Here is a 57,671-nt window from a genome sequence, read left to right on the forward strand (position 1 = left end):
GGCGGTCGTACCCGGCCGGCCCAGGTAGCCACGGGCGACACCGGCACCGCCGATGTGGATCTCGCCGGTCACCCCGATCGGCACCGGCTCCAGCCGCTCGTCGAGCAGGTAGACGCGGGTGTTGGCCACCGGCCGGCCGATCGGGCACTGCCGGGCCGTGGGCTGCGGGTCGAGGTAGGCGGTGCTGTAGACGGTGGTCTCGGTCGGCCCGTACCCGTTGAGGACCCGCAGGCCGGGCAGGGCCTCCTGGATGCGGTGCAGGGCCTGCTCCGGCAGCGGTTCGACCCCGACCAGCAGGTGGCGCAGCGTCAGCCCGGCCAGGCGGCCCGCCGGGTCCTCGTCGATCCACCGGACGAAGGCCGGCGGCAGGTAGGCCTGGACGACACGGTGCGCACGCAGCCAGCCCATCAGCGCCGCCGGGTCGCCGCGCAACGGATCGGGTACGAGACGCAGGGCCCCGCCGGTGGTCAGCGGCAGGAAGATCTCCTGCACCGAGACGTCGAAGCCGACGCTCGACCAGAGCGCCGCCGTCTCACCCGGGGCGGTGCCGAGCCGCGACACCCAGTGGTCGAGCAGGTTCACGACGCTGCCGTGGGCGACCGCGACACCCTTGGGACGACCGGTCGAGCCCGACGTGTAGATCACGTAGGCCAGGTTCGCCGGGTGCGGGACGACGCCGGGCGGACCGTCCTGCCGCCCCTCGGCCTCGACGGCGGCCAGGTCGCCGTCGCCGAGCACCAGTGCGGGTGCGGCGTCGGCGACCATGCCGGCGAGCCGCTCCGGCGGCAGCGCCGGGTCCAGCGGCAGGTACGCCGCCCCGGCCTTGAGGACGCCCAGGATGGCGACGATCAGCCCGGCCGAGCGGCGCGCGTGCAGGCCGACCACCTGGTCGGGGCGTACGCCCCGGGCGATCAGCGCGTGCGCCAGACGGTTGGCCCGCCGCTCCAGCGTGGCGTAGTCGAGCCGCTCGTCGTCGTCGGCCACGGCGAGCCGGTCGGGGTGCCGCCGCGCCTGCGCCGCGATTCGCCGGACCACGTCCGCCGGGCCGGTGAGCGGTCGTGCGGTGCGGTTCCACCCGACCAGCAGGCGGTGCCGTTCGTCCGGGCCGGGCAGCCGCAGCGCGCCGACCGGCGTCGACGGATCGGCCGCCACCTGAGTGAGCAGACGCACGAAGTGGTCGGCCAGCCGGGCGATCGTCGTGGCGTCGAAGAGGTCGGTGTTGTACTCGAAGACGACGTGCAGCTCGTCGGCGTGCTCCATCACCTCGACCGACAGGTCGAACTTCGCCGCGCCGGTGCTGCTCGACAGGGGCCGCAGCACCAGGCCCGGCAGTTCGAGCCGGCCGCGCGGGATGTTCTGCAGCACCAGCATCACCTGGAACAGCGGCGAGTAGCTGGTGTGCCGTTCCGGGTTGAGCGCGTCCACGAGCTGCTCGAACGGCAGGTCGGGATGGGCGTACGCGTCGAGCAGGTACCGGCGGACGTCGGCCAGCAGCGCCGCGAAGGACTGCTCCGGGTCCAGCCGGTTGCGGATCACCACCGTGTTCACGAAGTGGCCGATCAGGCCCTCCACGTCGCGGTGGTTGCGGTTGGCGAACGGGGTGCCGACGCAGACGTCGTCCTGCCCGCTGTAGCGCCACAGCAGCACCGACAGGCCGGCCATGAGCGTCATGAAGAGCGTCGCGTCGCCGGCCCGGCCGACCTCCCGCAGCCCGCGGAGCGCCGCCGCGTCCACCCTCGTGCCGTGGCAGTCACCCCGGTAGCGCTGCACCGCCGGCCGGGGCCGGTCGGTCGGCAGGGCCAGCAGCGCGGGCGCACCGGCCAGCGCCCGCGTCCAGTAGCCGAGCTGGCGTTCCAGCTCGCCGCCGCCGAGGTGCCGGCGCTGCCACACCGCGTAGTCCGGGTACTGCACGGGCAGCTCGGCCAGCGGCCCGGCCTCACCCCGCACGTACGCGCCGTACAGCGCGGCGACCTCGCCGATCAGGATGCCGACGGACCAGCCGTCGGCCACCATGTGGTGCACGGTGAGCAGCCAGCGGTGCTCGTCCTCGGCGAGCCGGAGCAGGGCGGCGCGTACCAGCGGACCGGTGGCCAGGTCGAACGGTGCCCGCGCCTCGGCCTCGACGGCCTCGTCGGCGCGGCGCGACCGCTGGGCCCTGGGGAGCGCGGTGAGGTCCGTTACCGGCAGGGCGACCGGCGCGGCCGGCCGCACGAGCTGGCAGGGCTCGCCGTCGGCCAGCACGAAGACGGTACGCAGCGCCTCGTGCCGCCGTACCACCTCGGTCAGGGCGCGGGCCAGCGCCGGCACGTCCAGGCTGCCCACGATGTCGAACGCGACGGGGTTGTTGTAGAAGGGGTTGCCGGGGGAGAGCTGGTCGAGGAACCAGAGCTGCCGTTGGGCGTACGCGACCGGCACCGGCGCGGCGGGCCGCGGCCGGCGGGGGATCGTGTCCGGGTCGGTGCCGGTCAGGATCGCGACCAGCTCCTCCTTGTGCAGCTTGATGTCGGCCAGCAGGTCGGGCGTGAGGACCTCGCGGGAGCCCGTGAGGCGCAGGCGGTCGCCGTCGACCCGCAGCCCCACCGCGTGCCGGTTGAGCGTGTCGAGCAGCTCGAAGGCGTTCATAGCTCCACCGTGATCGTGTCGGTCGTCGCGGCGTCGGGACCGGGTGCGTCCGCCCCCGGACGGCTGCCGCCGACCAGCGCGTAGACCAACCGGTGGGAGGGGTCCAGGTCGAAGAGGGCGGCCAGCCCGGCGGTGTCCATCGACCCGATCCCGCACAGGCCGAGACCGACATCGGGGGCGGCCATCGTCAGCAGCTGGGCCATGGCGCCCGCCTCGATGGCGCAGAACGTCTGACTCTGCTCCTGGTACAGGGGCTCGATGGCCGCGCGCTGCGCCACCAGGAAGAGCGCGAACGCGGCGCTCTCGAAGACCGGCCGGTTGACGAAGTAGTCGAAGGCGTCCGGGCTCAGCTCGCGGTCACGGCCGAGCGCCAGCAGCCGGTGCGCCGCCGGATCGTGGTGGTACGCCCCGCCGGGCACGCCGCTGACCCGCCCCGCCTTGACCAGGACGTACGTCTGCACGGCGTAGGTGCCGCCGGCCGAGGCGTACTGGAGTTTCGCCCGGCCGTCGACCTCCCGCCGGGAGAGGGTGGCCAGCAGGCGGCCGAGCGCCTCGACCGGCAACGGGTCGGCGTCGAAGCGGCGGACCGAGCGGTAGTCGGTGTAGCGCCGGTCGTACGCCGGGCCGGCCGGCGCCACCAGGGGGAGCGCCGGGGTGTCGGGGGCGAACTCGCGACGGCCCCGTTCGGCCGCGGTGAACGCGGCGCGGGCGGCCGGGTCCTCGACCACCGTGGCGTGTTGCGCGGTCGCGACGACGGCCCGCCCGGCGCTGTGCTCGCGGAACATCCGCAGCAGGTCGGCGAGGGTCGGCTGGCGCATCAGCCGGGCCAGCTTCGGCCGGAAACCCAGGGAACCGGAGAGCGCGTTCGCGATCCGTACGATGTCGATCGAGGTGGCGCCGAGCAGCAGCAGGTTGGCGTCGGGTGCGACGGCCGGCAGCTCGAGGATCTCGGCGACGATCCCCACCAGCCGGTTCTCGGCCGGGTCGGCGAGCACCGGCGCCTCGGCGGCGGTGTCGGCCACCGGCGCCGGGTCGGGCAGCTGGCCGCGGTCGACCTTTCCGTTGGCCGACAGTGGCAGCGCCTCGAGGACGGTGAACGAGGCCGGCACCATGTACGCCGGCAGCCGCCGCTCCAGGTACGCGACCAGTTCGGCCGGATCGGGTGCGGGACCGGCGGGCACCACGTACGCGGCCAGCCGCTTCTCGCCCTGCGCCTGGCCGAGCAGCCGCAGCGCGGCGGCGCGTACCCCCGGGTGGCCCTCCAGCGCCGCCTCGACCTCGCCCAGCTCGATCCGGTAGCCGTGCACCTTGACCTGGCCGTCCTCGCGGCCGAGGAACTCGATCGTCCCGTCCGGCCGCAGGCGGCCCAGGTCGCCGGTGCGGTACAGCCGTTCACCGGTCACCGGGTGGACGACGAAACCGGCCGCGGTGGCCGCCTCGTCCCGCCAGTAGCCCTGCGCCAGCCCGGCGCCGCTGATGTAGAGGTCGCCGGTGGCCCAGGTGGGCCGTGGACGCAGGGCCTCGTCCAGCACGTGCACCCCCTGGTGGGCCAGCGCCCGCCCGTAGGGGACGCTGCGCCAGGCCGGGTCAACCTCGTCGACCGGGTGGTGGATGGACCAGATCGACGCCTCGGTGGCGCCCCCGAGGCTCTCGACCCGGATCTCGGGCAGCGCCTTGCGCAGCCGGCCGGGAAGCGTGAGCGGGATCCAGTCCCCGGAGAGCATCGCCAGCCGCAGCGACGGGGGCAGCGGGTGGCCGGCGTCGGCGTGGTCGAGCAGGAGACCGGCCAGCGCGGGCACCGAGTTCCAGACGCTGACCCGGTGGGTGCGGGCGACGTCGTGCCAGTGGGCCGGGTCGCGGGCCAGCTCCTCATCGAGCGTCACGACCGCCGCGCCGACCGCGAGCGTGCCGAAGATGTCGAAGACGGAGAGGTCGAAGCTGAGCGTGCTTACGGCCAGGACCCGGTCGGCCGGCCCGACGCCGAAGCGCCCGGTGACGTCGAGGAGCGTGTTCACCGCACCGCGATGGTCGATCGTCACCCCCTTCGGCGTGCCGGTGGATCCCGACGTGTAGATCACGTACGCGACGTCGGTCTCCGTCAGGTCGACCGGCCTCGGCTCCGGCCCGCCCGCGCCGACGGTGGTCGCGTCCACCACCAGGCGCTCGACGCCCTCGGGTAGGGGCACCTGGTCCGATCCGACCAGGACCAGTCCCGCCCCGGCCCGCTCCAGCACCCGGGCCACCCGCTCCGCCGGCCAGTCCGGGTCGAGCGGCAGGTACGCGCCCCCGGCGTGCAGCACGGCGAGGGTGGCGACGACCTGCTTCCAGCCGCGGTCCAGCAGCACCGCGACGAGCTGGCCGGGACGGACACCGTGCTCCTGGATGCGCCCGGCCAGCCGCCGCGCCTCGATGCGCACCGTGGCGTAGTCCAGCCGCCGGTCGGGGGCGAGCACCGCGGGCGCCGTGGGGGTCGCCAGCGCCTGCCGGTCGACCAGCTCGTGCAGGAGCCCGCGACCGGACGGCGGGGCCGCCGGCACCGGCGGCGCGACCTCCCCGTCCACCGTCGTGTGCCAGGCGTCCGGTTCCTCCAGCCGGCCCAGCAGCGTCCGGTACGCCGCGAACATCTCGGCGACCAGCCCGGCGGGAAAGAGCTCGTCGATGCTGTCCCAGTTGACGTGCAGCCGCCCGCCGGCCTCCAGCACCGTGTGGTCGATCCACACCTGCGGGGTCTGGGTGATGCCGTGCACGACCTCACCGCCGAGCGCCGCCGCGAGGCCGCTGTCGCCGACCTCGGGCGCCGACTCGGTCAGCGTGCTGTTGAACACGACCGGCAGGGCCGCGTGGCGGGTGCCCCGGGCGCGGGCGAGTTCGCGGTTGACCCGTACGCCGCTCACCGCCGAATGGTCGATGTCCTGCCAGAGCTGCTCCTGCACGGCACGGGCCCGGGTCGCGAAGTCGACCCCGGCGGTCACGTCGACCTCCAGCAGGACCAGCGAGGTGAAGTCGCCGATCACCGCGTTGATGCCGGGGTGCAGCGGCAGCCGGTTGAACAGCGGCAGGCTCAGCGTGAACCGCGGCTGGCGACTCCACCGGGCCAGCACCTGCGCGAACGCGGTCACCAGCAACACCGACGGGGTCACCCCGTGCCGGCCGGCCGCCGCCTTCAACCGGCTCCAGCGCTCGGCCGGCACCGTCTCGTCGTAGCGGGTGAAGCGCGGCCGTTCGACGCTCTCCGGCTGGCGTTCCAGCGGCAGCTGCGGCGCGGGGGCCAGCGTGGCGACCCGCTCCCGCCAGTAGTCGAGTGCCCGCTCGTGGCGCGGGGTGCGCCGCAGGGCCCGTTCGGCCAAGACGTAGTCGCGGAAGGTCACCGCGAGCGGCGGCAGGTCGGCGTCCGGGTCCGCGTAGAGCAGCGCCAGCTCGTGTTCCAGGATCTGCCCGCTGGCCGCGTCGAGGACCAGCGCGTCGATGCTGACGTGCAGCCGCGTCTCGCCGTCGAGCAGCGTCACCGCGAACTCGAACAGCGGCCAGCGGCTCGCGTCGAGCAACTGGTGCGACATCCGCTCGCGGGTCTCGCCCAGCCGGCGGCCGGCGGTCTCCGCGTCGAGCCCGCGCAGGTCCTGCCGGGCCATCGCGTAGCGCGGCACCCTCGGCAGGACCCGCTGGGCGCCGTCGTGGAAGACCGCGCGGAGCATGTCGTGGCGGTCGATCAGCCGGTGCAGCGCGCGGGTGAAGCGCTCCTCGTCGAAGTCGCGGATCCGCAGCTCGCTGTAGCCGTGCGCGCCGACCCCGCCGAGTTCGATGGTGGAGCCGCGACCCACCCAGTAGGCCTCCTGGATGTCGGTGAGCGGGAACGGCTCGTGCCGGCCGGCGGGATCTCCGACGAGCGGCGGGAGGGTGTCGACGGCGGGGGAGCCGGGGCCCGTCAGCTCCGCCGCCAGGTCCGCCAGGACCGGCTTCTGGAAGAGGGTACGCAGCGACAGCCGCGCCGACATCCGCTCGTTGATCGTGTGGACTAGGCGGGTCGCCAGGAGCGAGTGGCCGCCCAGCGCGAAGAAGTCGTCGTGCGCGCCGACCCGGTCGCGGCGCAGCACCTCGGCCCAGATGGCGGCCATCCGGGCTTCCCGATCGTCGCGCGGCGCGACGTAGGTGGTGCTGACGTCGGACTGCTGCGGCGCGCGCAGGGCCCGCCGGTCCAGTTTGCCGTTGGCGGTCAGCGGCAGCCGGTCCAGCACCACCCAGCGGGTCGGCACCAGGTGCTCGGGCAGCCGGCGCCGCAGCCGCTCGCGGGCCACCTCGGCGGTGACGTCGCCGACCAGGTAGCCGACCAGGTGCGGGTCGCCGGGCGTGTCCTCGCGCAGCAGGACGGCCGCCTCGCGGACGCCCGGCACGTGCCGCAGTGCACTCTCCACCTCGCCGGGCTCGACCCGGAAGCCGCGTACCTTGACCTGGTCGTCGGCCCGCCCCACGTACTCGATGGTCCCGTCGGCCCGGCGGCGGACCAGGTCGCCGCTGCGGTACATCCGGGCGCCCGGCCCGGCGAACGGGTCGGGCAGGAACCGCTGCGCGGTTGCCGCCGGCCGGTTGAGGTAGCCGCGGGCCAGGCCGGCGCCGCCGATGTACAGCTCGCCGAGCACACCGGTCGGCACCGGCTCCCACCGCTCGTCGAGCACGTAGAGCCGGGCGTTGGCGATCGGCCGGCCGATCGGCGGCAGCGCCGGCCAGTCGGCCGCCGCCGCGGTGGACAGCGCGAACTGGCTGACCACGTGGGTCTCGGTCGGGCCGTACTGGTTGTAGAGGTACCGGCCGCCCAGCCCGACCACCAGGGCACGGACGTCGTCGTTGACCCGCAGCGCCTCGCCGGCGGTGACGATCTCGCAGCCGGGCGCGAGCGGGGGAACGGCCCCGGAGAGACCGGCCACCTGGTGCAGCACGGCCGCCGGCAGGAACGCCCGCCGCACCCCCTGCTCGGCGAGGACGTGGCGCAGCCGGCCCACGTCCCGGCTGAGCTCCTCACCGATCAGCACCAGCGTGCCGCCCTGGCAGAGGGCGCTCCAGATCTCCTGGACGGAGACGTCGAAACCGATCGAGGCGAACTGGAGCACGCGTTGCGGCGCGGGGCTGCCCGGCGCGGCGTAGCGCAGCTGCCAGTCGATCAGGTTGTCCAGGCAGCGCCAGGTCTGCGCCACGCCCTTGGGCCGGCCGGTGGAGCCGGAGGTGTGGATGACGTAGGCGAGGTGGTCGGGTCGGGTGCCGGGGTCGGGGCTGGTGGTGGGTCGGTGTGCCCATTGTGGGTTGTCGAGGTCGGCGACGGGTGTGGTGGTGAGGCCGTCGAGGGTGGTGCGGGTGGCGGCGTGGACGAGGACGGCGACCGGTGCGGTGTCGCGGAGCAGGCCGGCCAGCCGCTCGGCGGGGTGGGCCGGGTCCAGGGGAAGGTACGCCCCGCCGGCCCTGGCGATGGCCAGCAGCGCGACGACCAGCTCCGGTGACCTGCGCAGGCAGACCGCGACGAGGGTGTCGGGGCGTACGCCGTGGTCGCGTAGGTGGTGGGCGAGTTGGTTGGCGCGTGTGTCGAGGTCGCGGTACGTGAGCGAGGTGCCCTCGAACGTCACCGCCACCGCGTCCGGCGTCGCGGCGACCTGCTCCGCCAAGCGGGCCGCGACCCCCCGTTCGACCGGGGACGGCCCGGCCTGGCGCAGCGCCTGCTCCCGCTCCCGCTCGTCGAGCAGGGTGATCCTGTCGATCGGCTGGTCGGGGTGTTCGACGAGTTGGGTGAGGACGTGGCGCAGGTGGCGGATGTGCCGTTCGGCGGTGGCGGTGTCGAAGAGTGCCGTGGCGTATTCGAGGCTGCCGATGATGCGCCCGTCGTGCTCGGCGAGGGCGAGGGTGAGGTCGAACTTGGCGGTGGTGTGGGGCGGCGGCAGAGCGGTGACCCGTATGCCGGGGAGGGTCAGCTCGCCGTCGTCGGTGTTCTGCCAGGCGAACATGACTTGGAAGAGGGGGGTGTGGGCGAGGTTGCGGGTGGGGTTGACGTGTTCGACGACGTGTTCGAAGGGGAGGTCTTGGTGGTCGAGGGTGGTGAGGGTGAGGTCGCGGATGCGGTGTAGGAGTTGGGTGGTGGTGGGTTGGCCGGTGAGGTCGATGCGTAGGGCGAGGGTGTTGACGAAGAAGCCGATGAGGTTTTCGAGTTCGGCGCGGCGGCGGTTGGCGGTGGGGGTGCCGATGATGAGGTCGTGGTGTCCGGTGAGGCGGGACAGGACGATGGCCCAGGCGGTGAGGAGGGTCATGTAGAGGGTGCTGCCGTGGCGGGTGGTGAGGGTTTTGAGGGCGGTGGTGAGGGTGGTGTCGAGGGTGATGGGGAGGTGGTTGCCGTGGTGGTCTTGTTCGGTGGGTCGGGGGTGGTCGGTGGGTAGTTCGAGGAGGGTGGGTGCGTTGGCGAGGATCTGTCGCCAGTGGGTTTCCTGGCGTTGCAGGGTGCCGTCGGTGAGCCAGTGGCGTTGCCAGGCGGCGTAGTCGGCGTACTGGACGGGCAGTGGTGGTAGTGGGTCGGGTTGGCCGTGGTGGTGTGCGGCGTACAACACCCCGAGTTCGCGGGTCAGGATTCCCAGCGACCAGCCGTCGGAGACGATGTGGTGCATCGTCAGCAGCAGGACGTGCCGGTCGGGAGCGAGAGTGACCAGACGACCGCGGATCGGTGGGCCGAGGGTCAGGTCGAACGAGGCGGTCGTCTCCTCCTCCTGGAGCCGGGCCAGCCGGGCGGCGGCGTCGGGCGCTCCGGTGAGGTCGTGCGTGCGCAGGGTGAAACCCGCCCCGGGCGGGTCGACGTGCTGGTGGACGTCGGAGCCGTCGGGGACGATGCGGGTACGCAGGGCCTCGTGCCGGTCGACCACGGCGTCCAGGGCCGCCCGCAGCGCGTCCTGGTCGAGCCAGCCGGCCAACTCCAGGGCGAGGGGCATGTGGTAGGCGTGGCCCAGCCCGCCGAGCCGTTCCAGGAACCACAGCCGCCGCTGCGCGAAGGAGAGCTCCAGCGCACCGGCCCGGTCGACCGGGCGGATCGGAGGCAGCACGTCGCGGCCGTCCGGGGTCAGCCGGGCCACGAAGGCGGCCAGGACCGGCGCCGCGAAGAGCGCCGCCGGCGAGACCTCCCGCCCCAGCAGCTGCCGGAGCCTGGAGACCAGCCGCATGGCGAGCAGCGAGTGCCCGCCCAGGGCGAAGAAGTCGTCGTACCGGCCGACCCGGTCGATGCCCAGCACCTCGGCCCAGACGCCGGCGACCATGGTCTCCAGCAGGCCGACCGGCTCGACGTGGCCGCGCTGCCCGAAGGCCTCCCCGTCCGGTGCCGGTAGCGCCGCCCGGTCGAGCTTGCCGTTGGGCGTCAGCGGCCACGCGGGCAGCCGGACGTACGCCGCGGGCACCATGTAATCGGGCAGCTCGCCGGCGAGCCGGTCGCGCAACCGTCCGGCGTCCGGTGCCTGCCCCGCCCCGGCCAGCACGTACGCGACGAGCCGCTGGTGCCCGGCGGCGTCCGGGCGGGCCACGACGACCGCCTCCCGGACACCCTCGACGGCCGCCAACCGTGCCTCGACCTCGCCGAGTTCGACGCGGAAGCCCCGGATCTTGACCTGGAAGTCGTCGCGGCCGAGGAACTCGATCTCCCCGCCCGGCAGGCGACGACCCAGGTCACCCGTGCGGTAGAGCCGTTCTCCCGGCACGAACGGGCTGGCGCGGAAGCGCCGCGCGGTCAGTTCGGGCCGGTTCAGGTAGCCGCGTGCCACGCCCGCGCCCCCGATGTGGATCTCGCCGACCACCCCGTCGGGGACCGGCTCGCCCTCGCCGTCGAGCAGGTAGACCCGCACGTTCGGCAGCGGCCGGCCGATCGGCAGGCAGGTCAGCCCGGCGAGGTCGTGGGCCGGGAGCAGGTGGCAGGTGCTGTCGACGGCGGCCTCCGTCACGCCGTACGCGTTGACGATCCGCACCCGCGGCCCGCACAGGGCCCGCAGCCGGACGGCGTTCGCCGCCGTCCAGGCGTCCGAGCCGCAGACCACCGTCTCCAACCCGGCGAGGCTTCCGCCGGTGGACCCCAGATGGTCCATCAGCGGGTTGAGCACCGCCGGCACGAAGTCGGCGAAGTCCACGTCGTGCCGGCGCAGCAGGTCGTGCAGGCCCGCGCTGTCCAGCAGCAGCGGACGCGGGCAGAGCACCAGCCGCCCGCCGAAGCCGAGCGCCCGCACCACGTCGGCGGTGAAGACGTCGAAGGAGAAGCTCGCCATCTGCAGGTGCACCAGGCCGGGACGCAGGTCGAAGAGGCGTTCCCAGGCGGCGGCGACGGCCACCAGCTGCCGGTGCTCCACCAGCACCCCGTTGGCCGTGCCGGAGGTGCCGGACGTGTAGATCACGTACGCCAGGTGGTGCGCGGCCAACCCGTCGACGACCGGATCGGTCACCGGCAGCTCCGCCCAGCCCGCCGCGTCGAGGTCCAGGTCGACCACGGGGGTGTCGAGCCCGGCCAGCGCGGCGTGCAGCCGCTCGCGGGCCGGCCCGTGGGTGAGCGCCGCCACCGGCGTGCTGTCGCGCAGCATGGCCGCGAGCCGGTCGACCGGGTACGCCGGGTCGAGCGGGAGGTAGGCGCCACCCGCCTTCAGGACCGCCAGCAGGCCCACCACCGTGTCCAGCGACCGCTCGACGCAGATCGCCACCAGCCGGTCCGGCCCGACGCCCCACCCGCGAAGGTGGTGGGCCAACCGGTTGGCCCGCGCGTTCAGCTCGCCGTAGCTGAGCCGCTCGTCGCCGAGCACGAGGGCCACCGCGTCCGGGTCGCGCGCCGCCCGGTCCTCGACGAGGTGGTGCACGCAGCGCCCCGGCGGGTACGCCACCGTGGCGTCGTTGCCGTCCTCGACCAGCCGGCGGCGCTCGGCGGAGGGCAACACGTCGAGCCCGCCCACCGCCGCGTCCGGTGTGCGCTCCAGCGCGTCGGCCAGCGTCTCCAGGGCCCGCTCGACCATGGCGCAGACCCGGTCGGCCGCCACCCCCGCCTCGGCGGCGACCGTCAGTACGACGTCGTCCCCCAGGTCGTCGACGTCCAGCGCGAGCGGGTAGTTGCCGCGTTCCTCCGCGGCCAGGTAGGTCAGGTCGTCGGCGTCGGGATCCGGCGCGGGGACGTCCGACTCGGCCAGCACCTCGGCGTGCCGGTAGTTCAGCAGGGCGGTGAAGAGCGGGGCCGGCGGTGCCACCGCGCTGCACGCCTGGGCCAGGGCCAGCGACGCGTGCTCGTGCCGGATCAGCCCGGTCAGCGTCTCGTGGGTGCGCAGCACGCAGTCCGTCGCGCCGGTCGTGTCGACGGTGACCCGCAGGGGAAGCGTGTTGAGGAAGGGCCCGAGGACGCGGTCGTTGCCCGCGCCGCCGTCCATCCGGCCGGAGAGCACCGTGCCGAAGACCACGTCCCGACGGCCGCTGGCCCGGGCCAGCACCTGCCCCCAGGCGACGTGGAAGAGGCTGGTCGTCCCGACCTGGAGGGACTGGGCCCGCTGCCGCAGCCGCCGGGTCAGCGCCGGGCCGAGCCAGACCCGGGCGTCCCGCATGGTGTGCCCGTCACCGTGGATGTCGCGCAGGCCGAAGGGCACGGTCGGGCTGTCGACGTCCCGCAGCATCCGGCGGAAGAAGCTCTCCTGCTCGGCCCGGCCCGTGCCGCGCCGGATCCGGGCCACGAAGTCGCGGAAGGGCAGCGGCGGCGGCAGCCGGTCGCCCTGGCCGGCCAGGTGGGCGCGGACCTCGGCCCGGAGCTGCTTGAGCGAGGTGTTGTCGTCGACGATGTGGTGGATCAGCTCCACGGCCAGCCACCCGCCGTCGCGCGGGTCCCGGGCGACCAGCAGCCGCAGCAGGGGTGCCTGGTCGAGGGGGAGGCGACCGTAGTGCCGGTCGACGTGGGCGCGGAGCTGCCGGACGGGGTCGTCGCCCGCCGGATCGAGCGGGATCTCCTCCACCGGCAGAGGCGCCCGGCGCCACACCACCTGCACCGGCTCGTTGATCCCGTGCCACACGATCCCGGTGCGCAGCACGTCGTGCCGGGCGACCACCGCCTCCAGCGCGGCGCGGTAGCGGTCCAACCGGTGCCGGTCGGCGAACCGGAGGACGGTGGTGACCAGGTAGGGGTCACGGTCGCGGGCCATCAGGTGGTGGAAGAGCATCCCCTCCTGCACCGGGGCCAGGGGGTAGACGTCCTGCACGTTCGGCGCACCGCCGGACACTGTCGCGACGACCGCGTCGATCTCCGGCTGGCTCAGCTCCACCAGCGGCAGCAGGTCCGGAGTGATCCGGTCGCAGCCGGCCGGGATCGACTCCGAGGCCACGTCGTCCCGGTCCGCGCCGGCGGCCACCGCGTCGGCCAGGTCGGCCAGGACCGGCGATGCGAAGAGCGCGCGTACGTCGGCGGTCAGGCCGTGGCGGCGCATCCGCTCCAGCACCCGCAGGGCGAGCAGCGAGTGCCCGCCCAGCGCGAAGAAGTTGTCGTGCCGCCCGACCCGCTCGACGCCGAGCACCTCGGCCCAGATGGCGGCGAGGGCGGTCTCGGTCGGGCCGACAGGCTCGGTGTACTGCCGGGTGGCGAAGGCCGTCCCGTCGGGTGCGGGCAGCGCCCCCCGGTCGAGCTTGCCGTTGGGCGTGAGCGGCCACTCGGCGACCCGCACGTAGGCGGCCGGGACCATGTGCTCCGGCAGGACACCGGCCAGCCGGGTCCGCAGCGCCTCGGCGGTCAGCCGGCGCACCGACGCGGTGTAGTGGCCGACCAGGCGCGGCTCACCAGTGGCGTCCGTCGTGACCGACACCACCGCGTCGCGTACGCCGGGACAGGCCGCCAGCTGGGCCTCGACCTCGCCCAGCTCGACGCGGTAGCCACGGATCTGCACCTGGGCGTCGTTGCGGCCCAGGTAGTCGAGGCCGCCGTCGGCGCGGTGGCGGACGAGGTCACCGGTGGCGTAGAGCCGGTCCCCGGCGACGAACGGGCTGGGCAGGAAGCGTTCGGCGGTCAGCGCGGGACGGTTGAGGTAGCCGCGGGCGACCCCCGCGCCGCCGACGTAGAGCTCACCGACGACGCCGGGGGGCACCGGTTCTCCCCGCCCGTCGAGCACGTAGAGCCGCAGGTCCCCGATGGGCCGCCCGATCGGGCTCACTCCCGGCCGTTCGGCGTCGGCCGGGGTCAACGGCCGGTGGGTCACGTGCACGGTCGTCTCGGTGATGCCGTACATGTTGACCAGCTGGGTGCGCCCGTTGCGCGGGTCCGCGTACCACGGCCGCAGCATCGTCGGGTCCAGCGCCTCGCCCCCGAAGATCACCGTACGCAGCCGGTGCCGGCGCTCGCTGTCGGCCTGCGCGGCGATGAGGCTGCGGAACGCGCTGGGCGTCTGGTTGAGGACGGTCACGCCCTCGTCGCAGAGGAGCCGGTGGAAATCGGTGGGGGAGCGGCTGGTCAGCCGGGGGACGATCACCAGCCGGCCGCCGTGCAGCAGCGCTCCCCAGATCTCCCAGACGGAGAAGTCGAACGCGAAGGAGTGGAAGAGGCTCCACACGTTGGCCGGGCCGAAGCCGAACCAGTCCGCCGTGGCGGAGAAGAGCCGGACCACGTTGGCGTGCTCGACCATGACGCCCTTGGGCCGGCCGGTGGAGCCGGAGGTGTGGATGACGTAGGCGAGGTGGTCGGGTCGGGTGCCGGGGTCGGGGCTGGTGGTGGGTCGGTGTGCCCATTGTGGGTTGTCGAGGTCGGCGACGGGTGCGGTGGTGAGGCCGTCGAGGGTGGTGCGGGTGGCGGCGTGGACGAGGACGGCAACCGGTGTGGTGTCGCGGAGCAGGTCGGTGAGGCGCTCGGCGGGGTGGGTGGGGTCGAGTGGAACGTACGCGCCGCCGGCCTTGAGGACGGCCAGCAGGGCGACGACCAGCTCGGGCGAGTGTTCCAGGCAGACCGCGACGAGGGTGTCGGGGCGTACGCCGTGGTCGCGTAGGTGGTGGGCGAGTTGGTTGGCGCGTGTGTCGAGGTCGCGGTACGTGAGCGAGGTGCCCTCGAACGTCACCGCCACCGCGTCCGGCGTCGCCGCGACCTGCTGGGCGAACAGCGCGGGGATCGTCCGCTCGACCGGGTACGCGGTCGCGTCGTTCCAGCCGGCGAGGAGTTCGCGGCGCTCCACCGGATCGAGCAGGGTGATCCTGTCGATCGGCTGGTCGGGGTGCTCGACCAGTTGGGTGAGGACGTGGCGCAGGTAGCGGATGTGCCGTTCGGCGGTGGCGGTGTCGAAGAGTGCCGTGGCGTATTCGAGGCTGCCCGTGATGCGTCCGTCGTGCTCCGCCAGGGAGAGGGTGAGGTCGAACTTCGCGCTGGTCCACGGGGTACGCAGGGCGGTCACCTCGACACCCGGCAGGTCCAGGTCCACGTCCTCGTTGTTCTGCCAGGCGAACATGACTTGGAAGAGGGGGGTGTGGGCGAGGTTGCGGGTGGGGTTGGCGTGTTCGACGACGTGTTCGAAGGGGAGGTCCTGGTGGTCGAGGGTGGTGAGGGTGAGGTCGCGGATGCGGTGTAGGAGTTGGGTGGTGGTGGGTTGGCCGGTGAGGTCGATGCGCAGGGCGAGGGTGTTGACGAAGAAGCCGATGAGGTTTTCGAGTTCGGCGCGGCGGCGGTTGGCGGTGGGGGTGCCGATGATGAGGTCGTGGTGTCCGGTGAGGCGGGACAGGACGATGGCCCAGGCGGTGAGGAGGGTCATGTAGAGGGTGCTGCCGTGGCGGGTGGTGAGGGTTTTGAGGGCGTTGGTGAGGGTGGTGTCGAGGGTGATGGGGAGGTGGTTGCCGTGGTGGTCTTGTTCGGTGGGTCGGGGTCGGTCGGTGGGTAGTTCGAGGAGGGTGGGTGCGTTGGCGAGGATCTGTCGCCAGTGGGTTTCCTGGCGGGTGAGGGTGCCGTCGGTGAGCCAGTGGCGTTGCCAGGCGGCGTAGTCGGCGTATTGGACGGGTAGTGGTGGTAGTGGGTCGGGTTGGCCGTGGTGGTGCGCGGTGTACAACACCCCGAGTTCGCGGGTCAGGATTCCCAGCGACCAGCCGTCGGAGACGATGTGGTGCATCGTCAGCAGCAGGACGTGCCGGTCGGGAGCGAGAGTGACCAGACGACCGCGGAACAGCGGACCGGCCGCCAGGTCGAACGGGGCGGTGCTCTCCTCCTCCTGAAGCCCGGCAAGGGCGGCGGCGGGATCGGCGTGCCCGGTCAGGTCCTCGCACCGGAGGGCGAACCCGCCCCCGGGCGGGTCGATGCGTTGGGCCGCCTCCGCGCCGTCGGCGACGATGCGGGTACGCAGGACCTCGTGCCGGTCCACCAGGGCGTCCAGGGCCGCCCGCAGCGCGTCGCGGTCGAGCCGGCCGTCGAGCTGGAGGGCGAGCGGCATGTGGTAGGCGTGACCGACCCTGCCGAGCCGTTCCAGGAACCACAACCGCCGCTGGGCGAAGGAGAGCGGCAGGAGGCCGGAGCGGTCCGGCAGGCGTTCGACCTCGGCGGGTGTCCGTGCCGGTGGGACTCGATCGCGGGCCGAAACACGGATCGGGTGATCTTCCGGCAAGGCGTTCCCCCTCAGGTCCCCGCGGCCCGTCGCCCTACCTGACATCGGCCGAAGTGGATACACAGTAGATGACTCGGCAGGGCGAAACCAGGGCCCGACGTACGGGTCCGTGGACCTCAGTCCGACACCCGGCTCAGACTTTCGGCCAGCGCGTCGGCGAGCCGCCCGTAGGCGGTGCGGAGGGCGTGCGGCGCACCGGCGACGCCGGCCCGGTGCGCCTCCGCCAGGGCGTACGCGCGCACCAGGGCGGCCGGATACGTCCCGACGTACGCCGGCCCGTCGGCCCGCGCCAGGGCGTCCGCCAGCGCGTCGGCGTTCGCGATGGCGTTGGCGTCGGCGAACGCCTCCGCGTTGGCGCCGGTGCTGAGGTCGGCGTAGTGCTCGGCGAACCCGACCACCTCGTCGGGGCCGTAGTCGTTGGCGGTCGCGTAGGCGTGGGCGTTGGCGTACGCGACCGCCCGGGCGTCGGCGTACGGGTAGGCGGCCCGGTACAGCTCGCGCAGCACGGGCCGGAGCGCGTCGCGCCACTCGTACGCGCCGACCCGGTCACCGGCCAGCGCCCGGCGGAGCAGGTCGTCCACCGGCCGGCCGACGTCACCGCCGGGCGCCGGCGCGAGCAGGTGGGCGTGCCACTCGTACGCCACCCGGAACGGCACCCGGCCGGCGAGCCGGTCCAACTCGCCGCCCACCCGCCGTCGCCAGGCCGTCGACGTGGCCGGGTCGTGGCCCTCGGCGAGCGCGGCGAGCCACGCCGCCAGCCAGGCCGGCGGCTCCGGCGGACCGCTCACCCGTCCCACCTCGACGGTCCCGCCCGGTCCATGCCGGCGAGGAGGTCGTCGACGTCGTCGTCGGTCAACGCGTCGAGGTATCCCGCGCCGTCGGGGCGGGCCGCGTCCGCCCTTCCGGCCCCCGCCGGTGCGGCATCGGCGGGTTTCGCGTCGGCCCCCGCACGTGCCCCGGCCCCGGCGGCGGTGATCGCCGTCGCCAGCCCGGCCATGGTCGGATCGTCGAAGAGCGTCCGGACCGGAAGATCGACCCCGTACGTCGTCCAGACCCGGGCCATGAGCTGGGTGGCCTTCACCGAGTGCCCGCCGAGGACGAAGAAGTTGTCGGCGACCCCGACCGGGCCGGGCAGGCCCAGCAGGTCGGCCACCAACGCCACCAGTTCCCGCTCCAGCGGCGTACGCGGGGCGACCGGCTCGTCCGGGCCGCGACCCCGCCCGGGTGGCGGCAGGGCGCGCAGGTCCAGCTTGCCGCGGGAGGTCCGGGGCACCTCGGGCAGCGCCACGAAGACCGCCGGCACCATGTGCGCGGGCAGGAACCGGCGCGCGTACCCGGGCAGCCCCGCCGGCGGGTCGGTCCCGGCCGGGTCGGTGACGACGTACCCGACCAGCCGTACGCCGTCGTGGTCCACGTCGGAGGCGGTCGTCACGACCGCGTCGCGCACCTGCGGGTGGCCGCGCAGCACCGCCTCGACCTCCGCCGTCTCGACCCGGAAGCCCCGCACCTTCACCTGCCGGTCGGCCCGCCCCAGCGGTTCGATCCGGCCGGTCGGCAACCACCGGCCCAGGTCCCCGCTGCGGTACAGCCGGCCGCCGGGGGTGAACGGGTCGGGCACGAACCGCTCGGCGGTCCAGCCGGGCGCGCCGGCGTAGCCCCGGCCGACCCCCGCGCCGCCGATGCAGATCTCGCCGACCACGCCCGGCGGCACCGGCCGCAGCCACCGGTCCAGCACGTAGACCCGGCTGCCGGTGACGGCCGGGCCGAGGTCGGGCGGCGCCGATCCCGGCTCGACCTCGGCACCGGTCGAGTAGACGGTCGTCTCGGTCGGGCCGTAGAGGTTCCACAGGCGCGTGCCGGGATCGGACAGGGCGTCGGCGAGGGACCGGGGCAGCGCCTCCCCGCCGCTGAGGCGCAGCCGCACCCCCGCCGGCACCCCGCCGGCCGCCACCAGCATCCGCCAGGTCGTCGGCGTCGCCTGGAGCATCGTCGTCCCGGCCGTGGCGAGCAGCCGCCGCAGCCGGTTCCCGTCGATCACGTCGTCGTCGCCGGCGACCACGACCGGTGCCCCGCACAGCAGTGGCAGGAGCAGGTCGAGCAGGGCGATGTCGAACGCGAACGGACTCACCGAGAGGACCCGGTCGGCCGGCCCCAACGGGATCAGTTCGCGGAACGCGTGCAGCAGGTGCGCCACCGCGCCCTGGGTGACGGTGACCGCCTTCGGCCGGCCGGTGGACCCCGAGGTGAACAGCACGTACGCCGCCGCCGTCGCCGGCACCGCACACGGCGGCGCCGGTTCCGTCTCCGTCCCCGTGCCGGCCGGGTCCGGCTCCGCACCGGCCAGGTCGAGCAGGGTCACCGACGCCGTCAGCTCGGCCAGCAGCGCCGCGGGGACGGCGGTGCGGTCGGTGACGACCACCCGCACCCCGGCGTCGGCGAGCATCCCGCGCAGCCGCCCCGGCGGATGGGTCGGATCGAGCGGCAGGTACGCCGCCCCGATCCACCAGACGCCGAGCAGCGCGGGCAGCGGTCGCGCCCCCCGGGGCAGGACGATGCCGACGGTCTCCTGGGCCCGTACGCCGAGCCCGCGCAGCCCGGTGGCGATCCGGCCGGCGAGCCGGTGCAGCGCGGCGCCGGTCAGGGTGACGTCGTCGCCCCGGATCACCACCCGGTCGCCGGCGTCGATGCCGGTCACGAGCGCCGCCGCGGTGCTCCCCGACGGCGGGAGCGACCCGGGGCGGGCGGCCGGCCACACCCGGGTGACGAGGTCCGCCGTCGCCGGGGAGAGCAGACCCACGTCGCTGACGCGGGTCTGCGCCCGGGTCGCCAGCGCGGTCAGGATCGCGGCCAGGGCGTCGGCGAACCGGCCCGCGCCCTCCGGGGTGAAGAGGTCGGTGAGGTACCGCAGGCGCACGCTCAGCTCGTCCGGGCCGGCGAGGGCGGCCAGCTCCAACTCGAACTTGCCGGTGCCGGTGGGCACCAGCTCCGGCCGCCAGCGCAGCGCCCCCCGGTCCAGCGGCGCCGACGCCTCGTCGACCGTGCACATCACCTGCACCAGTGGCGCCCGGGACGGGTGCCGCTCCGGCCGGCACAGCTCGACCACCCGCGTGAACGGCAGGTCCTGGTGGGCCTGGGCCCGTGCGGTGGCGGCGTGCAGCCGGTCGAGGAGCTCCCCGAGCGTCGGGTCACCGTGCAGCGCCGCCCGGATCGCGACGGTGTTGGCGAAGAGGCCGAGCATCGGCTCGGTCTCGATCCGGGTACGCCCGGCCACGGGCACGCCGACGAGCACCTCGTCCGCGCCGCTCAGCCGGGACAGCAGGGCGGCGTACGCGGTCAGCAGCACGGCGAAGAGGGTGCTGCCCCGCGAGGCGGCCAGGCGGCGCAGCGCCCCGGCCAGCTCCCCGTCGACGGGCACCTCCACCTCGGCGGCGGCCGGCGACAGCCGGTCGGGGTACGGGCGGTCGACCGGGAGCGGCACCTCCGGCGGGGCACCGGCCAGCTCGGCGGACCAGAAGCGTTCCGCCTCGGCATGGCCGCCCGCGTCGGCGTGCTCCCGCTCCCAGAGGGCGAAGTCCGCGTACTGCAGGGTCGGCTCGACGGAGACGGGCGGCCGGCCGGCGCACAGCGCCTCGTAGTCGGCGGAGATCTCGTCGAGGAGCAGCCGGAACGACCAGCCGTCGACGATCGCGTGGTGTGCCACCAGCGCCAGGACGTGCCGCTGCGGGGCGAGACGCAGCAGCCGGAGCCTGGTCAGCGGGCCCCGGTCGAGCGGCAACGGAGTGCGGGCGTGCTCCCGCAGCGCGGCGTGGGCCGCCGCCTCCCGCTCCGCCTCGGGCAACTGGTCCAGGGGCACGACCTCCAGGCCGGTCGCGCGGGCGCTGTCGTCGACCACCTGGATCGGTCGCCCGCCGTTGGCCCGGAACGTGGTGCGCAGGATCTCGTGCCGCTCGACCGCCGCCGCCCAGGCCCCGTCGAGCGCCGCCGCGTCCAGCGGCCCGTCCAGCCACACCGCGAACCCGACGTGGTAGGTCGGCTGGCCCGGATCCAGTTGGTCGAGCAGCCACATCCGCCGTTGCGCGGCCGAGGCCGGGAACTCGAAGACGGCCATCTCAGCCCACCTGTCCGTCGACCGCGACGACCCGCAGCTCGGCGGTGTACCGGCCGTCCGGCCCGGTGAGCCAGAGCTGGTCCGGCGCCGGCAGCATCTCCACCACGCCCACCTTCGCGTCGTCGCCGGCGTGCCGGCGGGCCCGGCGGACCGACCGGGACACCAGATCTACCGAGGCGAGGCTGGTCAGGTCGGCGTGGACCGGTTTCCGCTCACCCGCGCAGCGCAGGAACACGTGGCGCGGCAGGGCGTGGGCGGCGGCCCAGGCCCGCGCCTGCCGGAACCGGAGCGCCTCGTCCCGGGTGTCGGCGAAGGCGAGGTCGGCGGCGGTGAACGTCCACGCCTCGCGGCTGACCACGAGGGAGTCGATGGTGATCCTGGGTTGGTGCGCCGCCGGGGGGAGGATCCGGAAGAGCTGCGACAGCCCGGCACCGACCACGTCGCCGAGGACGTGCATCAGGGCGACGTCGAACCGCCCGTCACGCGACCGTACGCGCAGCCCGCCGGCCGAACCGACCACGTCGCACCCGCCGACGGGCAGGCTCCGGCGCGGGTCGTGCCCGAACGAGTCGTGCGCGAACACCAGCCGGATGTCGTCGGGGCCGGTGAGCCCGTTGCTCTGCCTGGTCGGCACGCCACCCTCCTGGCCGGTCTCGGCGGGATAAACCGCCCCGGTGCCCACGTCGCGGGTCAGCGCGGCGCGCAGCGCGTCCACCTCCGGGTGGTAGGCCACCCAGGTGGCGTACCGCAGGGTGTTGACGCCCGGGTGCAGCTCACCCAGGACCCACTCGTCGCCGGCCCGCATCAGGTCGGGGCTGTGCTGCCGCGCGGTCGGCCAGCCGGGCCGCCCCGGCGGGAAGGCGGCGGACACCGCCGGAGCCAGGTCCGCCGCCGCGAGCCGGATCCGCCGCCGGTCGGCCGGCAGCGCCAGCACCTCGGCCCAGCGCCGGTGCAGCGCGGCGGTCAGCAGCGTCGTCAGCCGTTCCGGCGGGTGGAACAGCGCCTCGCCGGCCAGCAGCCAGAAGTCGGCCAGCGGGACGGCGTCCGTGCCCAGCTCGTCGGCCCGGCGCCGGTGGATCTGTGCGCAGAGGCGTTCGTAGAGCGTCGCGCCGGCGGCGGTGAACCAGCGCGCGCTCTCCAGCACCAGGCCGAGCGCGTCGCGGATGCCGTCCAGGCTCGCCTCGCCGATGCCGACCGTGCCGGCCCGCAGGCACTCCTCGTAGACGGGGGTGCGTCCCGCGTACATCGTGCCGGCCCGCCGGGTGGGCGGGACGCCGGCCAGCCGGGTGAACGTGGCCTCCAGCCCGGCCATCGCAGCGGTCAGCCGGTCCGGGTCGCCGGCCGCCGCGGCGAGCGCGTCCCGGGCGGCGCAGAGCTCGTCCAGGGCGGCGAGCGCCGGCCCGCGCACGGCCTCGTCGGTGACGCGGGCCAGCCGGGCCCGCACGGACCGTTCCGGCCGGGTGTCGTGCGGCGCCACCTCCGGCTGCCAGGCGATCCGGTGGGCCGCGGCCAACGTCTCCAGCACCTCGTGCACCTCCCGCGTCGACCGCGGTCGCGACCCCGGAGCGGCCAGCACGGCCTCGGCGACCTCGTTCGCGTCGCGGACCCCGTCGCAGGCGTGCAGCACCGCCGCCTCGGCGTCGGTCAGCGTCACCGGCGGGGCGAGCGTCACCCGCAGCGTCGTCCCGACCAGATCCAGGAAGGGCATGAGCCGGGGTACGAGCCAGGGACGCAACCGGACCGCGTACGGGGCCAGCACCGCCGCGACCGCCCACCCCTCCAGGTAGACCGTCCGCTCGGCGAGGAGCGCCGGTGGGTCCGCGGGGTCGACCCGTACGGCGGCGCCCGGCTCGATCCGTGCCCAGCCGACCGGCCCGAAGAACCCGATCGTGTCGTTCTTCGCGCAGTAGCGCTGGAGGTAGCTGGTGACCAGCGCCTCGTGCTGGCGGTGCTTGGTGTTGCGGGTCGGGCTGCCGGGGCCCCGGCGCAGCAGCGCGTCGACACCGGTGCGCAGCGCGTGCGGGTTCTGCCAGGCCACCGCCTCGCGGAACCGGGGGTGGGCCGCCACCGCGTGCAGCGCGACCGTGAGCCGGCCGACCGCGTCCGGGAACGCCGCCGCGTACGCCGCCTCGGCGCCGGCGATGCCGGCCGGGTCGCCGCCGGCCCGCGCCGCCACCACCCGGTCGGCGGCGGCGGTGAGCTCCGCGTCGCCGAGCGGGGCCAGCAGGTCGACGGGGAGCCCCGCGCCCCGCAGGCAGACGGTCCGCCACAGCGCCCACCCGTCGGTCAGCCGGGCCAGGTGCGCGGGCCGGTCCCGCCCGGTCTGGTGCGGGACCCGGTCGCGGCGGCGCAGCGCCGGCCCGCTCTCCACCCGGCCGTCCGGCGCCGCTGCGGTCGCCGCGTCGATCGCCGCCGCCGTCGCGGCGAGGGTCGGTGCCCGGTAGAACGGGCCCACGCCCAGCTCCACGCCGAACGCCTCGCGGATCCGGAACATCAGCCGGGTGACCGTGAGCGAGTTGCCGCCGAGGGCGAAGAAGCTGCTCCCGCGCCCGATGCCCGCCGGCCGGCGCGCGCCCGGCAGCAGCCGGGACCAGAGCCCGGCCAGCCGGTGCTCGGTCGGCGAGGCGGGCCCGGCGACGTCCGGATCCTCCTCGGCGAGGTCGGGCGCCGGCAACGCCGAACGGTCCACCTTGCCGTACGCGGTCAGCGGCAACCGGTCGAGGACGGCGAACCCGGCCGGCACCAGGTGGGCCGGCAGCCGGGCGGCGACGTGCTCACGCAGGCCCGCCGGGGTCGGGACCTGCGCGCCGGCCGGCGTGACGTAGCCGACCAGGTGGCGGTCCGGCCCGTCGCCCCGGGCACAGACCGCCGCCGAGGAGACCTGCGGGTGTGCCCTGAGCACCGCCTCCACCTCGCCCGGCTCGACCCGGAACCCCCGGATCTTCACCTGCTCGTCGCGGCGGCCGAGGAACTCCAGTACCCCGTCCGCGCGCCAGCGGACGACGTCACCGGTGCGGTAGAGGCGCTCGCCGGGCACCCGTGGATCCGGCACGAACGCCCACGCGGTTGCCGCCGGGTCACCGAGGTAGCCGCGGGCCAGCCCGTCGCCACCCGTGTACAGCTCGCCCGCGACCCCGACGGGCACGGGCCGGCCGCTGTCGTCCAGCACGTGGACGGTGGTCTGCGGCACGGGACGGCCGATCGGCACCCGGTCACCCACCGGGCCGGGGCCGCTCATCAGGTGGCAGCTGGTCAACGTCGTGTTCTCGGTCGGCCCGTACGCGTTGACCAGCGGAAGCCCACCGCGCGCGGCGAGTACGGCGCGGACCGCGCCCGGCTCGGCCACGTCCCCGCCGGTGAGCAGTTGCCGGACGCCCGCCAGCGCCGTGACGTCCTCTTCGACGAGCTGCCGGAAGAGCCCGGCGGTGAGGAAGGCGACGGTGACCCCGCCGGTACGGATCAGCGCGGCCAGCCCGGTCAGGTCCACCGGATCCGGCGGCGCGACCACCGCCGTGGCGCCGGTCAGCAGCGCACCCCAGATCTCCCAGGTGGACGCGTCGAACGCGGTCGGGGCGAACTGGAGCACCCGTTCGCCGGGGCCGAGGGTGGCGAAGTCCGGGCCCGCCACGAGCCGTACCACGCCCCGGTGGGTGATCCCGACCCTCTTGGGTGCCCCGGTCGAGCCGGAGGTGTGGAGGACGCCGGCGAGTTGCAACGGGTGGATCCGCCCCGGCGGCGGGCCGGTCGGCGTCGGCTCCCCGGACGGCGCGTCGACGTCCAGCATCCGGACGGGGCCCAGGTCGGGCAGGCCGGCGGCGGTCGCCGGGGTGGTCAGGAGCAGGCGGGTGCCGCTTGCGGCGAGGAGGCCCGCGATCCGGGCGGGCGGGGCGGCCGGATCCACCGGGAGGTAGGCCCCGCCGGCCTTCAGCACGCCCAGCAGGGCCCGGATCAGCGCCTCGCCCCGGGGGAGCAGCACGGCGACGGGAGTCTCCCCGGTGACCCCGTGCCGGCGTAGCGTCCAGGCCAGCCGGTCGGTCGCCCGGTCCAGTTCCGCGTAGTCGACCGTGCGGTCACCGACCACGAGCGCGGCGGCGGTCGGGTCGTCGGCCACGCGGGCCGCGAAGACCTCGGGGACGGACAGGTCGCGTGGGTACGGTCGGCGGGTGGCGTTCCAGGCGGCGCGCAGCGACGCCTCCCCGGTGGCGCCGAGATCCAGCTCGGACAGGAGCGCCTCCGGCCGTTCCGCCAACTCGCGCACGGTGCGGTGCAACTGCGCGAGGATCCGGCGCGCCGAGGCGGTCAGCAGCCGGGTGGCGTCCCACACCACACCCAGGCGCAGTTCCGGCTCGTCGAAGGCGTGCACCGTCAGCGGGTATCCGGGCATGCGGTGCACGCGCGCCGACCGCCGGGCCGCCTCCGGGCCGCCGTCGGCCAGGGCGGTGGCCAGCCGTTGCCGCTCGAACACCACCAGGCTGTCCAGCAGCGGGGTGTCGGGGGCCAGGCCCGCCTGGTCGAGGATGGTGTGCAGCGGCGTGAGCTGGTGTTCGCGGACCTGGCGGATCCGGTCACCCACGTCGGCGAGGAACCGCCGCACCGTCCACCGGGGATCCAGCCGGATCCGCAGCGGGACCGTGTTGAGCAGCAGCCCGAGGATCCGGTCGGCGTCCGGGACGCTGTCGTACCGGCAGGACCTGGTGACCGCGAAGGTGACGTCGTCGACCCCGCCGTAGCCGCCGCGCAGCAGCGCCCAGGCCGCGTGGACGACGGCGCTGACACCGACGCCGGCAGCGGTGGCGGCGGCGCGGAGCCGGTCGGATTCCGGCCGGGGCAGGGCGATCTCGTGCGAGGCCGGCACGCCGCGCGCGCCGGGGTCCACGTCGAGCTGACCCGGGAGTGCCCGGGGCGTCGGTGCACCGGAGAGGTGCCCCTTCCAGAAGGTGTCGCCGGAGGTCACCTCGCGCGTGCCCCACCAGTGCACGAAGTCCGCGAACGGCGGCCGGCGCGGCGGGCCCGGCACCTGGCCGGCGCGGCGCGCGGCGTACTCGGCGAGGACCTCGTCGAGCAGCATCCGGGTGGAGCGGCCGTCGAGGATCGCGTGGTGGAAGGTGAGGACGACGTGCTGGTCGCTCAGCGTGGTGACCCGGAGCAGGGGCGCCCGGCCGAGGTCGAAGGGTTCGTACCGGTCGGTGCGGAGGAAGTCGTCGAGCGTCGTCTCCCGCCACCGTAGGTCCGGCGCCACGGTGGGCTGGACGACCTGGACCACGCCGTGCTCGCCGTCGACCTGGAAGGCCGTCCGCAGCACCGCGTGCCGCCGGGTGGCGGCCTGCCAGGTAGCGGTGAACGCGTGCCGGTCCGGCGGACCGTCCCATCTGATCGTGACCTGCTGGACGTCCACCCCGCCGGCGGGCTGCCGGAGGGTCCGCAGCACCATGCCGCGTTGCACGGCGAGGGCCGGATACCGCTGGAGACTGTCGTTCATGCGCCCTCGTCCGGTGCGGCGGCGTCAGCCGGTGGCGGCGTGCTCGTCCATCCAGTGCCGCAGCGACAGCGGCCGCATGTCGGTCCACACCTCGTCGATCCGGGCGAGGCACTCGCCGCGTGTCCCGGTGGTGCCCTCGCGCCGCCAGCCGGCGGGCAGCTCACGGTCGTCCCACCAGATCGAGAACTGTTCCTCGTCGTTCACGACCACCGCATACGTCCGGGTGTCGTCGTCGTCTCCGGTCATCGGACCCCCTTCGCCGGGAAGGATTTCAGCCACGTCGATGCGGTGTCAAGGAATCGGTCGATCTTCCGCCGTCAGGCCGAGGTGGGCCGTGCGACCGTCTCGGAAGCCGGTCCGTCCGTCGCCCGTTGTGCGGCGGTGCGCCCGTCGATCCGGGGCGTCCGGGCGACCCAGCCGACGGCCGGGCCGGCGGCGATCGCACAGCCCACGAAGATCGCCGCGACGACCCACCAGCCCCAGCCGCCGGTCTGGACCGCGAGGAGGGTCAGGCCGACCGGCGCGAAGACGTCCGCCGCCGAGCTGATCGTCTGTGCCGTGCCGAGGTACACCCCGCGCGACGCGGCGGGCGGCACGTTGGTCTGGAAGAACCAGAGCGCCGCCGAGAACCACAACTCGGTGGTGGTCACCAGCACCACGACGCCGACGAGCACGACGACGGTCCACCAGCCGCCGGTGCGGCCCGCGAGTGCGGCCAACGGGCAGGCGACCGCCGTTACCAGGGCGCCCCGGCGGATCAGGCGGGCCGCACCGGGAAGCGAGTCCGCGCCGCGCGCCGCCGGCACCTGCAACGTGATCACCAGGACGGTGTTGAGGGCCAGCATCGCCCCGAGCAGTGGCTTGGGGGCGTCCGTGTGGGTGATCGCCCAGAGCGGCAGGATCTCGACGAGGATCACCGAGTGGAACATCATGACGGCGAGGAGCACGGCGGCCATGGCGTAGGGGAGGTCCCTCAGGACCGCCCACCGCGAGGTGGTGGCCGCCCGATCGTGGCGCACCACCGGCGCGGCCGGTAGCCGGGTCACGAGGCCGGCGTTGAGCAGGGACAACGCCGCGTTGAACAGCACCATGGCGACGAGCGCGGCGGTGGAGTCGAACGCCAGCGCCAGGGCGCCGAGCCCGGTCCCGACGGTGAACCCCGCGTTGAGGTACGAGCGCGCGTACGCCATCGTCCGCACCCGGTCCTCGGCCGGCATGGCGTCGGCGGTGTAGATGGTGCGGCCGGCGTTGGCGAACGAGTCGGTGACGGCGGCCACCACCATCAGCACCACGAAGCCCGCGAACGACGTCACGAGTGGGTAGGCGGCGAACGTCAGCGCCGAACCGAGCGCGCCGAGCGCCCAGGACCGCTGCCCACCGATCCGGTCGGCGAGCGCGCCCAGCGGCAGCGAGGTGACCACCCCGGCGAGCCCCGCGATCGAGAACCCGACCCCGATCTGCACCGGGCTGAGCCCGAGGACCTCGGTGAAGAAGACGATGCTGCCGGTGAGGAAGGTGCCACTGCCGACGGCGACCATGGCGGACTGGTACGCGATCGCCCGGGGCAGCCCGGGCGGCGGCAGGAGCCGGGACACGGCGAATCGGTGACCGTCCATGGTGTCGGTCAGGCTACCCGGACGAGCGACTCCGGCAGCGTCCCGAGGGCGTCGTTGCCGGCCCGCCGGTGTCCACCTGCGACGGTGCCGTCACGCCGTACCGTCCGCGCGCAGCACGAGCCGGTCGGTGGTCCTCTCCCCGATGTACGTCGGGTCGGCGTCCCACCCGAGCCCGGGCACGGCGGGCACCTCGACGAGCCCGCCGGTGCTCACGATCGGGCGGGTGGTGACGTCGCGGGCGTAGTACTTGTCGGAGCCGGAGACGTCCGAGGGCAGCGTGAAGCCGTCGAGGGCGCTCAGCGCGACGTTGGCGGCGCGTCCGATCCCGAACTCGTGCATGCCGCCGCACCAGACCGGGACACCGTGCTCGCGGGCGAGGTCGTGTGCCCGGACGGCGTGGGTCAGGCCACCCATCCGCGACACCTTGACGTTGAGGACCCGTACGGCGCCCAGGCGCAGCGCGGTGACGAGGTCGTCCACCTCCTCGACGGACTCGTCGAGACAGACGGGAGTGCCGATCCGTTCCTGCAACGCGGCGTGCGCGACGAGCGCCCGCGGTGCGAACGGCTGCTCGATCATCAGCAGGCCCAGGCCGTCGAGCTCCGCCAGGACGGCACGGTGCTCCGGGACGTCCTCGTAGGCGCCGTTGGCGTCGACGTGCAGTGGCACGCCCGGATGCGCCGCGCGGACGGCACGTACCGGCTCGACGTCCCAACCGGGTGCGATCTTGAGTTTGATCCTGCGGTAGCCCTCTTCGACACGCAGCCGCACCTGCGCGAGGAGGTCGTCGACGGTGGGCTCGATCCCCAGGGACACGCCCGCCTCGACGGTGCCGCGCGATCCGCCGAGCGCGTGCGCGAGGGGGACCCCCTCGACGGTCGACCACAGTGCCCAGGCGGCGACGTCGAAACCGGCGCGGGCGAAGTGGTTGCCCCGGACCTTGCCGAGCGCCGTGGCCAGCTCCGCCGGATGCTCCCAGCCGGTACGCAGGACCAGCGGCGCGAGGTGGTCACGGGCGACGGCCCAGCAGCTCTCGACGGTCTCGGCGGAGTAGAACGGGCCGCTCGGCGACGCGATCTCGCCCCATCCCACGGCGCCGTCGGTGTCGGTGAGGGTGACCAGGATGTGCTCCAGTTCGCGCTTGGCGTGGGAGCTGGTCTCAAACCGGTGCACGAGCGGCAGCCGGACCCGGCGCAGCTCGACCGTCTCGATCCGGGTCACGACGTCACCTCGTCGCGCCCGGCGTCGCCGTGCCGCCGGACCTGGGCCGGCTCGTGGGCGGCTCCTGCGCCTGGCTTCGGACCGGTCATGGCTCCTCCGGGTAGAGGTCGAGTTCGGCGGCGAGGGCGTCGCGTTCACGTAGGCGGCGACCGGCGCCCTTCGCGCTGGCGATGGTCAGGGTGGCGAGCAGGTGCAGCGCGAGCACCACCGAGGTGGGGGAGTTGGCGTACGAGGCGCTGTCGACGCCGATGACGATGCGGGCGGCGGCGCTCTCGGCCAGCGGCGCGTCCTCGGCGTCGGTGACGAGGACCAGCTGACCGCCGTGGCGGACGTAGGCGGAGGCGACGTCGACGGTCTCGCGCCGGTAGCGCGCCAGGGAGACGGCCACGAGCAGGTCGCCCTGGCGGATGTCGCTGAGCACGTCGAGGGCCCGCAGCGCCGCGCCGTCGACGAGGTGGACGCCGGACAGCCCGGCGCTGAGGTCGGAGGCGAGCAGGGACGCGAAGCTGAGCGACTTGCCGTAGCCGAGCAGGTATCGCCGCCGGGCCGACACGATGAGCGCCGCGGCCCGCTCGATCGCGTCCTGCTCGGCGGCCCACGCCAGCGCCTTGGCGAACTCGGTGCGCTGCTGCTCCAGGACCCGCTGCTTGAGCACCTGCGCGGACCTGCGCTGGACGTTGCGGTCGAAGCGCTCCGAGGGCGTCGATCTCTTCGTGGTCATGCCCGATCCTGCGCGAACAGGTAGCTGACGCGGCCGGGGGTGTCCTCCCGCCACGCGACGCCGACGAGCCGCCCGCCCGCGGCGAACCGGTCGGCCAGCTCCCGGCGTAGTCGCGCCCGGTCGCCGGGCACTCCCGCGGCGGTGCGGGCGTCGGCGGGCGCGTCGACCGTCGGGTGCCCGGACGCGGTCGCCCGGGCGCCGCTGTCGGGACGGTCGAGGTCCCACCGGACCAGGACCCGGTCGCTGCCGCCGTCGTCGTAGAAGTCGGGCAGGAACCGGATCCCGGCGGCGCCCAGCACGGTGAGGTTGAAGTGGGCGTTGCGCAGCGCGTACGGGTCGAAGGTCCACCGCATGGTGCGCGCGCCCGTGCGGCGTGCGGCGTCGGCCTGGGCGTGCTTGAGCTGGCGGCCGACGCCGCGCCCCTGCGCCCGCGCGTCCACGACGGTGGCCTGCGAGTAGTGGTAGAGCTCCCCGTGCTCGACGGCGGTGAAGCCGTAGCAGAAGCCGACGAGGGCACCGGCCGCGTCGAACGCGCCGAGCGCCGTACCGGCGTTCTCGTGCAGCGCGGCCAGGAGGCGGGGGCTGACGGCGTGTTCGGGGCCCTCGTAGCCGAAGACGGACCGGTAGAGCGCCGATGCCGCCGTCCGCTCGGCGAGCCCGCCGAGGTCGCGTACCACGATTCCGTGCGTGTCACCGGTCATCAGGCTCACTCCCTTGCGGGGATAGCGATCGTATGTCGCTCATGTTGCCGGCGTATCCACTGATTGACAAGGGCTATTGGCAATCATAGTGTCCGTATGTGTCGTCCTCGATGTCAGACCCCAGCGCCCTGCTCGACGCGCTGCACCGCTACACGCTGCACGAGTCGCCGACCGGTGACCGGCGGGCGCTGGCCGCGTTCGCCGAGGTGCTCGACGCCGACGCCGCCCGTGCCGGCTTCGACACCGCCCGGGTGTCGCACCCCAGCGGCGACCATCTGGTGTGGACCCTTCCGGCGCGCGGTGTCCCGGGCGATCCGGTGCTGCTGCTGACCCACTACGACACCGTCTGGCCGGTCGGCACCCTGTCCGGCATGCCGTGGACCGTCGACGGCGACACCGTCCGTGGTCCGGGCGTGTACGACACCAAGGCCGGGATCGTCGCACTGCTCGCGGCGGCGGCGCGCGTCGAGCGGCAGGAGGCGCCGCATCCGGAGGTCAGGGTCCTCGTCGTCGCCGACGAGGAGATCGGCTCACCCACCGCCACCGGGCTGGTCCGGGCCGAGGCCGCCCGGGCCCGCGCGGTGCTGGGCCTGGAACCGCCGCACCCCGGCGGTGATCTCAAGACCGGCCGGCGCGGCAGCACCCGGGTCCGCGTCGAGGTCGCCGGCGTCGAGGCGCACGCCGCACTCGACCCCGACGCCGGGACAAACGCCATCGACGAACTCGTCGACCAGCTCGTGCGGGTCCGCGCCCTCGTCGAGGGCCGGCCCGTCCTGCTCAACACCGGCATCATCGCCGGCGGGGGACGGACCAACGTGGTCGCCGGCGAGGCCCACAGCGATCTCGGGCTGCGCTTCACCGACCCGGGGGACGAGGACGCCGTCCTCACCGGCCTGCGGTCGCTGCGCCCGGTCCGCGAGCGCGCCCGGCTCAGCACCCGGCTGCTGTCACACCGCCCCACCTGGCGGCCGGACGAGGCGGGAGCGCACCTGCTCGACCGGATCGTGGGCATCGCCGAGGGGCTCGGGCAAACCGTCGCCGGCCGTCCGGCGGACGGCGCCGCCGACACCAACACCACAGGTGCGCTCGGCCGCCCCACCATCGACGGCCTGGCCCCGCCCGGTGGTGGCGCGCACGCCCGGCAGGAGTGGGTCTCGGTCGCCGGAATCGGTGCGCGCGTCGACCTGCTGGCCGCCCTGGTCATCGGACTGCACACCGCGGCCCCGTCGCACCGCGGCGGCACGGGCCGGGACAGCTAGCGCGATCCGGCCCGCCGCGCCCGCGCCACCGCGACCAGCCCCACGACGATCAGAACCAGTCCGAGTGCTCCGGCCGCCGCGACGTAGGTCCACACCTCGCCGAAGCCGGCGGACTCGTCGCCGGCGGCCCGGGCGCTCGGGGTGGGCGTGGCCTCCGGGGAAGCGGCGGGCGGCGGGGAGTAGCGCAGGATCCTGGGTGTCGATCCCGGCGGCTGGCCGGCGGTCTCGGACACGGTGAGCAGGGACCGTCCGTCGTGGCTGTAGGTGATCGACTCACCCTGCGGCTCGTCGGGCAGGGCGGTGACCCGTGGGGTCCCGCCGGTCAGGGCGGCGATCAGGTCGCCGTCGGCGACGTCGAACTCGTACGCGTCGGCGTAGGTGCGCAGCACCACCCGGCGGCCGTCCGGGGCGGTGGCGGCGCCGGTGACCACCGCCCGGCCGAGCGCGCCGAACGGGTTGCTCGTCGTGGACGCCGGCAGGCGGACCTGCCCGAGCTTCACCAGTGGCGTCGTCGCGCCCGGGCGCGGGGCGGCGCTCGGGGCGTACAGGGTGGCCGAGTGCTTGGTCACGATCACCGGCCGGCCGTCGCCGGTGAGGAGCAGGGCCTCGGCGTCGTGCGGGCGGTCCGGGTACGCCATGCGGTGCAGCACCGGTCGGTCGGCTCCCGGCGGGAGTTTCCACACCCCGATCGTCTGCCGGGAGCGGTCGTTGTCGCCGACGTCCGCCACCCAGATCGTGCCGTCCCCGCCGACGGCGAGATCCTCGGTGTCCCTCGGGCGCGACGGGTAGGGCACCGCCCGCACGACGGCGCACTCGCGGTCGAGGAAGAAGATCCGGCGGCGGGCCTCGTCGTTCGCGCCGTCGTTGACGACCACGTAGCCGTCAGCCGTGGCGACCATCCCGGAGATCTCGATCAGCCGGCCGTCACGCACCTCGCACACCGGCGTCGGGGGGACCGGGGTGGGCGACGGGTTCGCCGTCGCCGCGCCCGGGGCCGTCGTGACGGCACAGGTGACGATCGCTGCCGCCGCGATCCGCAGCCGCCGGGTGGTCCTGTCGCCTCTTCGCATCACCAGCGATCCTCTCAGAGCCGGCACCGCGGGCACGTCGCGGTGCCGGGTGGTCGTACGCTGCCGCGATGAGCGCCCCGTCCCGCATCCTGGTCTACGCGGTGTACGGCGCCGGCAAGTCCACCCTCGCGGCGCGGCTGGCCGAGCGCCTCGGGCTGCCGTGGTACCCGGTCGACGACCTGCTCTGGGAGCCCGGCTGGGTCGAGGTACCGGTGGCACAGCAGCGCAGCCGGATCGAGGCCGTCTGCCGGCGCGACCGCTGGATCCTCGACGGGGCGTACCACGGGTGGCGGGACGTGGTGCTGGCCCGCGCCGACCTGGTCGTCGGCCTGGACTATCCGCGCCGGCTCTCGTTCTGGCGACTGCTGCGCCGCACCGCCCGCCGGCTGGTGACGGGGGAGGAGATCTGCAACGGCAACCGCGAGTCGTTGGGCAGCGTGCTGTCCCGGGACTCGATCCTGGTGTGGCACGTCACCGCGTTCGGCCGGGCACGGCGACGGATGCGGGCCTGGCAGGCAGACCCGGGCGGGCCGCCGGTGCTGCTGTTCCGCTCCCCGGCGGCCCTGGAACGCTGGCTGGCCGACCTGACCCGACGATGAGGACGTTCCACAGGCCTGGCCCGGTCGACACCCTGAAGATGTACCGGGGCCGAGCCTCACCCGCACGGCGCTACCCGCCAGGGGCGCGCCTCCGAAGGCCGGCCTGGACGCGGTCCGGACCGAACCGATCTCACGACCGGTCGCACTTCTGTGACGCGCATGCATGGACATGTGCCATTGCCCCGGGTCTTCGTGATCACCTAGGTTTCACCCGATCGCACCCAGCCGCACCGAGCGCTTCCCGGCTCTGGCAAGGCAGCGAGAAACCCACCGATCGCGCCGCTCAGTGACTTAGGAGCTCACCGTGGCACAGCCTCTCCATCGAAGAACGTTCCCCTCCCGTTGGCAGACACCGGCCCGGCTGGTCGCGGCGGCGGCGGTGGGCACCATGCTGCTCGCCGCCGCCCCCGTGCCCGCCGCCGCGACGCCCTCCCGCGCGCTGCCGGCCGCCCAGCGGGCGCCCGAGGCGCCGCCCCGGCCGGCGTCCGACCTGCCGCAGCCCAGGAGCGGGCTCTGGCTGTTGAAGATGGACAAGCCGTCGGTGGTGGCCGCCGCACAGGGCAGCAGGGCGCGCGCCGGCAGGATCGACACCCGGTCCGCCGCCAGCACCTCCTACGCCCGGGAACTGGCGCAGCGGCAGGACACGCTCGTGGACGAGATCGAGGCCGTGCTGGGCCGCTCCGTGCGGGTCGCCCACACGTACCGCAACGTGGTCAACGGCCTGGCGGTCGCGGTCAGCGCGGACGAGGCGGCGCAACTCTCCGGTCTGCCGGGGGTCAGCGCGGTCGTACCCGACGAGACCCGGGAACTCACGACCGACACCAGCAACGCGTTGATCCAGTCGCCCGCCGTCTGGGAGGGCAGGACGGCGGAGAATGTCGGGACCCGCGGCGAGGGCGTCGTCGTCGGGATCCTCGACTCCGGCATCAACCCCGTCCATCCGTCGTTCGCGGCGGTGGACGGCGACGGCTACCGGCACACCAACCCGTTCGGCGAGGGCAGGTACGTCGGCGTCTGCGCCCCGACCCACCCCCAGCACAAGGCGATCTGCAACGACAAGCTGATCGGCGCCTGGGCGATGGTCGGCACCGACGCCCGGGACGACAACGGTCACGGCAGCCACACCGCCTCGACCGCCGCCGGCAACCGGCACGAGGCGACCATGACCGTCGGCGCGAGCTCGCACAAGCTCACCGTCTCCGGGGTCGCACCGCGGGCCAACGTCATCTCCTACAAGGTGTGCATGAGCATCGGCTGCCTCTCCTCGGCGACGATCGCCGCCGTGGACCAGGCGATCGCCGACGGTGTGGACGTCCTCAACTACTCGATCTCGGGCCGCGACGACCCCTGGAACGACATGGTCGACCAGGCGTTCCTTGAGGCGTACTCGGCCGGCATCTTCGTCGCCGCCTCCGCCGGCAACAGCGGACCGGGCCCCAGCACCGTCGCGAAGACGGCGCCGTGGAACATGTCCGTCGCCGCGGTCAGCCACGAGCGGGTCATCGCCCACCGGCTCGACGTGACGGCGCCGACGCCGGTCCCGGCCGCGCTCACCGGCGTCGCCGCCGTGATCGGGGAAGGCTCGCCGAGCCCGCCCATCGAGGGCGAGATCCGGTACTCGGGCACCGTCGACGCCGACAACGAGCAGGGCTGCGCTCCCTTCCCGGCGGCCGCGTTCAGCGGCAGGGTCGCCCTGATCCCCAGAGGCGGCTGCGACTTCTCCGTGAAGGTCAGGAACGCCGCCGCCGCCGGTGCTACGGGCGTGGTCGTGCACACCCAGTACGGTGGGCCGCCGATCACCATGGGCGCGCTCACCGGAACCCCCATCCCCGCCGTGATGGTCGGCCTCGCCGACGGGAAGCGGCTGCGCGACCACCTGGCCGCCACCGAGGCACCCGTCACCGTACGGGTGGGTGCCGGCAGCGAGGTGCTGCGCGACGGGGACTGGACCGACGTGGTGGCCGACTTCAGCTCGCGCGGGCCCAGCAAGTTCGACATGCTCGCACCCACCGCCGCCGCCCCGGGCCGCAACATCCTCGCCGCCACGATGGGGACGAAGGACAACCCGGCGCCGTACGCCTTCATGCAGGGCACGTCCATGGCGTCGCCGCACGTCGCCGGTGCCGGCGCGTTGCTGGCGGCACTGCACCCCGACTGGTCGCCGACGCGGATCAGGTCCGCGCTGGCGGTCACCGCGGACCGCGACGGCGTGGTCAAGGAGGACAGCACCACGCCCGCCGACGCGTTCGACATCGGCTCCGGCCGGATCAACCTGGACAAGGCGGCCCGCACCGGCCTCGTGCTCGACGAGACCGCCGCGAACTTCGTCGCGGCCGACCCCGAGGCCGGCGGCGACCCGCAGACGCTGAACCTGCCGGCCGTCGTCGAACACCACTGCCTCAAGGTCTGCACGTTCACCCGGACGGTGTCCGGCGTGGCCAGGGCGACCGCGACCTACCAGGTGGCGGCGCAGGCCCCGACCGGGGCGCGGATCACCGTCGCGCCGACGCGGTTCACCCTGGCGCCCGGCGCCAGCCAGGAACTGACCATCACCCTGGACGTCACCGGCACCCCCCGCGACAACTGGCTCTTCGGCGCGATCGACCTGACCACCGACGCCCGGCACGCGCCGGACGGGCCGCCGATCGCCCAGGCGCACTTCCCGGTCGCCGTCCTGCCCGCGGTCCCCGACCTGACCCTGGACAAGGCCGCGCTGAGCTCCAGCATGGACGTGGCGCGGAACGAGAGCCACACCGTCACGGTGGGCAACGCCGGTGGCGCCGAACTCACCTGGCAGGCGACCGGCGACGGTGCCGGCTGCTCGTGGCCCTCCTGGGTGAAGGTGACGCCGGCCAGGGGAACGCTGGCCGCCTTCAAGAACCAGGAAATCCAGATCACCCTCGACTCCACGGGCCTGGACGACGGTGGCGTGTTCCGGGCCGACCTGTGCCTGGCCAGCAACGACCAGGACCAGCCGACGACCAGGATCGCGCTGGAGTTGACGGTGGTGCCGGTGCCGAAGATCGACGTGGCACCCCGGTCGCTCTCCGCCCGGCAGCCGGCCGGGATGGTCACCAGCCGGACGTTCGCAGTACGCAACTCGGGGCACGGGGTGCTGGACTGGCGCCTCGACGACCCGGACGCCGGCCCGGACGACGAGCGGATCAAGCTGCTGCGCGACGGCGTGCTGCTGATCCCGAACTCGGGCAGCGCCACCCGTGGGGTGATGGCGTTCGACCCGCAGACCGGCAAGCTGATCGACCCGCGGTTCGTCCCGCACTTCTCGTACAACCCGTCCAGCAGCCTGTACACGCCGTTCCAGATCATCGCCAAGCCGGACGGCAGCGGCTTCCTCATGTCCGACCAGGTGAACTCGATGATCACCGAGTACGGCCTGGACGGCAGTTTCCGGCGCGTCTTCGCGCCGGCCGACGGCGTACGGGACCCGGCCATCATGACCAACACCCGGGGCATGGCCCTCTCGCCGCGCGGCACCGTGCTGGTGACGGTCGCGTCCCAGGGCAACGCCAACTCGGTGGTCGAGTTCGACGCCGACGGCAGGTACCTGGGCACGTTCGTGGCGCCCGGGGCCGACGGACTCAAGGGGCCGTGGGGGATCCTGTTCCGCGGCGACGACATGCTCGTCTCCGCCAGTGACAGCGACGCCATCCACAGCTTCAGCAAGGACGGCTCGCGCGCCAACGCCCGCTTCTTCGAGGGGCTCAGCTGGCCCGGCCAGCTCGCGGAACTGCCGAACGGCAACGTGCTCGCGGCGAGCTGGGGCAGCGGCTCCACCGCCGGGGTCTGGGAGATGGACCGCGCCGGAAAGTTGATCGGCGTCTACGCGCCGCCCGGCGGCTCCGGATACCAGGGGGTGCACCCGCTCGGCAACGGCAACATCCTGACCACCAGTTCGAGGGGTGTTCACGAGATCGACCGGTCCGGCCGTCTCGTCGAGGTCGAGAACGACAAGGGCGCGGCCCGGTTCATCACCCACGTACGGCTGCCGGACCTCCAGCCGTGCGTGACGCCCGACGAGGTGCCGTGGCTGACGGCGTCGCGCACGGTGGCCGGCACCGGCGCCGGCAGGTCCACCGAGGTGACGATCTCCATGGACAGCGCCGGGCTGGCCGCCGGTACGTACCGGGCCCAGCTCTGCGTCACCAGCGACGACCCGTCCAACCCGCTGGTGACGCTGCCGGTAACGCTCGAGGTCACCGACCAGACCTGCGGCCAGGTGGTGAGCGGTGAGCGTCGTGGCCCCCTGCCGGTCCGTGCCGGGGTGACCTGCCTCGCGCCGGGCGCCAAGGTGTCCGGGCCGGTCGACGTCGGGAAGGGCGCGGGCCTGATCGCGCTCGACGCCGCCGTCACCGGGCCGGTGCGGGCCGCCGGTGCCGCGGTGGTGGAACTCACGGGCAGCAGTGTCGACGGCCCGCTGTCGGTCACCGGAGTCACCGGCCGGGTGCTGGTCAGCGGGACGCGGGTGAGCGGCCCGGTCGACGTGGTCGACAGCCGCACCGGCGACACGCCGGTCGTGGTGTCCGGCAACCGGATCGACGGGCCCCTGCGGTGCGTGGGCAACCAGCCGCCACCGGTGGACAACGGGGTGGCCAACACGGTCGGTGGCCCGAAGTCCGGCCAGTGCCGCGGACTGTGAGCGGACGGCCGCCCCCGGCTCGTCGATGACGTAGCCACGCCCGCCGGTGCGGTCGCTGTCGCGACCACACCGGCGGGTCGCCGTTTCGGGCGTCGGCCGGCACCGCCGTGCGCATCCCGGCACCGCTCAACCTGGTCCGGTGACCCCCGAACGCACCCTTCTGGCCGGCGTCGCCCGGCTCACAGTCAGGCCAGGTCGGCGAGGAGTTGCCGGGCGTTCGTGCGCTCGGCGGCACACAGATCGCCATGATCGTCCGACACCGGTACGCCGAGGCAGGACCGCAGCGTCTCGACGGCCTCCCGCCGCCGGCCCTGCTGGGCCAGCAGCTCACCGAGGCAGCAGAGCGCGGCCACCGTCGTCGTGCTGTCGCCCGCCTTGACGGCCGAGGCGACGGTGTCCCGGAGGACGCTCTCCCCGCGTTCGGTCTCGCCCCGATCGAGCAGGTGAAGGGCCTTGGTCAGAAGCTGGCGGGCCGGCAGTGGCATCCGGGAATCATCGCAGGGGCGCTGGTGGTCGGTGCTGACCCCGTTCACGGCCGTGCTGTTCTCCGGCGGCATCCGGTGAGTACGCGTGCTCACGTCCCGTGGCTCCGGCCCGGCCAGGCTGTACGGCATGACCTCGTCGACATCCGCCGCCCGGCCCCGCCACGTCATCGTGCTCCTGACGGTGCTCTGGTTGGTGACCTCGCTGGCGTTGCTGTGGTGGTGTTTCACCATCGGCATGGAAGGGTGGGCCGACCAGTACTCGAACGGTGGCGCTCAGTCGGCGGAGATCGGGCGCCGATCCGCGCGGGCGCTGCTGCTCCTGGCGGTGGTGGCGGCGGGCGGGCCCGCCGTCGTGGCGCTGGTGGCCTTCCGCTTCCGCTACGTCCGTACCGGACTGGTCTACCTGCTCCTGACCGTCGTGATCGCGGCGGCGCTGATGCCGGCGGTCGTGGACGCGGCGCGGACGCTCGTGCCGCCGGCTGCGCCCGTCCCGGCCCCGACGACCTGCCAGGAGCGCAGTGGTGGTGACACCCGCTGCCCGGGAGGCTGAGCGGTTCGATGGTGCGGTTCCGGGCCGAGCGGGGGCATCCTCTGCGTGTGCCGGCCGACAGTCATGGTCGACAAATTTACCTACGGCTATGTATCGTCACTGCCTCTACCGGCCCGTCCCGACCAGCCAGGGAGCACGTGATGGACAACCTCGACCCGCCCGGTTGCTGTGGCGCCGACGACCAGGCAGCCACCGCCGGGGTCGGCCGCCGCGCGGTGCTGCTCGGCGCCGCCCTCGGCACGGGCGCCCTGGCCGGCCTGGCCGTTCCCGGCCGCGCCTTCGCCGCACCCGCCATCTACAACCCCTTCTCCGGGTACCCCATCACCGGCACCTGGCAGGAACACCTGAACCGGGGCTCGCTCGGCGGCATCGACTTCGCCATGTCGGTCGGCACCCGGCTGCCGGCCTGCGGCGCGGGCACCATCCAGAACATCCCGTACAACGGCACGGGCGGGCACACCGTCACCATCCAGCACGCGGACGGGTACCGCAGCCAGTACATGCACCTGTCGCAGTTCCTGCTGGGCAACGGCGCGGCCGTGTCCAGCGGCACCGTCGTCGGTCTCTCCGGCGGCGCGGCCGGTGCGCCGGGCTCGGGCTCGTCCACCGGGCCGCACGTCCACTGGCACATGATCAACCCGGCCGGCGTACGCATCAACCCGCTGACCTACGTCGGGCAACAGCCCGCGCCCGGGGGGCTGCCCAAGACCTACACCGAATACGACGGCATCCCCGGCACCATCTTCTACCAGCGCATGCAGAACTGGCTGCGGCTCACCGCCGGGTACACCGGCCCCATCGACGGCGTACCCGGGCCGAACACGTACGCCGCCCTCCAGCGGGCCATGCGGGCCTACGGCTACACGGGCCCCATCGACGGGCAGCCCGGCCCGAACACCTGGCGCGCCGTGCAGCGTCTCGCCTCCGGCCACGGCTACACCGGCCCGATCGACGGGGTCATGGGGCCCAACTCGTGGCGCGGGTTCGCCCGCTTCCTCAACCAGGACAGGTGGAACTGACCGCGACGGTCCCCTTCCCGGCTCACCGAACGGGCGCGTCGGCCGCGGTCGTCGACAGGTGCCGACCCGGTCACGCCGAGGGCCGTCCTTCCCATGAAGCGGAAGGACGGCCCTCGTCAGCGGACGAGCCGGTCAGGAGATCGAGGCGGGAAACCTCTCCCACACCCGGTGGGCGGCCAGCAGTTGCGACACGGCGGTGAAGACCTCGGCCCCGGAGTCGCCCGTGACGACGCCGGGCGTGCCGGCAACCCCCGCCCGCCGCAGCACGCCGGTGCCGGCACCCCACGCGCCGATCGCCTTGGCGTGCCGCCAACACTCGTCGACCAGCAGCAGCACGCGCGGATCGACCGTGCCGGCGTCGACGACGATCCCCACCGTGCGGCCGTCGGCCGGCCTGGCCAGCGCCTCTCGCCGGCCGCGTTGACGAGCCGGAAGATGTGGACGCCGAAGCCCTCCATCGTCCGGTACGAGCGCGGGATGCCCCGGTCGGACATGGGCGTGCCCGGGCGGCGTCACGACTCGCTGACGCGGGGCGTGACCGGGCGGACCTCCACCGGCGCGCCCGGTCGCCCGCCCGCGCGCGACCGGTACTCCGGAACGCCCACGCAGGTGAAGAGCAGTGCCGCGAGGTCGTCCGGCTCACCCAGCAGCCCCGGGACCTCCGAGTCGAGGAAGGTCATGCCGGAGGCGCCCGCGCCCAGGGCGTACGCCGCGAGGTGCAGCCGGCCCTCGACGAGCCCGGCGGCGAGCTGGGCGTCGCGGTAGCCACGATCGTCCAGGGTGGACAGCGGCGCGGCGGCGATGACGACGTAGGCCGCGTCGCCGGCGAGACCCTGGCCCAGGCAGACCCGGAGCAGCTCGTCGCGCAGGTCTCCCGCGCGCAGCGGCGTCGACAGGTCGGGCCACCGGTAGAGGCCGGGCGCCACGTCGTCGACGCCGTGCACGGCGACCCAGTGCGGCACGGTCACGCCGCGCAGGGCCGTGGACAGGGACCATTCCAGCAGGTGTCGCGGCAGCGTCCGGGACCGGTCCATCCGCCGTTGCGACCCGCGCCGCCTGACGACCTCGTCGAGCGGGTCGGACGGTGGGTGGGCCGACAGTGGATCCGCCGGCGGCCACGGCGTGCCGAGCGTGTCCCGCTCGCCCGCGCGCTGCGCGGCGGTGCAGAGCGGCAGCTCGACCGGCGGCAGTTCCCCCGGGACCGCCGGCCCGGTGGGCCCGATCGCGGGCTCGCCGTCGCCGAGGGACAGCAGGGCGAGCGGGTACTCGTGCACGCCGTCGGCACCGACGAGCGTGCGTACGGTGGCGTCCGGGAAGAGCGACCGCAGCCGCGGCGGGAGACCGGCGCTCGCGGCCGCCGCCGACAGTTGGGACAGCAGCGTGCCGGCGTCCCAGTAGAGGTGCCGCCACCCGCGTTCGGCGTAGCGCCAACCCGTCCGCCAGGGCACGCCCGTCACCACGAGCGTCGTGACCGACCCGGTGGCGGCGGGGCCCACCTGGACGAGCGCGTGCCGCCGGGCGTCGTACCAGTGCACGCCGTCCGGAACCCCCGCGACGTCGTGCGTGCTCGCGTACAGCTCCAGCGGAAACCGTGCCCCCGCCGACCCGGAGGCGCGGTAGAGGACCGATCGGCCGGCGCGCTCCGCGGTGCGGACGACGCCGGCGCCGAGGAAGAGCACGCGGCCGAGCTGCGCGGCGTCGAGAGGCTGCGCGGGGGACACGACGCCGGCCAGCACGGCCGTCGCGGGGACGCCGGGGTCGGGCAGGTCGCGCGGCAGGGCGAGGACGGGAGGACCGTCCGGGTAGCGCTTCATCGGTGGCGGCAGGGCCCCGGGATCGTTCGGGACGAGGTCCTGGCGGACGCGCGGGTCGTCCACGGGCACGTCCCATTCGCGGCTCGGGACATAGGACGTCAGCCGGTGCAGCAGCCCGGCGCCGGTGTCGAGGTCCATCCGGTCATCCTGCCAGCACGCGGCGCCGGGCGGTGGCCCCACGGGCGTCCGTGTCGGGTCGCCTCCGGCGGTGTCGCTCAGCCGCGCTCCACCTCGGCGGCGAACTTGCTCAACGCGATCCGGTTCGGCAGGCCCGTCTTGCCGAGCAGGCTGGACACGTGCCGCTCCACGGTACGCGGGGAGAGGTGCAGCCGGCCGGCTATCTCCCGGTTGCTCAGCCGCCCGACCAGCAGCCGCAGCACCTCGAACTCCCGCACCGTCACGCCCACCGACCGCAGCCCGGAGGGGATGTCGCCGGCACCGGAGCGGCGCTGGTTCACGCGTACGCCCGACTGGCGTAGCAGGGCCCGGCAGGCACTGGCCACGGCCGGCACGTCGCTGCGGTGGAAGTGCTCCTCGGCGGCCCGCAGCCACTGCACCGGGTGCCCCCAGCCGTCGGCGAGCGCCGACTCGCAGACGAGCCGCAGCGCGAGGTGCCGGCCCATCGCGTACGGCGCGCCAGCCCGCATCGCCTCGGCTGCCGCCTCCTCGGCCGCGTCCGGCTGCCCGGACCGGCCGAGGAGCACCGCCTTCGCGAACAGCGCGAACTGTAGATCCCAACGCAGCTGGCTCGCCGAGTCGCCCTGCACCGCCTCGTAGGCCGGCCAGCCGGCCTCGCCGGACATCACCTGGAGCAGCAGGTGCAGGCCGTGCCGGCCGGAGAGGTGGAAGACCGTCGGGCTCTGCTCCTCGGCGCTGAACGCGCGGGCCAGCTCGTCGAGGGCGCGGGGCCGGTCCTCCTCCAGCAGGGCGCAGAAGGCTCGGGCCAGCCCGTGCACGCGGGGGGCGTGCAGGGCCAGGTCGCCGCGCCACCGGCGGAACTCGGCCAGCGCGTGTTCCATCTCCCGACGCCGCCCCTGGTGCCCCTCGAGCACCGCGCTGACCAGCAGCACGTACTGGGTGGTCTCCAGCAGATTCAGCCGGGTGGTCGCGGCCAGCACCTGCCGGACGAGGCCGCTCGCGGTGTCGAAGTCGCCCCGCAGCGCCGCGTGCAGGGCCAGGCTCGCCTCCGCCTGGTGGCGTGCGGTCACGGCGCCGGCCTGGGAGGCGCGTTCCCTGGCCTGTTCCAGCCGGTACAGGCTGGCGTCGCGCAGCGCGTCGTCGTTGCCGAGCCGGATCAGCGCGTGGATCTCCCAGATCGGCAGCCGGTGCTGCGCGGCGATCGCCAGGGCCCGTTCCAGGCACCGCGTCGCCTCCGCCGGGTCGCGGTGCCGGACCAGCGCGCCGAGCAGTTGCCATGCCTGGCACGCCACCACCGGCAGCGGGACGGTCTCGGCGACGGTGGCGGCGCGGCGGGCCAGCACCTCGGCCGTGGCGAGCTGGTCCTGCCCGGCGGTGTCCAGCACCAGGTGGGCGGCGACCACGTCGATCGGCGCGGTGTCCTCCGCGGCGGCGTCCGGGCCGAGCAGGGCCCGCGCCTGCTCGACCTGCGCCAGCCCCTCGGCCGAGCGGCCGGCGACCGTCGCGGCCCACGCCAGCCGGGTGTGCAGTTGTGCCCGCCGGCGCGGGTCGACGCCGCCGATCTGGTCGAGGGTGCTGACCGACGCGAGCGCCCGCTCGACCAGTCCCGCCTCGGCGAGAGCGTGCAGCAGGGCTTCGAGGGCGGCGGCGCGCGCCACCGGATTGTTGTCGCCGAGCAGGCCGATCGCCCGGTCCAGCAGGGCCACCGCCGTGGTCGCGCCGCCCTGCGCGATCGCCCGGCGGCCCGCCTCGGTGAACAGTTGGCCGGCGACCTCCGGGTTGTCGGCCTCCAGGTGCAGGGTAGCCGACACCTGGCACCACTCGCCCGGCAGGCCGGGAAACACCGCCTCCACCGCGTCCGCCATCCGCTGGGCGAGTCGGGTCCGCTCACCCGGGCCGAGCAGGGTGAGCAGCGCCTCCCGGGTGAGCTGGTGCCGGAAGGCGTACCAGTCGGTGAGCTGGTCGTCCACCGTGACCAGTCGCTCCGCGACGTCGCCGCACAGGCGGTCGAGCACCGCGCGGTCGCTGAGCCCGGAGGCCGCCTGCACCACGGTCAGTGGGAATCGCCGGCCCAGCAGCGCGCCCATCGAGAGCAGCTCCCGGGTCTGCGGGTCGAGCTGCTCGATCCCCTGCGCCATGCCCCTGGCCAGGATGCTCGGCAGGGTGGACGGCAACTCCTCGGACATCCGCCAGCCCGCCGGGCCGCCGACGAGCAGCGCGCCGTCGATCATGCCGGCGACGAGTTCCTCGATGAGGAAGGGGTTTCCGGAACTGCCCGTCGAGACGAGGGCGTGCACCGCCACCGGCACCCGCTCCGGGGCGGTGCCGAGGCAGGCGCCGACCATCTGACGCAGCCCGTCGTCGTCGAGCCGGCCCAGTTCGATGAGGGTGCACTGACCGCGTTGGGCGGCCGACCGGGCGAGGGTCAGCGCCGCGCAGGACTCGGCCCGGATCGCCCCCAGCAGCATGGTCGGTTGCAGGGCGACGTTGTCGATCAGGTATTCCAGCACGGCCAACGTCTCGGTGTCGGCGTCCTGGAGGTCGTCCAGCAGCATCAGGCAGCCCCGCGCCGCGCCGGCCACCCCGGTCAGCCGGAGGACGGCCTCGGCGAGGATCACCAGGGACGTGTTCTCCTGGTCGGCCGGCGGCCGGCCCCAGTCGGGGACGAGCCGGCCGAGGATCGGGCCGTACGGCCCGAGCGCGGTGGGATCGACCGGCCCGGAGCGGAGCAGCGACAGCAGCGCCTCGGTCAGGGGACGCAGCGGCACCGCGGTGCCGATCGTGCTGCCCCGGCCCCGCATCACCCGCGTGCCCGCCGCGGTGGCCAGCTCCGCGACCCTCGACGCGAGGCGGGACTTGCCGACGCCGCTCTCGCCGACCAGGAACACCGCGCCACCCAACCCGGCCTGGGCCGATTCGAGGGTGGCCAGCACCGCGCGGAGTTCGGCGTCCCGACCGATGAGCTTCGAGGAGCGGTACACACTCCGCACGCTATCCGAGGCGGGAGGCGACAGCCCAACGCGGTGCTGCCCTCGCCCCCCCCACCCCGGGCGAGCAACTATCGGGCCGTCACCACGGGCGCTCGGGACAGCAGGTGGTCAGCGGCGCGCCCTCCGCCCCCACACTGCCGCCACCGACGAGACCGCCGACCACCATGCCCACGGGCACGACCAGGCTGGCGAGGGCGGCTGCGCGGATCCCGAACGTCACGACGGGCTGCGCCCACATCGCCCCGACGGGATCGCCGATCGGCGCTGCGGAGTCGGTCTCGGCGGCACTACGCGGGGAGAGCTGGTTCTCGGACAACTGTCATTCCTCCTGTTGGTGTTCCATGGGTGTTCCGGAAGCGGATAGCTCCACTGGAGACGGTCGTCGCCGGCCCGGTGCTCCTCAGCCCGAGGCGGACGGTTCGGGGGTGGGCTCCAACAGCAGCACCGACGGCACCCGTGCGGTCCCGGCGAGCCGGAGCAGTTCGTACCCGATGCCGGCCAGGCCGGTGAGCAGGCCGGGGGTGGGCACGGCGCCCGGGGTCCCGCAGGACGGCCCGTACCGGTCGACGGCGTCGAGGACCCGGCCGAGATGCCGCCGCGCCGCGCTCCCGCCGTCGTCGGAGGCGATGCCGTGCACCGCCTCCGCGACGCCCAGCTCACCGTGGCAGAGGCTGAGGTCGCCGAGCAGCGGCCGGCCGGTGAGCAGGCGCACCGCCTCGTCGGGACGGAACGCGGGCGACGGCCCGCCGTCGGGCGGGGGCGGTGCGTCGTGGTCGCGGGCGGGCCGGGCAGGCGCGTCGGGGGCGAGGGTGCCGTGGGCGAGCGCCAGGCCGGCCGCGCCGCGACACCAGCCGTACCCGGCCGGCCCGGCCGGGAGGGCGTCGGCCCGGCGCAGCGCGCGCCGGCCGGCCTGCGCGTACCGGGTGCCGCCGGTCCGGGCGTACCGGGCCAGTGCCCAGCCGATGCCGGCCAGCCCGTCGGCGAAACCCACCTCCGCGGGCGGCTCGTCCCGCTCGACCACGTCGACGAGCCGGTCGGCGCAGCGTCGGGCGAGCGACCCCGCCGGCGCGTAACCCAGCTCGGCGTGGACCGCGTCCATGGCGGCGAGGCAGCCCGCGCTGCCGTCGGCCCAGCCCATGGCCGGGGACTGCGCACCGGCGGCGAGGTCGACCGCGGTACGGGCCTGCCCGGCGAGGCCCGGGTCGGCCAGCAGGGTGGCCAGCCGGGCGAGCCCGTACGCGATGCCACCGAGGCCGTACAGCCCGCCGGGGCCGATCGCGGCGACCAGGTCCGGGCGCGTGCCGAGCAGTTGGAACAGTCCCGGCACCGCGCCGACGGACCGGTGGGCCAGCTCGGCGTGGCGGGCGGTGCCGGTCACCGCGGCGAACTGGGCGAGGAAGAGCGCGACCCCGAGGTGGCCGTGGGCGAGCCCGGCGCCCATCGGCAGGACCAGCCACTGCCGGTCGTCGACCAACTCCAGACCGAGCCAGTTCACCCGGTCGGTGCCGGCCACGCCGCGGGCCTGGATCTCGTCGGCGATCGCGCACGCCGTGGCGAGCAGGCGCTCCGGCGACGCGTCGGCGTCCGCGACCGCCCGCGACACCGGTGCGGCGGTGTGCCGCCCGTCGACCGGGCGCCGGGTGGCCAGCGTCGCCGCGACGATCCACTCCTGGTGCCGCCGGTCGCTGTCGCCCAGCGTGGCGATCTTCTCCAGCGCGGTGTCGAGCCCGCTGCGGGCCAGCGGCACGGGCAGCGCCTCTCCGCCGGCGGCCCGCACGCTCCGGCCGCCGGCGGCGCTCTCGAACAGTGGTACGTCGCCAGCCCACAGTGCCGCGACCTCGTGCCGGGGGAGTTGGGCGAGGAACGGGTGCGCGCCGACGCTCGACCAGAGGACGCCGAACGCGCGGTCCCGCTCCAGCGCGTCGCCGAGGACGTCCGGGTGGGTGGTCTCGGTGAGCAGGGTGTGGTAACCCGAGGTGGGGCGGGCGACCACCCGTACCGGGACGGCGGCGCAGGCGGCGACCAGCTCGGTGAACTCCCGCCGGTGCGTCCGGATCGCCTCGTACGCCAGCCGGAACCCCGCCCGCAGCGCCGGTTCGTGGGCCGTGGGGTCGACGTCGGTGTCGCCGACGCGGGGGCGGTTGCGGGCGCCGACGAAGTCGACCGCGCGCCGGGTCAACCGCATCCGGTCGGTGCCCGGGTCGGTCCAGTCGATCGCGCTGGCGGGTGCGGTCCCGCCACGGTCGCCGCCGACGCCGGACACGTCCATCGCACCCTGGTCGCCGACGACGATCAACGGCATCAGACCGGTGCGGTGCACCGACGCGGCCAACAGGTCCGCCGCCGGATCGCCGGTGCCCACCGGCTCGCCCAGCGCGGGATGGAAGAGCGTCTCGGTGTCCACCACGACCGGCGTCGGGCCGGCGGCGATCAGGTTCTCGTAGTGCATGTCCGTGGCGTGCAGGCCGTGCAGCAACGCGAGCAGGGCACCCTGCCGCCGGTAGAACCCGTCCGCCTGCTCCGGGCGGCCGAGCGGCGCCGCCTCGACATGCTCCGACCAGCCGTAGCCCGGCCGGGTCAGGGCCGCGACCCCACGCAGCCCCAGCCCCGGCGCCCGTTGCTCCAGCCAGTCGACGAACCCCGTGAACCGGACCTGGGAGGCCAGGTCGCGCGGCTTGTAGACGACGCGGCGGCCGTCGGCGAAACGCAGCACCGCGGTCGTGCGGCCACCGGCGTGGGCGTCACCCAGGTTGCTGTGGACCGCGACCAGCGGGCCCGGATCACTGCCGCCGAGCAGGGCCCGGACCAGGTCGTCCCGGTCGGCGACGAACCGGGTCAGGAGTTGGAGCTCGGCCCGGGCGGCCGTCGTGGCGGTCTGTGCCAGCAGCCGCGCCAGCGTGGGGTAGCGGTCGACCAGCTCGGCCAGCCCGGCGGGGTCGCAGAGCTGCGCCACGAAATCGGCGAACCGGGCCCGGCCGTCGGCGCCGGCCAGCCGGCCGGCCTCCCGACGTCGATGCAGCTCCGAGACCAGCGTGCGGGCCGCGACGGAGAGCAGGCGGCGACCCACCTCGGTGGCGAGATGGTCGGTGAGGGCGGGCAGGTCCACCGTCCGCGCCGTCGCGAGTCGGTCGACTTCTGTGACAAAACGGTCCACTGTGACCTGGACGAACGGCCTCAGGGGTGCAGAGAGGGCCGACCGCCAGTCCGACGGGTCGGCCGGTGGGTGGGGCGCTGCCGCGGCGTGCAGCGCCGCCTCGACGGTTTCCGCCCAGACCGGGCGAGGGATCCTGGCCGCGATCGCGGGCCGCCCCTCCGCCAGCAGGTCGAGCAACCCCGACTCGTCCAGGCCGACCTCGGCGAGCCGCGCCGCCAGGCCCGCCCCGTGCCCGGACCGCCACGGGGCCAGCCGGCGATCGGTGCCGTCCGTGCTGTTCGTGGTGTCCGTGTGGTCCGTGGCGTTCGTGCTGTTCGTGGCGTACGTGCCGCCGGCCCGCCCGGCCGCCCTCTCGTGCAGCGCGAGCCCCGACGCCCACCAGTGCGGGGCCAGCCGCACGCCGGAGCAGGCGTGATCGGTGGCGCCGGCCAGGGGAGTCGAGGTCACGGTTGCAAGGTGCCAGAGCGGGACGCGGAGTTCATGCGTGGAAACTACCCACATTCATGTCGCCCGCGCTGGCGGGGCCGCTGCGCGCAGGGCGGGCGGTGCCGGCGGGCGGTGGGGCCGTCGCGTCGATGGGCGCTGGTCGCCGACGCGTGACCGCACATTGTAATCACAATCAGTGATCAAATGAATGGCCAGCGTGACGTCGGCGGGAAATTGGGTGCCGCTCCCGCATGTGGACAGTGCCGGTGCCGATGAGTCTTCGGGCGACTGTTCCAACCGGGGCGGCGCGATGAACGGAGCCGGGAATGGAGTTTCGGGTGCTGGGGCCGGTGGAGGCCTGGAGGGGCGACGCCGAAGTGGCACTGGACGGCGCGAAGCAGCGGACGGTGCTCGCGGCGTTGCTGCTCGCCGAAGGGCGTACCGTGCCGGACACCCGGCTGTGCGAGCTGCTCTGGGGGGAGCGACCGCCGGCCACCTTCGCCGCCCAGCTCTACAACTACGTCTCGCGGCTGCGCAAGTACCTCGGGGCCGAGGTGGACATCGTCCGGCAGTGGTCGGGGTACCAGATCCGGATCGGCACCGCCCGGCTCGACCTCGACGAGTTCGAGCGCCTGGCCGAGGCCGGGCGTGAGGCGCTGCGCGGCGGACGGCACGCCGAGGCCGCCGAGCGGCTGCACGCCGCCATCTCGCTATGGCGTGGCCCGGCGCTGTCCAACGTGACCGAGCGCCTCGCCGCGGCGGAGTCGCACCGGATGGCGGAGCTGCGGATGGCGGCCCTGGAGAGCCGGATCGAGGCCGACCTGATGCTGGGGCACCATGTCCGGCTGGTCCCCGAGGTCACCCAGCTCGTCGCCGAGCACCCGCTGCACGAGGGACTACGGGGGCAGCTGATGACCGCCCTGGTCCGCTGCGACCGGCAGGCCGACGCGCTGGCCGCGTACCACGAGGGGCGCCGGGTGCTCGCCGACGAACTGGGTGTCGACCCGGGGCCGCTGCTCACCGAGGCGTACCGCGCGATCCTCGCCGGTCCCTCGGTCCCGGCCCCGGCGGTCGCCGCGGAGCCGAGCTGGCGCGGTGTGCGGCCCGCGATGCTCCCGCCCGGGGTCGGTGACTTCGCCGGTCGGGACGAGGAGCTGGGCGTGCTGATCCGGACGCTGACCGCCGCGCCGGCGGCCCGCCCGTCGGTCGCGGTGATCACCGGGATGGCTGGCGTCGGCAAGAGCACACTCGCCCTGCACGCCGCCCACCTCTCCCGGGCCACGTTCCCCGACGGTCAGCTCTACGCCGACCTCGGCGGCGCCCGGGGCAACGCCGTCGAGCCGTACGACGTGCTCGGCTGGTTCCTGCGCAGCCTCGGCCACGCCGAGTCGGCGATCCCGAAGGGACTCGACGAGCGGGTCCGGCTCTACCGCAGCCAGCTCGCCGGCCGGCGGCTGCTGGTCATGCTCGACGGCACCGCGGACTATGCGCAGGTGGCTCCGCTGCTGCCCGGCGACCCCGGCTGTCAGGTCGTCGTCACCAGCCGCGTACGGATGCCCGAACTGGCCGGCGCCACGTCGATCGAGGTCGGCACCCTGGACCGGGAACAGGCGCTCGCGCTGCTGGGCCGGATCATCGGGGCGGAGCGGGTCGCCGAGGAGGCCGACGCGGCCGACCGGATCGTCGAGCTGTGCGGTCGGCTCTCGCTCGGTGTCCGGGTGACCGGCTCCCGGCTGCTGGCGCGCCCGCACTGGTCGCTCGGGTACCTGGCGGACCGGCTCGCCGACGAGCGGTACCGGCTGGACGAACTGCGTCTGGGCTCGATGGACGTCCGGGAACGGCTGGACAGCAGCTATCACCAACTCGCCGACCTGGGGCAGCTCGCCCTGCGCCGGCTGGCGCTGCTGCGCGCGCCGGCCTTTCCGAGCTGGTACACCGCCGAGGTGCTGGGCGTGTCCCGGCACGCCGGCGAGGAGGTCGGGGAGAACCTGGTCGACGCCCGGCTGCTGGAGATCGTCGAGTCCGACGGAGGCCGGCGGCAGCGGTTCCGCTTCCACGACCTGGTCCGCGTCTTCGCACGGGAGAAGGCCGACCAGGCGGACCGGATGCTGGTGGCCGGCGCCGGAGCGCTGATCGGGGCCCCGAGCTGAGCCGGCGGTGTCACCGCGCCGGGCTCGGCTGCCGGCCGGCCGGGATCCGGTGACCGCCGCGGCGGCCGCGCACCCCGGGTGGCCCGCCTGGTGCGACCCCGCCGCGTTGTAGAGAAGATATAGCTGGTCGGCGCATGGTGACCGGGTGAACACCCTGACAACGGTCGACTGCGCGACGACGATACCCGTCGACGTGGAGCATATCGCCCCTGACACGATCGTGGCCCGGATCCGCCCCGACCTCGACGATCCGGTATTCGCCGGCCACTACCCGGGATTTCCACTGCTGCCCGGGGTGTACATCTACGAGTTCGTGTACCGGGCGGTCCGCGCCGTGGCCCCCGAGCTGGTGCTGGACGAGATCGTCAGCTGCCGCTTCCTGCTGCCCTTCCGGGGCGACGACGAACTCGTCGTGACGATCCACCGGACCGGCGAGCTGTGGCGCGGCGAGGTCACCGTCGCGGCCGTGCCGGTCGCCGAGGTGCTGTTGCGCTACCGGACGGAGAAGTGACGACCATGATGGATATCGAGGAGATCAGACGGATCATCCCGCACCGGCCGCCGATGCTGCTGGTCGACCGGGTCACCGAGCTGGTGCCCCGGCGGCGGCTGGTGGGGTCGCTCACCGTCGGCGGTGACCGTCCGCTGCCGATGTCGCTGCTCCTGGAATCCTGGGGGCAGGCGGCGCTGGTGCTGATCCGCCACGACCGGCCGATGCCGAACGTGCTCACCGACGGTGTGCCGGTCGCCGGGGTCTTCGAGCACGTCCGGTTCGGCCGGCCGGTGCTGCCCGGGGAGACGGTGGAGCACCACGTCACCATGAACAGGCTCGTCGCCGACACCGCCTTCGTCACCGGCGAGAGCGTCGTGGGGTCCGACGTGGTGCTGCGGATCGGCCGGTTGGTCGGGGCGATGCGGTCGGTGGAGTCGCTGCGCGCATCCCTGGACGCGGCGGCCCTGGACCGGCAGGCAGCCGCGGATCGGAAGGCGGCGGCGCAACCCCCGGCGGCGACGTCCGGGGCGGCGCGGTGAGCGCCGGTGGACGCCCCGTCGCCCTGGTGACGGGCGGCTCGCGGGGCATCGGCCGGGCGGTGGTGCAGCAGCTCGTCCGGGACGGCTACGACGTGGCCATGTGCTACCAGTCCAGCAAGGACGCCGCCGAGGAGGTCGTCGCGGAGGCGGCCCGGGACGGTGGACGCGTACTCGCGATGATGGTCGACGTCGCCGACCCCGCGGCCGTCCGGGAGTTCGTGTCGACCGCCGAGCGGGAACTGGGCGACGCCGACGCGGTGGTCAGCGTCGCCGGCATCATCCGGGACAAGCCGCTGGCCCTGATGGCCGATGCCGACTGGCGCTCGGTCATGGAGGTGAACCTGGACGGCACCTACCACCTCTGCCGCGCCGTGGTCCGCCGGATGATGCGCCGCCGCGCCGGCTCGATCGTCACGGTCTCCTCGGTGTCCGGGGTGGCCGGAAACCCGATGCAGACCAACTACTCCGCCTCCAAGGCCGGGGTCATCGGCTTCACAAAGGCGCTGGCGAAGGAGGTCGGGCGGTACGGCATCCGGGCGAACGTGGTCGCGCCGGGCTACATCGACACCGACATGATCGCCGCACTCTCCGGCGAGCTGGGCGCCATCGCCCAGGACCGGGTGGCCCTGGGCCGGCTCGGACGCAGCGAGGAGATCGCCGAGGTGGTCTCGTTCCTGCTCTCGTCCCGCGCGTCGTACCTGACCGGGCAGGTGATCACCGTGGACGGCGGCCTGTCGATGTGACCGGCCGCCGGCCACGGCCGGCGACGACCCTCGGGTACCAGGGGCCGAGCAGCCGGGTCAGGATGTCGGTGCGGTAGGCGTCCGCCCCGATCAGGATCCGGGCCCGGTTGCGGGCCACCCCGCGCAGGATGGCCCGGGCGGCGTACTCCGCCGAGATGTCGACCGACCGCTCGAACTGCTCCTGGACCGCCTGGTAGTCCCGCTGCCCGTCGTTGCGGGCGTTGCGCATGATGTTCGTCCTGATCCGGCCCGGGTGCACACAGCTCACCCCGACCGGCACCCCGTCGGCCCGCAGCTCCTGCGCCACCGCCTCCGTGAAGCCCCGGACGGCGAACTTGGCGGCGTTGTACCCGCTCTGCATCGGCGCGCCGGCCAGCCCCAGCACGCTGGAGATGTTGACCAGGTGGCCGCGCGACGTGGTCAGCAGCGGCAGGAACGCCCGGGTGCCGTGCACGACACCCCAGAAGTCGACGTTCATCACCCATTCGAGGTCTTCCCAGGACCCGTCGGCCACCGAGGCGAGCAGGGTCACCCCGGCGTTGTTGACGACCAGATCGGCGCGGCCGAAGTCGGCGTCGACCCGCTCGGCGTGCTCCAGCACCGCGGCCCGGTCCGTCACGTCCAGCCGGTAGCCGTGGACCTGGCCCCCGTGAGCCGCGCAGCACCGCACGGTCTGCCGCAGCCCCTCGTCGTCCACGTCGGAGAGAGCGAGCCGGGCGCCCCGGGCGGCCAGCTCGACGGCGAGTGCACGACCGATGCCGGAGCCGGCGCCGGTGATCACCGCCACCTTGTCAGTGAAGTAGCTCATCATGGGCCTTTCGATCGCCTTCGGGCCCCGACGGTCCGCGCCCGGCGCAGGGTTCCCCGGCCGGCTATGGCTTTCCTATGCCGGGTCGATATGTAGAGAAGCTATGAGGCGGATGCCCGAGCCTCTCTCCCGGCAGTCCTCGACCTGGCTGCCGGCCGGGTTGACGAAAGGGAGAACGATGTCGGACACCTTCGGTTCGGCGATCACCGGGCTCGGCGCCTACCGGCCCACCCGCGTGGTCACCAACCCGGACATCGCACTGCGTACGGAGGTGACCCCGGAATGGATCGAGGAGCGCACCGGGATCAGGACCCGGCACAGCGCCGGTCCGGGGGAGACCGTGCCGGTGATGTCGGCCGAGGCCGGCGCGAAGGCGCTGGCGATGGCGAACGTCGACCCTTCCGAGGTTGACCTGCTCATCCTGGCCACCGCCACCAAGCGGGACCGGATCCCGGGCGGCGCGCCGGAGGTCGCGCACCGCATCGGCATCCCGGCCACCGGCGCGTTCGACCTGAACGCCGCCTGCGCGGGCTTCGCCTACTCGGTGTCGGTCGCGTCGAACGCGGTCCGTCTCGGCGAGGCGCGCAACGTGCTGGTCATCGGTGCCGAACACCTCACCGAGTTCATCGATCCCGAGGACCCCGCGACCTACGTCATCTTCGGCGACGGCGCCGGCGCCGCGGTCATCTCCCGCTCCGAGACCCAGGGCATCGGCCCCGTGGTGTGGGGCAGCGACGGACGTCGGGCCCCGATCCTCGGCACGAAGTGGGCGAAGGACGGCAAGGAGTACGCCTCGATGAACGGACCGCTGGTCTACCGGTGGTCCACCAAGAACATCCCCCCGGTCGCGCGGGAGGTCTGCGCCCGCGCGGGAATCGACCTGTCGGAGATCGACTGGTTCGTGCCGCACCAGGCGAACCTGCGGATCATCGAGCAGCTCGCCGAGATCCTGGAGATCCCGGAGGAGAAGGTCGCCCGGGACGTGGTCGACACGGGGAACACCTCGGCGGCCTCGGTGCCGCTGGCCCTGAGCCGGCTGCACGAGAGCGGCCGTACCAAGCCGGGCGACAAGGCACTGCTGCTCGGGTTCGGCGCCGGCCTCGCCTACGCCGGCCAGATCGTCCGGATGCCCTGAACACCCTTTCGAAAGGAACTGACATGACCGTTGACCAGGTTGCCGCCGACGTCGAGCAGCTCACCCGCAAGCTGATGACCGAGGAAGCGGACCGGCCGATCTCCGCCGACGACACCTTCGTGGACCTGGGCCTCGACTCGCTCAAGCTCGTCGACCTGCTCGGCGCCGCGGAGGTCCACTTCGACATCGAGGTCCCGGACGAGGAGGTCGGCAACTTCGTCCGCGTCCGTGACCTGACCGACTTCGTGCTCGCCGCCAAGTGAGCGCCGGCGACGGGGACGCCCGGGAGCTGTCCGTCGGTCAGGCCGCGCAGTGGGCGCTGTACCGACTCGCGCCCGAGAGCTCGACCAGCAACGTGGTGACGGCCGTGCTCGCCGAGCCGGTCCTCGACACCGACGTGCTGCGGGCCGCCCTCGTCGCCGTCCAGGAGCGGCACGACCTGCTCCGGTCCCGGTTCACCGAGACCGACGCGGGGCCGGTGCGGCTGGTCGACGAGGCCGGCTCGGGCGCGCTCGAGGTACGCGACGTCGGCGACGTGGACGACGACGCCCTGCGTACGCTGATCCGCACCGTCGGCGAGCAGCCGCTCCGGCTCGAGTCCGCCGGCCCGCTGTGGGCGGTGCTGCTGCGCCGCCGTACGGACTGCGCGCTGGTGCTGGTGATCCACCACATCGCCACCGACGGGCTGTCCCAGCGGCTGATCTGGCGGGACCTCGGCGACGCGTACCAGGCGCTGCGGGGTGGCGGCGACGTGGACTGGCCGACGCGGCCCAGCTACGACGAGTTCGTCGCCCGTGAGCAGGCCATGCTGGCCGGGCCCCGGCGCGCCGAGCTGGCCGAGCACTGGGCAGGCGCCTGCGCCGGTGCCACCGCCGCCACCCTGCCCACCGACCGGCCCCGCCCCGCCACCCGGTCCTACCGGGGGGCGGCCGTCGCCCGGATGCTGCCGGACGAGCTTGCCCGGCAGGTACGCGCCACGGCCGCCGACCTGGCGGTGACCCCGTTCAGCGTCCTGCTCGGCGTCTTCGAGGCGCTGCTGCACCGCTGCACCGGGCAGGGCGAGTTCACCATCGGCTGCCCGGTGTCGGTGCGGCGGGGGCGGGCGCTGCGGGAGGTGGTCGGGATGATGGTGAACCTGGTCGCGCTGCGGTCGTCGTTCGTGCCCGGCACCACCTTCGCGGCGGCGATCACCGACGCGGGACGCCAGCTCGCCGAGGGCGTGGCGCGGGCCGCCTACCCGTTCTCCCTGGTCCAGGCGGCCCGCCGGGACCGGGACCCGCTGGTCCGGGTCACGATCACCCTGCTCACCCGGCAGCACGACGACACCCTGTCCGACACCAGCAACGGTTTCGTCGGGCACCGCACCCGTCAGGTGGTGGTGCCCTACGACGAGGGGCAGTTCGACCTCGCCGTGACGATCCACCAGTCGCCGGACCTGGCCCTGCGCACCGAGTTCAACTACGACACGGACCTGCTCGACCGCGCCACCGTCGAGCGGCTCTTCGACCAGTACCTGGCCCTGCTCGGCGCCGCCTGCGCCGACCCGGCCGCGATCGTCGCCGACGCCCCCATGGCGGGCGACGCCGAGCAGCGGATGTTGCTCGAACTCGGCATGAGCTGAGCACCTCGCAGACCCGGCGCCCGTCATCGCGGCGCCGGCGACACAGCGCCCGCGCGTGAACGCGGGCGGCATTCGTCAGCCCGGAGAGGGGGTTGAAATGGATCAGGGAATTCTCTCCACGGTCGGCAACACGCCTCTGGTACGACTGGACCGGTTGTTTCCCGAGTTTCCCGCCCGGGCGTACGCGAAACTCGAACTGTTCAATCCGGGTGGGAGCATCAAGGACCGGGCGGCGCTGAACATGCTGCGCGGGAAGATCGAATCCGGTGAACTGGCACCGGGCCGTTCCGTGGTGGTGGAGTCCAGCTCCGGCAACCTTGCCATCGGCCTGGCCCAGATCTGCGCGTACTTCGGTATCCGGTTCATCTGCGTGGTGGACCCGAAGACCACCCGGCAGAACCTGGCGGTGCTGGCCGCGTACCAGGCCGAGATCGACATGATCGAGCACCCGGACCCGGTGACCGGCGAGTACCTCGCGGTCCGGCGGCGCCGGGTGCGCGAGCTGGTCGAGACCGTGCCCGGAGCCTACCGCCCGGACCAGTACACGAACCCGCTCAACGCCCTCGCCCAGCGGCAGACCATGGCCGAGATCATGACCGAGCTGGACGGCCGGGTCGACTACCTGTTCTGCTCCACCGGCACCTGCGGCACGCTGGTCGGCTGCGCCGACTACCTGCGCGAGGGTGGGCACCAGACCCGGATCGTCGCGGTCGACGCGGTCGGCAGCGCGATCTTCGGTCACCCGCCCGCGCCCCGGCTGATCCCCGGGCACGGCGCCTCGGTCGTGCCACCGCTGGCCGCCAACGCCAGGCCCGACGAGGTGCTGCACGTGTCCGACCTGGACTGCGTGGTCGGGTGCCGGTTGCTGGCCACGCGGGAGGCCATCCTCGCCGGCGGGTCGTCCGGGGCGACGGTGGCCGCGCTGCGCCGCCGGATCGCGGGCCTCCCCGCCGGGAGCACCAGCGTCCTGATCTTCCCGGACAACGGGGACCGCTATCTCGACACCATCTACTCCGATCGCTGGGTGACCGAACAGTTCGGCGAGGTCAGCCACCTGTGGAAGGGCGACAAATGCTGATCATCGGCCATGCCGTGGTCCGGGACGTGCTCGACGGCGACGAGGCGCGGGTCATCGACATCGTCCGACAGGCGTACCTCCTGCACGAGCAGGGCCGCACGAGCGTGCCCCACTCGGTCTTCCTGCGCTTCCCCGACAACGCCCGCAACCGGATCATCGGACTGCCCGCGTACCTGGGCGCCGACCCGCCGGCCGCCGGCATGAAGTGGATCTCCTCGTTCCCGGCGAACATCGACCGGGGCCTGGACCGGGCCAGCGCCGCCATCGTGCTCAACTCGCTCGCCACCGGCCAGCCCGACGCGGTGATCGAGGGATCGGTCATCTCCGCGGCGCGGACCGCGGCCGGCGCGGCCCTCGCCGCGCAGCTGCTGGCCGCCGACCGCCGCCCCGACGGCCTGGCGCTGATCGGCTGCGGGCTGATCAACCAGCAGGTGCTGCGCTTCCTGACCGTGGCCCTGGCGCCGCCGGCCTCGCTCGTGCTGTACGACTCGGACCCGCGGCGGGCCGAGGCGTTCGCCGGGCGGGCGGCGGCCCTGCTGCCGGCCACGACGATCAGCGTGGCGGAGAGCGCCGAGGAGGCCCTGGCCGCCCACCGGCTGGTCTCGATCGCCACCACCGCCAGCGACCCGCACCTGGAGCTGACCGCCTGCCAGCCGGAGAGCGTGGTGCTGCACCTGTCGTTGCGCGACCTGTACCCCCGGGCGGTCCTGTCGGCCCGCAACGTCGTCGACGACCCCGACCACGTGTGCCGCGAGCGCACCTCGCTGCACCTCGCCGAGCAGCTGACCGGCGGCCGGGACTTCATCCACACCACCATCGGCCGGCTGGCCGGCGGTGCGGCGCTGCCCGCCGCCGAAGTTCCCGGCCCGGTGGTGGTCTCGCCGTTCGGGCTGGG

At 74.3% G+C, this 57,671-nt stretch carries 31 protein-coding genes and 2 pseudogenes (2 of these 33 running past the window's edge); 14 read left to right on the forward strand and 19 right to left on the reverse strand.

The features are described 5' to 3' along the window. The 10 genes from AB0D32_RS13510 to AB0D32_RS13555 all read right to left on the reverse strand — a co-directional run. Window positions 1–2,622: the 5' portion of an amino acid adenylation domain-containing protein gene (locus AB0D32_RS13510; protein WP_357088982.1), read on the reverse strand. 1,437 nt of this gene lie to the left of the window's left edge; 2,622 of the gene's 4,059 nt are visible here — the first part of the coding sequence; its start codon is at window positions 2,620–2,622; its stop codon lies beyond the left edge, outside the window. After that, window positions 2,619–16,202 carry an amino acid adenylation domain-containing protein gene (locus tag AB0D32_RS13515; RefSeq protein ID WP_357088984.1) on the reverse strand — a complete coding sequence of 4,528 codons (13,584 nt, stop codon included), beginning with the start codon at window positions 16,200–16,202 and terminating at the stop codon, window positions 2,619–2,621. The genes AB0D32_RS13510 and AB0D32_RS13515 overlap by 4 nt, the downstream gene beginning before the upstream one ends. A 116-nt stretch (window positions 16,203–16,318) precedes the next feature. Next, window positions 16,319–16,990 (reverse strand): hypothetical protein, encoded by a 672-nt coding sequence (locus tag AB0D32_RS13520; RefSeq protein ID WP_357088987.1) that lies wholly within the window; start codon window positions 16,988–16,990, stop codon window positions 16,319–16,321. Continuing rightward, complete coding sequence (locus AB0D32_RS13525; protein WP_357088990.1) at window positions 16,987–20,310, reverse strand: amino acid adenylation domain-containing protein; 3,324 nt, start codon at window positions 20,308–20,310, stop codon at window positions 16,987–16,989. The genes AB0D32_RS13520 and AB0D32_RS13525 overlap by 4 nt, the downstream gene beginning before the upstream one ends. A 1-nt stretch (window position 20,311) precedes the next feature. Further along, a complete protein-coding gene (locus tag AB0D32_RS13530) occupies window positions 20,312–25,789 on the reverse strand; it encodes an amino acid adenylation domain-containing protein (RefSeq protein WP_357088992.1) in 5,478 nt (1,825 codons plus the stop codon). A 24-nt stretch (window positions 25,790–25,813) separates the two neighbouring features. Further along, the gene (locus tag AB0D32_RS13535) at window positions 25,814–26,035 is read right to left on the reverse strand and encodes an MbtH family protein (protein ID WP_357088995.1); all 222 of its coding nucleotides are present in this window, start codon (window positions 26,033–26,035) and stop codon (window positions 25,814–25,816) included. Between the two features lie 71 nt (window positions 26,036–26,106). Then, entirely contained in the window at window positions 26,107–27,405 is a 1,299-nt protein-coding gene (locus tag AB0D32_RS13540) for an MFS transporter (protein ID WP_357088997.1), read from the reverse strand. Between the two features lie 90 nt (window positions 27,406–27,495). Further along, window positions 27,496–28,626, reverse strand: a complete 1,131-nt coding sequence (menC, locus tag AB0D32_RS13545; RefSeq protein WP_357089000.1) for an o-succinylbenzoate synthase — start codon at window positions 28,624–28,626, stop codon at window positions 27,496–27,498. Between the two features lie 85 nt (window positions 28,627–28,711). Continuing rightward, entirely contained in the window at window positions 28,712–29,347 is a 636-nt protein-coding gene (locus AB0D32_RS13550; protein ID WP_357089003.1) for an SIS domain-containing protein, read from the reverse strand. Then, complete coding sequence (locus AB0D32_RS13555) at window positions 29,344–30,048, reverse strand: GNAT family N-acetyltransferase (protein ID WP_357089006.1); 705 nt, start codon at window positions 30,046–30,048, stop codon at window positions 29,344–29,346. The genes AB0D32_RS13550 and AB0D32_RS13555 overlap by 4 nt, the downstream gene beginning before the upstream one ends. 110 nt (window positions 30,049–30,158) lie before the next feature. Between AB0D32_RS13555 and AB0D32_RS13560 the strand changes: the two genes are divergently transcribed. Next, on the forward strand, window positions 30,159–31,307 hold the full coding sequence (locus AB0D32_RS13560) for a M20/M25/M40 family metallo-hydrolase (protein WP_357089009.1): 1,149 nt from the start codon (window positions 30,159–30,161) through the stop codon (window positions 31,305–31,307). Here the strand turns inward: AB0D32_RS13560 and AB0D32_RS13565 are convergent. Next, complete coding sequence (locus tag AB0D32_RS13565; protein WP_357089011.1) at window positions 31,304–32,377, reverse strand: hypothetical protein; 1,074 nt, start codon at window positions 32,375–32,377, stop codon at window positions 31,304–31,306. The genes AB0D32_RS13560 and AB0D32_RS13565 overlap by 4 nt on opposite strands. Before the next feature lie 68 nt (window positions 32,378–32,445). Between AB0D32_RS13565 and AB0D32_RS13570 the strand changes: the two genes are divergently transcribed. After that, entirely contained in the window at window positions 32,446–32,976 is a 531-nt protein-coding gene (locus tag AB0D32_RS13570; protein WP_357089014.1) for an adenylate kinase, read from the forward strand. Between the two features lie 304 nt (window positions 32,977–33,280). Further along, window positions 33,281–37,633: a S8 family serine peptidase gene (locus tag AB0D32_RS13575; RefSeq protein ID WP_357089016.1), complete on the forward strand. Its 4,353-nt coding sequence runs from the start codon at window positions 33,281–33,283 to the stop codon at window positions 37,631–37,633. 185 nt (window positions 37,634–37,818) lie between these two features. On the opposite strand, the gene AB0D32_RS13580 is transcribed toward AB0D32_RS13575, so the two are convergent. After that, complete coding sequence (locus tag AB0D32_RS13580; protein ID WP_357089019.1) at window positions 37,819–38,211, reverse strand: hypothetical protein; 393 nt, start codon at window positions 38,209–38,211, stop codon at window positions 37,819–37,821. 34 nt (window positions 38,212–38,245) lie between these two features. Here AB0D32_RS13580 and AB0D32_RS13585 point away from each other — a divergent pair, with 34 nt between their 5' ends. After that, complete coding sequence (locus tag AB0D32_RS13585) at window positions 38,246–38,668, forward strand: DUF6234 family protein (protein WP_357089021.1); 423 nt, start codon at window positions 38,246–38,248, stop codon at window positions 38,666–38,668. Window positions 38,669–38,808: 140 nt separating this feature from the next. Next, complete coding sequence (locus tag AB0D32_RS13590) at window positions 38,809–39,687, forward strand: peptidoglycan DD-metalloendopeptidase family protein (protein WP_357089023.1); 879 nt, start codon at window positions 38,809–38,811, stop codon at window positions 39,685–39,687. Between the two features lie 132 nt (window positions 39,688–39,819). Here AB0D32_RS13590 and AB0D32_RS13595 read toward each other — a convergent pair. The 6 genes and pseudogenes from AB0D32_RS13595 to AB0D32_RS13620 form a co-directional block, all read right to left on the reverse strand. Beyond that, window positions 39,820–40,035 (reverse strand): annotated as a pseudogene (locus AB0D32_RS13595) (hypothetical protein); the annotation flags it as partial. 62 nt (window positions 40,036–40,097) lie between these two features. Next, window positions 40,098–40,181: pseudogene (locus tag AB0D32_RS13600) on the reverse strand (catalase); the annotation flags it as partial. A gap of 18 nt (window positions 40,182–40,199) precedes the next feature. Further along, on the reverse strand, window positions 40,200–41,639 hold the full coding sequence (locus AB0D32_RS13605; RefSeq protein WP_357089025.1) for a hypothetical protein: 1,440 nt from the start codon (window positions 41,637–41,639) through the stop codon (window positions 40,200–40,202). A 77-nt stretch (window positions 41,640–41,716) separates the two neighbouring features. Beyond that, window positions 41,717–44,620: an AAA family ATPase gene (locus AB0D32_RS13610; protein WP_357089027.1), complete on the reverse strand. Its 2,904-nt coding sequence runs from the start codon at window positions 44,618–44,620 to the stop codon at window positions 41,717–41,719. Between the two features lie 88 nt (window positions 44,621–44,708). Continuing rightward, a complete protein-coding gene (locus AB0D32_RS13615; protein ID WP_357089029.1) occupies window positions 44,709–44,945 on the reverse strand; it encodes a hypothetical protein in 237 nt (78 codons plus the stop codon). A gap of 84 nt (window positions 44,946–45,029) precedes the next feature. Then, window positions 45,030–48,230, reverse strand: coding sequence for a type 2 lanthipeptide synthetase LanM family protein (locus tag AB0D32_RS13620; protein ID WP_357089032.1), 3,201 nt, complete (start codon window positions 48,228–48,230; stop codon window positions 45,030–45,032). A gap of 305 nt (window positions 48,231–48,535) precedes the next feature. Between AB0D32_RS13620 and AB0D32_RS13625 the strand changes: the two genes are divergently transcribed. The 4 genes from AB0D32_RS13625 (at window position 48,536) to AB0D32_RS13640 (ending at window position 52,134) form a co-directional block, all read left to right on the forward strand. After that, window positions 48,536–50,359, forward strand: coding sequence for a BTAD domain-containing putative transcriptional regulator (locus AB0D32_RS13625; RefSeq protein WP_357089035.1), 1,824 nt, complete (start codon window positions 48,536–48,538; stop codon window positions 50,357–50,359). A gap of 145 nt (window positions 50,360–50,504) precedes the next feature. Continuing rightward, on the forward strand, window positions 50,505–50,870 hold the full coding sequence (locus tag AB0D32_RS13630; RefSeq protein ID WP_357089038.1) for a hypothetical protein: 366 nt from the start codon (window positions 50,505–50,507) through the stop codon (window positions 50,868–50,870). A 5-nt stretch (window positions 50,871–50,875) separates the two neighbouring features. Continuing rightward, entirely contained in the window at window positions 50,876–51,391 is a 516-nt protein-coding gene (locus tag AB0D32_RS13635; RefSeq protein WP_357089041.1) for a hypothetical protein, read from the forward strand. Next, window positions 51,388–52,134: an SDR family NAD(P)-dependent oxidoreductase gene (locus AB0D32_RS13640; protein WP_357089044.1), complete on the forward strand. Its 747-nt coding sequence runs from the start codon at window positions 51,388–51,390 to the stop codon at window positions 52,132–52,134. The genes AB0D32_RS13635 and AB0D32_RS13640 overlap by 4 nt, the downstream gene beginning before the upstream one ends. Here AB0D32_RS13640 and AB0D32_RS13645 read toward each other — a convergent pair. Then, a complete protein-coding gene (locus AB0D32_RS13645) occupies window positions 52,106–52,942 on the reverse strand; it encodes an SDR family NAD(P)-dependent oxidoreductase (RefSeq protein ID WP_357089047.1) in 837 nt (278 codons plus the stop codon). The two genes, AB0D32_RS13640 and AB0D32_RS13645, sit on opposite strands and share 29 nt — an antisense overlap. Window positions 52,943–53,120: 178 nt before the next feature. Here AB0D32_RS13645 and AB0D32_RS13650 point away from each other — a divergent pair, with 178 nt between their 5' ends. The 5 genes from AB0D32_RS13650 to sbnB form a co-directional block, all read left to right on the forward strand. Further along, window positions 53,121–54,077 carry a beta-ketoacyl-ACP synthase III gene (locus AB0D32_RS13650; protein WP_357089050.1) on the forward strand — a complete coding sequence of 319 codons (957 nt, stop codon included), beginning with the start codon at window positions 53,121–53,123 and terminating at the stop codon, window positions 54,075–54,077. Window positions 54,078–54,100: 23 nt separating this feature from the next. Further along, a complete protein-coding gene (locus tag AB0D32_RS13655) occupies window positions 54,101–54,340 on the forward strand; it encodes an acyl carrier protein (protein WP_357089053.1) in 240 nt (79 codons plus the stop codon). Continuing rightward, a complete protein-coding gene (locus AB0D32_RS13660) occupies window positions 54,337–55,698 on the forward strand; it encodes a condensation domain-containing protein (protein WP_357089056.1) in 1,362 nt (453 codons plus the stop codon). The genes AB0D32_RS13655 and AB0D32_RS13660 overlap by 4 nt, the downstream gene beginning before the upstream one ends. A 97-nt stretch (window positions 55,699–55,795) precedes the next feature. Continuing rightward, window positions 55,796–56,776 (forward strand): 2,3-diaminopropionate biosynthesis protein SbnA, encoded by a 981-nt coding sequence (gene sbnA / locus AB0D32_RS13665; protein ID WP_357089058.1) that lies wholly within the window; start codon window positions 55,796–55,798, stop codon window positions 56,774–56,776. Beyond that, window positions 56,770–57,671 carry the 5' portion of a 2,3-diaminopropionate biosynthesis protein SbnB gene (sbnB, locus tag AB0D32_RS13670; RefSeq protein ID WP_357089061.1) on the forward strand. The gene runs 136 nt beyond the window's last position, so only the first 902 of its 1,038 coding nucleotides appear in the window; its start codon is at window positions 56,770–56,772; its stop codon lies off the right edge, out of view. Before sbnA ends, sbnB begins: the two co-directional genes overlap by 7 nt.

It is taken from the genome of Micromonospora sp. NPDC048170 (assembly GCF_040652795.1).
GTDB lineage: Bacteria > Actinomycetota > Actinomycetes > Mycobacteriales > Micromonosporaceae > Micromonospora.

What these genes read in the sequence shown, in the direction of transcription:
- AB0D32_RS13525 (WP_357088990.1), bottom strand. Translation starts at nt 20,310, where the DNA reads ATGGCCGTCTTCGAGTTCCCGGCCTCGGCCGCGCAACGGCGGATGTGG.
- AB0D32_RS13530 (WP_357088992.1), bottom strand. Translation starts at nt 25,789, where the DNA reads ATGAACGACAGTCTCCAGCGGTATCCGGCCCTCGCCGTGCAACGCGGC.
- AB0D32_RS13535 (WP_357088995.1), bottom strand. Translation starts at nt 26,035, where the DNA reads ATGACCGGAGACGACGACGACACCCGGACGTATGCGGTGGTCGTGAAC.
- AB0D32_RS13540 (WP_357088997.1), bottom strand. Translation starts at nt 27,405, where the DNA reads ATGGACGGTCACCGATTCGCCGTGTCCCGGCTCCTGCCGCCGCCCGGG.
- AB0D32_RS13550 (WP_357089003.1), bottom strand. Translation starts at nt 29,347, where the DNA reads ATGACCACGAAGAGATCGACGCCCTCGGAGCGCTTCGACCGCAACGTC.
- AB0D32_RS13555 (WP_357089006.1), bottom strand. Translation starts at nt 30,048, where the DNA reads ATGACCGGTGACACGCACGGAATCGTGGTACGCGACCTCGGCGGGCTC.
- AB0D32_RS13560 (WP_357089009.1), top strand. Translation starts at nt 30,159, where the DNA reads ATGTCAGACCCCAGCGCCCTGCTCGACGCGCTGCACCGCTACACGCTG.
- AB0D32_RS13565 (WP_357089011.1), bottom strand. Translation starts at nt 32,377, where the DNA reads ATGCGAAGAGGCGACAGGACCACCCGGCGGCTGCGGATCGCGGCGGCA.
- AB0D32_RS13570 (WP_357089014.1), top strand. Translation starts at nt 32,446, where the DNA reads ATGAGCGCCCCGTCCCGCATCCTGGTCTACGCGGTGTACGGCGCCGGC.
- AB0D32_RS13585 (WP_357089021.1), top strand. Translation starts at nt 38,246, where the DNA reads ATGACCTCGTCGACATCCGCCGCCCGGCCCCGCCACGTCATCGTGCTC.
- AB0D32_RS13590 (WP_357089023.1), top strand. Translation starts at nt 38,809, where the DNA reads ATGGACAACCTCGACCCGCCCGGTTGCTGTGGCGCCGACGACCAGGCA.
- AB0D32_RS13605 (WP_357089025.1), bottom strand. Translation starts at nt 41,639, where the DNA reads ATGGACCTCGACACCGGCGCCGGGCTGCTGCACCGGCTGACGTCCTAT.
- AB0D32_RS13625 (WP_357089035.1), top strand. Translation starts at nt 48,536, where the DNA reads ATGGAGTTTCGGGTGCTGGGGCCGGTGGAGGCCTGGAGGGGCGACGCC.
- AB0D32_RS13635 (WP_357089041.1), top strand. Translation starts at nt 50,876, where the DNA reads ATGATGGATATCGAGGAGATCAGACGGATCATCCCGCACCGGCCGCCG.
- AB0D32_RS13645 (WP_357089047.1), bottom strand. Translation starts at nt 52,942, where the DNA reads ATGAGCTACTTCACTGACAAGGTGGCGGTGATCACCGGCGCCGGCTCC.
- AB0D32_RS13650 (WP_357089050.1), top strand. Translation starts at nt 53,121, where the DNA reads ATGTCGGACACCTTCGGTTCGGCGATCACCGGGCTCGGCGCCTACCGG.
- AB0D32_RS13655 (WP_357089053.1), top strand. Translation starts at nt 54,101, where the DNA reads ATGACCGTTGACCAGGTTGCCGCCGACGTCGAGCAGCTCACCCGCAAG.
- sbnA (WP_357089058.1), top strand. Translation starts at nt 55,796, where the DNA reads ATGGATCAGGGAATTCTCTCCACGGTCGGCAACACGCCTCTGGTACGA.